The 54,234-nt window shown below is 40.3% G+C and carries 74 protein-coding genes and 1 pseudogene (2 of these 75 cut by a window edge); 19 read left to right on the forward strand and 56 right to left on the reverse strand.

What is annotated here, in order from left to right; all coding sequences use genetic code 11:
- Positions 1–689, reverse strand: the 5' portion of a protein-coding gene (locus tag ACFN7Z_RS13245) for an IS30 family transposase (RefSeq protein WP_005804963.1). 280 nt of this gene lie to the left of the window's left edge; 689 of the gene's 969 nt are visible here — the first part of the coding sequence; its start codon is at positions 687–689; its stop codon lies off the left edge, out of view.
- Between the two features lie 69 nt (positions 690–758).
- Complete coding sequence (locus ACFN7Z_RS13250; protein WP_395441929.1) at positions 759–1,973, reverse strand: tyrosine-type recombinase/integrase; 1,215 nt, start codon at positions 1,971–1,973, stop codon at positions 759–761.
- Between the two features lie 432 nt (positions 1,974–2,405).
- Between ACFN7Z_RS13250 and ACFN7Z_RS13255 the strand changes: the two genes are divergently transcribed.
- From ACFN7Z_RS13255 to ACFN7Z_RS13270, 4 genes are all read left to right on the forward strand, one after another.
- Complete coding sequence (locus ACFN7Z_RS13255; RefSeq protein ID WP_395441931.1) at positions 2,406–2,708, forward strand: hypothetical protein; 303 nt, start codon at positions 2,406–2,408, stop codon at positions 2,706–2,708.
- Between the two features lie 425 nt (positions 2,709–3,133).
- On the forward strand, positions 3,134–3,700 hold the full coding sequence (locus ACFN7Z_RS13260; RefSeq protein ID WP_395441933.1) for a LexA family protein: 567 nt from the start codon (positions 3,134–3,136) through the stop codon (positions 3,698–3,700).
- Entirely contained in the window at positions 3,697–4,995 is a 1,299-nt protein-coding gene (locus ACFN7Z_RS13265; RefSeq protein ID WP_395441935.1) for a Y-family DNA polymerase, read from the forward strand. Before ACFN7Z_RS13260 ends, ACFN7Z_RS13265 begins: the two co-directional genes overlap by 4 nt.
- A 37-nt stretch (positions 4,996–5,032) precedes the next feature.
- Complete coding sequence (locus ACFN7Z_RS13270; protein ID WP_279687471.1) at positions 5,033–5,251, forward strand: hypothetical protein; 219 nt, start codon at positions 5,033–5,035, stop codon at positions 5,249–5,251.
- 127 nt (positions 5,252–5,378) lie between these two features.
- On the opposite strand, the gene ACFN7Z_RS13275 is transcribed toward ACFN7Z_RS13270, so the two are convergent.
- The 13 genes from ACFN7Z_RS13275 to ACFN7Z_RS13335 are packed head-to-tail and all read right to left on the reverse strand — an operon-like array spanning position 5,379 to position 17,449.
- The gene (locus ACFN7Z_RS13275; RefSeq protein ID WP_395441937.1) at positions 5,379–5,954 is read right to left on the reverse strand and encodes a lysozyme; all 576 of its coding nucleotides are present in this window, start codon (positions 5,952–5,954) and stop codon (positions 5,379–5,381) included.
- Entirely contained in the window at positions 5,954–6,172 is a 219-nt protein-coding gene (locus tag ACFN7Z_RS13280) for a hypothetical protein (RefSeq protein WP_063454338.1), read from the reverse strand. The genes ACFN7Z_RS13275 and ACFN7Z_RS13280 overlap by 1 nt, the downstream gene beginning before the upstream one ends.
- Positions 6,169–6,546, reverse strand: coding sequence for a hypothetical protein (locus ACFN7Z_RS13285; protein ID WP_063454337.1), 378 nt, complete (start codon positions 6,544–6,546; stop codon positions 6,169–6,171). The genes ACFN7Z_RS13280 and ACFN7Z_RS13285 overlap by 4 nt, the downstream gene beginning before the upstream one ends.
- Positions 6,547–6,588: 42 nt before the next feature.
- Complete coding sequence (locus ACFN7Z_RS13290) at positions 6,589–7,605, reverse strand: hypothetical protein (RefSeq protein WP_395441938.1); 1,017 nt, start codon at positions 7,603–7,605, stop codon at positions 6,589–6,591.
- A gap of 3 nt (positions 7,606–7,608) precedes the next feature.
- On the reverse strand, positions 7,609–10,332 hold the full coding sequence (locus ACFN7Z_RS13295) for a hypothetical protein (protein WP_395441940.1): 2,724 nt from the start codon (positions 10,330–10,332) through the stop codon (positions 7,609–7,611).
- A complete protein-coding gene (locus tag ACFN7Z_RS13300) occupies positions 10,316–10,495 on the reverse strand; it encodes a hypothetical protein (protein WP_395441942.1) in 180 nt (59 codons plus the stop codon). Before ACFN7Z_RS13300 ends, ACFN7Z_RS13295 begins: the two co-directional genes overlap by 17 nt.
- Positions 10,496–10,503: 8 nt before the next feature.
- Positions 10,504–10,749, reverse strand: coding sequence for a hypothetical protein (locus ACFN7Z_RS13305; protein WP_224466497.1), 246 nt, complete (start codon positions 10,747–10,749; stop codon positions 10,504–10,506).
- A 12-nt stretch (positions 10,750–10,761) separates the two neighbouring features.
- Positions 10,762–11,613 (reverse strand): phage BR0599 family protein, encoded by an 852-nt coding sequence (locus tag ACFN7Z_RS13310; RefSeq protein WP_395441943.1) that lies wholly within the window; start codon positions 11,611–11,613, stop codon positions 10,762–10,764.
- Positions 11,610–12,821 (reverse strand): hypothetical protein, encoded by a 1,212-nt coding sequence (locus ACFN7Z_RS13315; RefSeq protein ID WP_395441944.1) that lies wholly within the window; start codon positions 12,819–12,821, stop codon positions 11,610–11,612. Before ACFN7Z_RS13315 ends, ACFN7Z_RS13310 begins: the two co-directional genes overlap by 4 nt.
- 19 nt (positions 12,822–12,840) lie before the next feature.
- Positions 12,841–13,080, reverse strand: a complete 240-nt coding sequence (locus ACFN7Z_RS13320; RefSeq protein ID WP_395441946.1) for a hypothetical protein — start codon at positions 13,078–13,080, stop codon at positions 12,841–12,843.
- Positions 13,081–13,108: 28 nt separating this feature from the next.
- Positions 13,109–16,687: a transglycosylase SLT domain-containing protein gene (locus tag ACFN7Z_RS13325; RefSeq protein WP_395441948.1), complete on the reverse strand. Its 3,579-nt coding sequence runs from the start codon at positions 16,685–16,687 to the stop codon at positions 13,109–13,111.
- A 60-nt stretch (positions 16,688–16,747) separates the two neighbouring features.
- Positions 16,748–17,092, reverse strand: a complete 345-nt coding sequence (locus ACFN7Z_RS13330; RefSeq protein WP_395441949.1) for a hypothetical protein — start codon at positions 17,090–17,092, stop codon at positions 16,748–16,750.
- A gap of 6 nt (positions 17,093–17,098) precedes the next feature.
- On the reverse strand, positions 17,099–17,449 hold the full coding sequence (locus ACFN7Z_RS13335; RefSeq protein ID WP_395441951.1) for a hypothetical protein: 351 nt from the start codon (positions 17,447–17,449) through the stop codon (positions 17,099–17,101).
- A 41-nt stretch (positions 17,450–17,490) separates the two neighbouring features.
- On the opposite strand from ACFN7Z_RS13335, the gene ACFN7Z_RS13340 reads away from it, so the two are divergent.
- Positions 17,491–18,581 (forward strand): IS4-like element ISAba33 family transposase gene (locus tag ACFN7Z_RS13340; RefSeq protein ID WP_094148494.1). Its coding sequence is split into 2 segments (ribosomal slippage): positions 17,491–18,031 and positions 18,031–18,581, totalling 1,092 coding nucleotides; the frame shifts between segments, so codons are not numbered across the junction.
- A gap of 252 nt (positions 18,582–18,833) precedes the next feature.
- Here the strand turns inward: ACFN7Z_RS13340 and ACFN7Z_RS13345 are convergent.
- The 30 genes and pseudogenes from ACFN7Z_RS13345 to ACFN7Z_RS13490 form a co-directional block, all read right to left on the reverse strand.
- Positions 18,834–18,968, reverse strand: coding sequence for a hypothetical protein (locus ACFN7Z_RS13345; RefSeq protein WP_373863463.1), 135 nt, complete (start codon positions 18,966–18,968; stop codon positions 18,834–18,836).
- Positions 18,969–19,060: 92 nt separating this feature from the next.
- Positions 19,061–19,594: a phage tail assembly chaperone family protein, TAC gene (locus tag ACFN7Z_RS13350; protein WP_395441953.1), complete on the reverse strand. Its 534-nt coding sequence runs from the start codon at positions 19,592–19,594 to the stop codon at positions 19,061–19,063.
- 9 nt (positions 19,595–19,603) lie between these two features.
- A complete protein-coding gene (locus ACFN7Z_RS13355) occupies positions 19,604–20,074 on the reverse strand; it encodes a phage tail tube protein (protein ID WP_262470300.1) in 471 nt (156 codons plus the stop codon).
- Between the two features lie 71 nt (positions 20,075–20,145).
- Positions 20,146–20,664, reverse strand: a complete 519-nt coding sequence (locus tag ACFN7Z_RS13360) for a Rha family transcriptional regulator (RefSeq protein WP_395441955.1) — start codon at positions 20,662–20,664, stop codon at positions 20,146–20,148.
- Positions 20,665–20,809: 145 nt separating this feature from the next.
- Positions 20,810–21,163, reverse strand: coding sequence for a DUF3168 domain-containing protein (locus tag ACFN7Z_RS13365; RefSeq protein WP_078389655.1), 354 nt, complete (start codon positions 21,161–21,163; stop codon positions 20,810–20,812).
- Entirely contained in the window at positions 21,160–21,639 is a 480-nt protein-coding gene (locus ACFN7Z_RS13370; protein WP_395441957.1) for an HK97-gp10 family putative phage morphogenesis protein, read from the reverse strand. The genes ACFN7Z_RS13365 and ACFN7Z_RS13370 overlap by 4 nt, the downstream gene beginning before the upstream one ends.
- Before the next feature lie 301 nt (positions 21,640–21,940).
- Entirely contained in the window at positions 21,941–22,279 is a 339-nt protein-coding gene (locus ACFN7Z_RS13375) for a phage head closure protein (protein WP_395441959.1), read from the reverse strand.
- The gene (locus tag ACFN7Z_RS13380; protein WP_114836946.1) at positions 22,276–22,602 is read right to left on the reverse strand and encodes a head-tail connector protein; all 327 of its coding nucleotides are present in this window, start codon (positions 22,600–22,602) and stop codon (positions 22,276–22,278) included. The genes ACFN7Z_RS13375 and ACFN7Z_RS13380 overlap by 4 nt, the downstream gene beginning before the upstream one ends.
- Positions 22,565–22,855: a hypothetical protein gene (locus tag ACFN7Z_RS13385; RefSeq protein WP_395441962.1), complete on the reverse strand. Its 291-nt coding sequence runs from the start codon at positions 22,853–22,855 to the stop codon at positions 22,565–22,567. The genes ACFN7Z_RS13380 and ACFN7Z_RS13385 overlap by 38 nt, the downstream gene beginning before the upstream one ends.
- Positions 22,856–22,911: 56 nt before the next feature.
- The gene (locus tag ACFN7Z_RS13390; RefSeq protein ID WP_395441964.1) at positions 22,912–24,111 is read right to left on the reverse strand and encodes a phage major capsid protein; all 1,200 of its coding nucleotides are present in this window, start codon (positions 24,109–24,111) and stop codon (positions 22,912–22,914) included.
- 2 nt (positions 24,112–24,113) lie between these two features.
- The gene (locus ACFN7Z_RS13395) at positions 24,114–24,779 is read right to left on the reverse strand and encodes an HK97 family phage prohead protease (protein ID WP_395441966.1); all 666 of its coding nucleotides are present in this window, start codon (positions 24,777–24,779) and stop codon (positions 24,114–24,116) included.
- Positions 24,757–25,983: a phage portal protein gene (locus ACFN7Z_RS13400; RefSeq protein ID WP_395441968.1), complete on the reverse strand. Its 1,227-nt coding sequence runs from the start codon at positions 25,981–25,983 to the stop codon at positions 24,757–24,759. Before ACFN7Z_RS13400 ends, ACFN7Z_RS13395 begins: the two co-directional genes overlap by 23 nt.
- Positions 25,983–27,683, reverse strand: a complete 1,701-nt coding sequence (locus ACFN7Z_RS13405; RefSeq protein ID WP_395441970.1) for a terminase large subunit — start codon at positions 27,681–27,683, stop codon at positions 25,983–25,985. Before ACFN7Z_RS13405 ends, ACFN7Z_RS13400 begins: the two co-directional genes overlap by 1 nt.
- 3 nt (positions 27,684–27,686) lie before the next feature.
- Complete coding sequence (locus ACFN7Z_RS13410) at positions 27,687–28,166, reverse strand: terminase small subunit (RefSeq protein ID WP_395441972.1); 480 nt, start codon at positions 28,164–28,166, stop codon at positions 27,687–27,689.
- A 29-nt stretch (positions 28,167–28,195) separates the two neighbouring features.
- Positions 28,196–28,504: a hypothetical protein gene (locus tag ACFN7Z_RS13415; RefSeq protein WP_395441973.1), complete on the reverse strand. Its 309-nt coding sequence runs from the start codon at positions 28,502–28,504 to the stop codon at positions 28,196–28,198.
- Entirely contained in the window at positions 28,501–28,788 is a 288-nt protein-coding gene (locus ACFN7Z_RS13420) for an HNH endonuclease (protein ID WP_262470317.1), read from the reverse strand. The genes ACFN7Z_RS13415 and ACFN7Z_RS13420 overlap by 4 nt, the downstream gene beginning before the upstream one ends.
- A 220-nt stretch (positions 28,789–29,008) precedes the next feature.
- Positions 29,009–29,239: a hypothetical protein gene (locus tag ACFN7Z_RS13425; RefSeq protein ID WP_004694132.1), complete on the reverse strand. Its 231-nt coding sequence runs from the start codon at positions 29,237–29,239 to the stop codon at positions 29,009–29,011.
- A gap of 268 nt (positions 29,240–29,507) precedes the next feature.
- Positions 29,508–29,681: a hypothetical protein gene (locus ACFN7Z_RS13430; protein WP_010326048.1), complete on the reverse strand. Its 174-nt coding sequence runs from the start codon at positions 29,679–29,681 to the stop codon at positions 29,508–29,510.
- Between the two features lie 80 nt (positions 29,682–29,761).
- Positions 29,762–30,151: a hypothetical protein gene (locus tag ACFN7Z_RS13435; protein ID WP_078390375.1), complete on the reverse strand. Its 390-nt coding sequence runs from the start codon at positions 30,149–30,151 to the stop codon at positions 29,762–29,764.
- A gap of 426 nt (positions 30,152–30,577) precedes the next feature.
- Positions 30,578–30,817, reverse strand: coding sequence for a hypothetical protein (locus tag ACFN7Z_RS13440; protein WP_010326047.1), 240 nt, complete (start codon positions 30,815–30,817; stop codon positions 30,578–30,580).
- 205 nt (positions 30,818–31,022) lie between these two features.
- Positions 31,023–31,580: a hypothetical protein gene (locus ACFN7Z_RS13445; RefSeq protein ID WP_395441976.1), complete on the reverse strand. Its 558-nt coding sequence runs from the start codon at positions 31,578–31,580 to the stop codon at positions 31,023–31,025.
- A 10-nt stretch (positions 31,581–31,590) separates the two neighbouring features.
- Positions 31,591–32,025: pseudogene (locus tag ACFN7Z_RS13450) on the reverse strand (hypothetical protein).
- A complete protein-coding gene (locus ACFN7Z_RS13455; protein ID WP_395441978.1) occupies positions 32,018–32,380 on the reverse strand; it encodes a hypothetical protein in 363 nt (120 codons plus the stop codon). Before ACFN7Z_RS13455 ends, ACFN7Z_RS13450 begins: the two are co-directional and overlap by 8 nt.
- The gene (locus ACFN7Z_RS13460) at positions 32,377–32,640 is read right to left on the reverse strand and encodes a hypothetical protein (protein ID WP_078388967.1); all 264 of its coding nucleotides are present in this window, start codon (positions 32,638–32,640) and stop codon (positions 32,377–32,379) included. The genes ACFN7Z_RS13455 and ACFN7Z_RS13460 overlap by 4 nt, the downstream gene beginning before the upstream one ends.
- Positions 32,637–33,245: a restriction endonuclease gene (locus ACFN7Z_RS13465; protein WP_395441980.1), complete on the reverse strand. Its 609-nt coding sequence runs from the start codon at positions 33,243–33,245 to the stop codon at positions 32,637–32,639. The genes ACFN7Z_RS13460 and ACFN7Z_RS13465 overlap by 4 nt, the downstream gene beginning before the upstream one ends.
- Complete coding sequence (locus ACFN7Z_RS13470) at positions 33,242–34,120, reverse strand: hypothetical protein (protein WP_395441981.1); 879 nt, start codon at positions 34,118–34,120, stop codon at positions 33,242–33,244. The genes ACFN7Z_RS13465 and ACFN7Z_RS13470 overlap by 4 nt, the downstream gene beginning before the upstream one ends.
- Positions 34,117–34,833, reverse strand: a complete 717-nt coding sequence (locus ACFN7Z_RS13475) for a phage antirepressor KilAC domain-containing protein (protein WP_395442678.1) — start codon at positions 34,831–34,833, stop codon at positions 34,117–34,119. Before ACFN7Z_RS13475 ends, ACFN7Z_RS13470 begins: the two co-directional genes overlap by 4 nt.
- A gap of 71 nt (positions 34,834–34,904) precedes the next feature.
- Complete coding sequence (locus ACFN7Z_RS13480; protein ID WP_395441983.1) at positions 34,905–35,288, reverse strand: hypothetical protein; 384 nt, start codon at positions 35,286–35,288, stop codon at positions 34,905–34,907.
- A 49-nt stretch (positions 35,289–35,337) separates the two neighbouring features.
- Positions 35,338–35,829, reverse strand: a complete 492-nt coding sequence (locus ACFN7Z_RS13485; RefSeq protein ID WP_063454637.1) for a phage regulatory CII family protein — start codon at positions 35,827–35,829, stop codon at positions 35,338–35,340.
- 58 nt (positions 35,830–35,887) lie between these two features.
- Positions 35,888–36,076: a hypothetical protein gene (locus ACFN7Z_RS13490; RefSeq protein WP_110975155.1), complete on the reverse strand. Its 189-nt coding sequence runs from the start codon at positions 36,074–36,076 to the stop codon at positions 35,888–35,890.
- A gap of 102 nt (positions 36,077–36,178) precedes the next feature.
- Between ACFN7Z_RS13490 and ACFN7Z_RS13495 the strand changes: the two genes are divergently transcribed.
- The 14 genes from ACFN7Z_RS13495 to ACFN7Z_RS13560 all read left to right on the forward strand — a co-directional run bounded on the left by ACFN7Z_RS13495 (position 36,179) and on the right by ACFN7Z_RS13560 (position 43,704).
- On the forward strand, positions 36,179–36,877 hold the full coding sequence (locus ACFN7Z_RS13495; protein ID WP_395441986.1) for an XRE family transcriptional regulator: 699 nt from the start codon (positions 36,179–36,181) through the stop codon (positions 36,875–36,877).
- 184 nt (positions 36,878–37,061) lie between these two features.
- A complete protein-coding gene (locus ACFN7Z_RS13500) occupies positions 37,062–37,394 on the forward strand; it encodes a hypothetical protein (protein ID WP_062034566.1) in 333 nt (110 codons plus the stop codon).
- Positions 37,395–37,445: 51 nt separating this feature from the next.
- Positions 37,446–38,246 carry a DUF2303 family protein gene (locus ACFN7Z_RS13505; RefSeq protein ID WP_395441988.1) on the forward strand — a complete coding sequence of 267 codons (801 nt, stop codon included), beginning with the start codon at positions 37,446–37,448 and terminating at the stop codon, positions 38,244–38,246.
- Between the two features lie 81 nt (positions 38,247–38,327).
- Positions 38,328–38,600: a hypothetical protein gene (locus tag ACFN7Z_RS13510; RefSeq protein ID WP_395441990.1), complete on the forward strand. Its 273-nt coding sequence runs from the start codon at positions 38,328–38,330 to the stop codon at positions 38,598–38,600.
- 23 nt (positions 38,601–38,623) lie between these two features.
- The gene (locus ACFN7Z_RS13515) at positions 38,624–39,307 is read left to right on the forward strand and encodes a hypothetical protein (protein ID WP_395441992.1); all 684 of its coding nucleotides are present in this window, start codon (positions 38,624–38,626) and stop codon (positions 39,305–39,307) included.
- Positions 39,308–39,331: 24 nt separating this feature from the next.
- Positions 39,332–39,856 carry a hypothetical protein gene (locus ACFN7Z_RS13520; RefSeq protein WP_395441994.1) on the forward strand — a complete coding sequence of 175 codons (525 nt, stop codon included), beginning with the start codon at positions 39,332–39,334 and terminating at the stop codon, positions 39,854–39,856.
- Positions 39,834–40,052 carry a hypothetical protein gene (locus ACFN7Z_RS13525; protein WP_004694172.1) on the forward strand — a complete coding sequence of 73 codons (219 nt, stop codon included), beginning with the start codon at positions 39,834–39,836 and terminating at the stop codon, positions 40,050–40,052. The genes ACFN7Z_RS13520 and ACFN7Z_RS13525 overlap by 23 nt, the downstream gene beginning before the upstream one ends.
- 8 nt (positions 40,053–40,060) lie before the next feature.
- Positions 40,061–40,321 (forward strand): hypothetical protein, encoded by a 261-nt coding sequence (locus ACFN7Z_RS13530; protein ID WP_395441995.1) that lies wholly within the window; start codon positions 40,061–40,063, stop codon positions 40,319–40,321.
- A complete protein-coding gene (locus ACFN7Z_RS13535) occupies positions 40,321–40,743 on the forward strand; it encodes a hypothetical protein (RefSeq protein WP_395441996.1) in 423 nt (140 codons plus the stop codon). The genes ACFN7Z_RS13530 and ACFN7Z_RS13535 overlap by 1 nt, the downstream gene beginning before the upstream one ends.
- Positions 40,740–40,907 (forward strand): hypothetical protein, encoded by a 168-nt coding sequence (locus ACFN7Z_RS13540; protein WP_395442681.1) that lies wholly within the window; start codon positions 40,740–40,742, stop codon positions 40,905–40,907. The genes ACFN7Z_RS13535 and ACFN7Z_RS13540 overlap by 4 nt, the downstream gene beginning before the upstream one ends.
- Positions 40,908–40,982: 75 nt before the next feature.
- Positions 40,983–41,465, forward strand: coding sequence for a hypothetical protein (locus ACFN7Z_RS13545; RefSeq protein ID WP_395441998.1), 483 nt, complete (start codon positions 40,983–40,985; stop codon positions 41,463–41,465).
- Complete coding sequence (locus ACFN7Z_RS13550; RefSeq protein ID WP_395442000.1) at positions 41,458–41,700, forward strand: hypothetical protein; 243 nt, start codon at positions 41,458–41,460, stop codon at positions 41,698–41,700. Before ACFN7Z_RS13545 ends, ACFN7Z_RS13550 begins: the two co-directional genes overlap by 8 nt.
- Complete coding sequence (locus tag ACFN7Z_RS13555; protein WP_395442002.1) at positions 41,697–42,353, forward strand: hypothetical protein; 657 nt, start codon at positions 41,697–41,699, stop codon at positions 42,351–42,353. Before ACFN7Z_RS13550 ends, ACFN7Z_RS13555 begins: the two co-directional genes overlap by 4 nt.
- A 190-nt stretch (positions 42,354–42,543) precedes the next feature.
- The gene (locus tag ACFN7Z_RS13560) at positions 42,544–43,704 is read left to right on the forward strand and encodes a tyrosine-type recombinase/integrase (protein ID WP_395442004.1); all 1,161 of its coding nucleotides are present in this window, start codon (positions 42,544–42,546) and stop codon (positions 43,702–43,704) included.
- A 319-nt stretch (positions 43,705–44,023) separates the two neighbouring features.
- Here ACFN7Z_RS13560 and ACFN7Z_RS13565 read toward each other — a convergent pair whose 3' ends face one another.
- From ACFN7Z_RS13565 to ACFN7Z_RS13615, 11 genes are all read right to left on the reverse strand, one after another.
- Complete coding sequence (locus ACFN7Z_RS13565) at positions 44,024–44,755, reverse strand: hypothetical protein (protein WP_094148333.1); 732 nt, start codon at positions 44,753–44,755, stop codon at positions 44,024–44,026.
- Between the two features lie 255 nt (positions 44,756–45,010).
- Complete coding sequence (locus ACFN7Z_RS13570; RefSeq protein ID WP_395442006.1) at positions 45,011–45,388, reverse strand: hypothetical protein; 378 nt, start codon at positions 45,386–45,388, stop codon at positions 45,011–45,013.
- A complete protein-coding gene (locus ACFN7Z_RS13575) occupies positions 45,388–45,972 on the reverse strand; it encodes an N-acetylmuramidase family protein (protein ID WP_395442008.1) in 585 nt (194 codons plus the stop codon). The genes ACFN7Z_RS13570 and ACFN7Z_RS13575 overlap by 1 nt, the downstream gene beginning before the upstream one ends.
- Complete coding sequence (locus tag ACFN7Z_RS13580; protein ID WP_395442010.1) at positions 45,969–46,343, reverse strand: hypothetical protein; 375 nt, start codon at positions 46,341–46,343, stop codon at positions 45,969–45,971. The genes ACFN7Z_RS13575 and ACFN7Z_RS13580 overlap by 4 nt, the downstream gene beginning before the upstream one ends.
- A gap of 44 nt (positions 46,344–46,387) precedes the next feature.
- The gene (locus tag ACFN7Z_RS13585; protein WP_395442012.1) at positions 46,388–47,206 is read right to left on the reverse strand and encodes a LamG domain-containing protein; all 819 of its coding nucleotides are present in this window, start codon (positions 47,204–47,206) and stop codon (positions 46,388–46,390) included.
- 3 nt (positions 47,207–47,209) lie between these two features.
- Entirely contained in the window at positions 47,210–49,981 is a 2,772-nt protein-coding gene (locus tag ACFN7Z_RS13590) for a hypothetical protein (RefSeq protein WP_395442014.1), read from the reverse strand.
- The gene (locus ACFN7Z_RS13595; protein ID WP_395442016.1) at positions 49,947–50,168 is read right to left on the reverse strand and encodes a hypothetical protein; all 222 of its coding nucleotides are present in this window, start codon (positions 50,166–50,168) and stop codon (positions 49,947–49,949) included. Before ACFN7Z_RS13595 ends, ACFN7Z_RS13590 begins: the two co-directional genes overlap by 35 nt.
- Entirely contained in the window at positions 50,165–50,383 is a 219-nt protein-coding gene (locus ACFN7Z_RS13600; RefSeq protein WP_395442018.1) for a hypothetical protein, read from the reverse strand. Before ACFN7Z_RS13600 ends, ACFN7Z_RS13595 begins: the two co-directional genes overlap by 4 nt.
- Before the next feature lies 1 nt (position 50,384).
- Positions 50,385–51,443, reverse strand: a complete 1,059-nt coding sequence (locus ACFN7Z_RS13605; RefSeq protein ID WP_395442019.1) for a phage BR0599 family protein — start codon at positions 51,441–51,443, stop codon at positions 50,385–50,387.
- Positions 51,440–52,585 carry a hypothetical protein gene (locus ACFN7Z_RS13610; protein WP_395442021.1) on the reverse strand — a complete coding sequence of 382 codons (1,146 nt, stop codon included), beginning with the start codon at positions 52,583–52,585 and terminating at the stop codon, positions 51,440–51,442. Before ACFN7Z_RS13610 ends, ACFN7Z_RS13605 begins: the two co-directional genes overlap by 4 nt.
- On the reverse strand, positions 52,586–54,234 hold the 3' portion of the coding sequence (locus tag ACFN7Z_RS13615) for a hypothetical protein (protein ID WP_395442023.1). The gene runs 865 nt beyond the window's last position; only the last 1,649 of its 2,514 coding nucleotides appear in the window; the start codon falls outside the window, past its right edge; its stop codon occupies positions 52,586–52,588. It lies immediately after the preceding gene.

Genomic DNA, 54,234 nt, shown 5'->3' on the forward strand with positions numbered 1-54,234 from the left:
TCTGACATCTCGCGTCCACGGTCATAGGTCAACGTTTTACGCAGTTCTGCAGGTAAATATTTCAGAGCTTCAGTTAAAGCCTTGCGCACTGATTCTGCCTTTGCATCAGGTAATGTTGCCAAGATACAGAGCCGTGTATTTCGTTCAATAAGTGTTGCTATCGAACTTTTATTGTCTTTACCTTTAATTAAATCAGCTTCCCAATGACCCGGTATTTTTCTTTCTTGAACTTCGGCTGGGCGCTCATGAATAGTTTTAATATCCTGTAATATAGAATCTTTTTTAGGTTCACCGTTAGCTTTTCGCTTTTTATTTTCATGACGCAGACAGGATAATAAGTCTTTTTTCAACTCACCCTTGGGTAATGCTCGTATCGTTGAATAAATCGTTGTATGGCTTACATTCATTGTTTGATCCAAATCAGGAAATGTCTTTAAACGCTTTGCTATTTGCTGAGGAGACCATAAACAACGGATCGCTTCAACAATAAATTTCCAGAGGATTGAATCGATTTTGAGTTTTCTGTGACCACGTCTACGTCTAGCGAAGGTGTTATCAGAAGCATATCGAGCTTGATAAACGTCATTGATGCTATTTCTTTTAAGCTCACGATAGATCGTACTAGGATGTCTTTTAATGAGTTCAGCAAATTTTCTGGCTGAAAAGCCTTCTTTTCTTGACTCAAGCATTAATGCAGTACGATCTTCAAAGTTAAGATGATGGTATGACAATTTTATATACTCCATAAACCCTTTAAATTAATTAGGTGGTTTATGTCGCACTTCAAGTTTTACTCTGCCAGCTTTATTATAAACGCCTTCAACTCCACCAACAGCATGAGCTAAGGCAGTCTCAACATATTCTTTTCTAAAGCCTTTTTCTCTCAGAGTAGTACTTAAAATATGCCGAAACCCATGCGGAGTCTGGCGTCCTTGATAACCTAATGACTTTAAGGCTTTATTAAATGTATTATTGGAAATGGGTTGTTTCTTGGTACTTCTGCTAGGAAACAAGAATAAAGAATCACTAGTGATTATTTTTAGCTCGTTAAGAAGTGATAAGGCTTGCAGTGGTAAAGGGATAATATGCTCTTTTCTTTTTTTCATTCTATGTGCGGGGATAGACCATAGATTTTCCTGAAAATCAAATTCTTCCCATACAGCTTGCCTCATTTCTGATGGACGGGTACCTAACATAACACTCAATTCTAATCCAATAGCCGTCATTCGATTTGGATATGCTCTTATTTTTTTCAATAATTCTGGCATCTCTTTTTCTGAAACATGTGGCATATTTTGCTTTTCATGTTTGTCCAAAAATTTTGTAATACCAGTGACTGGATTGTAATCTATACGACCTGTAACTTCTGCAAAATCATAAATCTCTCTGCATAATGTACATAGCCTTTTACCCATTTCAACAATAGGTTTTTTTGTTTTAGGGTGTAATTTTTTTTGAATCGCTTGAAATAACTCTAACCATGCCTTTTTTGTTATTTTTCTATAATCCAGTTTTCCCATGATTGGATAAATATGGTTTTTTAATGCGCCTTCATTTCTAACTCTAGTTGCCTCTGTCCATGTTTTAGTTAAACAAAATTCTATAGCTAATTGTTCAAATGTGAATGAGTTGCTTAATAAACCGGCTTGCTTTTTATTTTCTCTATCAATTTTTGGATCTATCCCCTCTGAAATTAATTTTCTCATTTCTTCAGCATTTTTTCTTGCAAGTCTTCCCCCGACTGACGGATATCCTCCCAAACCCAACCATGTCCATTTACCATCGCTTGGTCTTTTATATCTTAATTCCCAGCGTTTGTTTCCTTTACTATGAACAGTGAAATATAGATTATTGCTATCTCTAACACGATACTCTTTTTCTTCAGGTTCTAAACTTGCAAGAGTAGTATCAGATAAAGGATATTTTTTTATATCGACTCTTTTCATAGTTAAAGCCTTGTATGGTGATTTCATTACAACTCAAAATATACACGGCACCATACAAACAATACAAGACTATACATATTCGTGGCTATTTATGTATATGCATAAAAAAAGCCTTAAACACTGATGTTTAAGGCTTTTTTAGTCATATTTAGTTATGTAACTTCATATAAATTTAAGAATTTGGTGGAGGTGGCGGGAGTTGAACCCGCAAACATCAAACACAATAAAACTCAATCAAACTCAGACCTTTTGAATACAAGGGCTTGCACTTTTAATTTCTAATAGAATATGACTGTTTTACACGTCAGTCTGTCAAAAAACCTGTCAAGACCTTATTCATTTCAACTAGGCATTCTGTAAATGGTTCAGATGTCTTTGTAGATTAGATAAATTTTATACAATTTGACTTGAATATTTTATAATCGACAATTATATACCTATAAATATAAAGGAGTTTCTATGGATCTTATAATTCGTTTTTTTGTTTGGGTTGCTAATTGCTTTTTAAGTGGGAAAGCTCAAGCATTAGGGATTGCAGCATTTGGTGCTATTATTTCTTATGCGTTATTTAAAATTACACCTACTGTATTTAGTGCGGCATATTTCATATACCCAAACCTTGAACAATATATTTTTGAGCACTTGTTTGTTGCCAAGCTGATTTTGCTTCTAGTTTTTATGATACCACTTTCCATTGGGAGTTTCATAGCAATCCAGCAACTTAAGTATATTTACCACAAAGAAAGCTATAGAAATTTTTAATAAAAAAGCCCTTCTATAATTAAGGGCTTTTTTAATATCGATACATAACAAATATCAATAAAAGGCTGAAAAATAACGTTATCTTTATGTTTTTTCTATAGTTTGTAAAAGTGCCTGCAAAATAAATGCAAAATTCCTGCAAAACAATTATCGAAAATATAGAAAAGATTGACCGTTTTGACGGCATGAAATTATGAAAATTTGGCGGTATTTTCACTTTCTATATTGCAGCTTTAAAGAGGCGCATGAGTTCTTCTTTGAAATGCAAGATGAGTACATCACCTTCCCTAAATCCCGCTTATCCGAAAATGGCGTTCAACCTAGTTTAATTTGAAGGCCCGTTGATTATCCACAGCTTTTAAATTTGAATTTATTTTGACCGAAATCTACAATCTTGAAATCTGTTACAGAAATCAAGTTTGGCTATGAACGATATCAAGAACCATGGTGGTGTGAGACCCGGTGCGGGGCGAAAACGCTCAGAATTGACCACGCTCATCCGTGTGCCCAATTCTTCTGTTTTAGAAATCAAAGCCTTTCTAAAGAAGGCTAAAGCTGATCCCGAAATCGATCACATACGCCAGGTTGACCCAGTCACGCATATGGCTATCCCCTTAGCGACAGAGCGCGTTCAAGCGGGCTTCCCTTCCCCTGCACAAGATCATGTTGATAAGACCCTAGACCTAAATGAGCACCTGATAAAGAATCCAGCCGCGACATTCATTGTCCGAGTTAATTCACTGTCACTCATCAATATTGGTATCGATATTGGCGATGAGTTGATTGTCGATCGTAGCCTTGAGGCAAAGCATTGGGATATCGTGATTGCATTGGTTGATAATGAGTTCACCGTAAAGCGTCTCATGTGTGAGGAAAATGGAGTGTGTTGGCTAAAAGCTGAAAATCCAGACTATGACGACATTCATTTCAGTGAAGGACAAGAGTTCATTATTTGGGGTGTTGTCACCCGCGTTCTAAAGAGCTTCAGATGAGAAGCGAAAATAAGATCTATGCCTTAATTGACGTGAACAATTGTTACGTCAGTTGTGAGCGTGTATTCAATCCAAAGTTGAATAATAGACCAGTGATTGTGCTTTCAAACAATGACGGCTGTGCAGTTGCACGTTCACAGGAAGCTAAAGATCTTGGGATTAAAATGGGTGTGCCCCTATTCCAAATTAAAGACATTGTTGAAAAGCATAATGTAGAAGTGCTTTCGAGCAACTACAAAGTCTATGCAGAGATGTCAAAGCGCTTTCACAGCATCCTTGCCGAATATGTTGCACCAGGAGAACATGAGATCTATTCGATCGATGAATGCTTTCTAGATCTCACTGCATATGAGTATAAATTCGACTTAACTGAATACGCACAAGACATGCGTGAGCGTATCTCTAAATGGATCGGCTTGCCTGTATCAGTCGGAATTGGTCGAAGTAAGACCGAAGCCAAAATTGCCAACCATATGGCCAAGAAAGCCAAACGCTTTTCGGGTGTCTGCAATTTGGTATCCATGGACCCAAAACATAAGGATTACTTTTTTAGTTTGATCGATGTCTCTGAGGTTTGGGGAGTCGGTCGACAGCACAGTAAGAAACTACATGCCATGGGTGTGCATACCGTTCAGGATCTTACACGAACTGAGCCGCGCAATATGAAAAGCCTCTTTTCCATTGTTATGGCCAAGACCGTAGCCGAGTTGCAAGGTATTTCCTGCATTGAAATTGAGCATGCTCCACCCGCTAAAAAACAAATCATCTCATCAAGGTCATTTGGTCAACGTGTAACGGATAAAGAATCTTTGTCTGAGGCGATGAGCGATTACCTGCAGTCAGCAGTTAAACGTCTACGTGAAGACAAAAGCTTGTGTGGCTGTGTAATTGCTTTTGCTGAGTCCAATCCATTTGATAAGAATAAGCCGTTTTATAAGAAATCCATCAGTGTGGGCTTTGCCGAGCCAACAGACTCTGCTGCAGTCATGAATAAAGCAGTGATGAAGCAAATGAGTGAACTGTTTCAAGAAGGTGTTGAGTTTAAAAAATGCGGCGTGATTTTAACGTGTATCGAGAATAAAGCGGCATATATTCCTGACTTACTCAGTGATATTGAATCCATCGAACGAAATGAAAAGCTACAGCTTGCAATGGAAGGAGTTAAGGAGAGGTTTGGAGATAAGAAGCTTGCGATAGGACCATGTAAATTGCCGAACCGTGGCTGGTCGATGAGTCGAGGAAGTTTGACGAGGGATTATTTTAGTTGGGATGGTATGTTGACTGTAAATAACTAAAAGAATATATATTAAACAACAAATAATGGTGAACTTTATGAAACTAGAAGAATCAGATGTAACCGAGGTAACTTTAGGCGCTTTAATAAACCTACTTAAACTTAGTGGTTACGACCTAAATTTAATCCTTGCTAATTACGAAAGAAAAATAGTTGATAACAAACTTACTGGTGCTAATCCACACTACAAAATGGCAAGTGTAGAGTTATTAAAGGAACTAATAGATGAAGCCAACAATAATTCCGTTTTGAATTAAGAAAAGCCCTCACTTAGAGGGCTGTTTCAATTCACACACTGCACACAAACAGTGACATGAACATTTGTCGAAATCGAATGAGCTGTGCAACCTGAAAGCAGGATGCACAGCAATAAAGTAAATAACTTCATTTCAAAAATAAAGCCTTTTCAACAGTCCGGCGATTCACAAGCCCTTGCATACGTTTACCGCCTGCATTCACCCATACATCAAACTGATCTGCAGCACCACGAATATCATTGGCATTCAACTTTTTAACCAACGTCGATTTGCTAAATGCATTAGTCCCAATGTTGTAGGCAAGTGAAACCAAAGCATCAAACTGATTTTGATTAAGTTGCACTGTGACTGCCTTATTTACAGTAGCTTCAAACTTCTTTAAATCATGTGCCATGTATGTCTTAGCTTGTGCTTCCGTGCAGGTATCACCTTTCATAACTTTAATGCCGTTCGGATAAACTGTGGTACCGAAACCAATCGTCCACACTCCCACTCCATCGTCATAGGCAGTAAGTCTCTTACCTTCAAAATTACAGATCAGGTTTATCCCACTTGGGCTGATGTGCATTTCATCTGTGGCGATACCCAGCATATCATTCAGGTCATCATAGGCGGTTGCAATTAACTTATCTGCAGCATCAACCTGCTTTTGGGTGAGTTTGCCACCACTGATCTTTCGCAGGAAATCAAATATGTGTTTCATTATGGGCTACCCTTAACTTTAGGCTGTGCAATCTTACGGCCAATGTACGCCAATGCAGGCAATACAACTGAAAGCAAAATAGCATGGTATTCAGTCGGAATGAGTTGTGTGTTGATGCCCTCTTGAATTAAAACAGGAAGAACACCCAATAAAAAAGCTCCGATAATTGGGAGCTTTACAGATAAATATTTCCAGACGTTTTCGGGGATGAATTTCATTTTTGATAATTCCTAATGGTTGATACGTCGGACTCAAGACGAGCCGTTTTTTCCTTAAGGAGTGAGTTTTCTTGTGCATTCTGGATAATTGAAGATCCGACCCATGTGCACACGCCAATAAAAACCCCTGCGAGAAGTGTTAAGGCAATACGAATGACATTCAGGCCACCATCGAGTTGAGCTGATTTATTTTCCAGCACACCAACCCGGGTAATAATCGAATCAATATCTTTGCGGTTTTCAGCACTCATGTTTTGGTGCGCTTCGTTAATGAATGTCAATCTGGTTACGTGGTCGGACAGCATTCGAATGTCAGACTGCATTGAATCAATCTTCTTCTCTACTCTGACCCCGTACGACTCGTTGTCGGTCATAAGACCCCCTAAATTTTGGCAATAAAAAAGCACCCGAAGGTGCTATGGTTTTGTAAAAAATACTTTTAGAAGACTATCGGTATTGACGTCATACAGCAACATAAAATCTGTATACAGAAAGCGATTTGTGTTATTTCCTCTTGTCACACTTAATGCAACCCCTCGATTAACAATGACCTGCTCAAAACTAGAGAAATTGAAAGCAATATCACTTTTAAGTGATACAATTTTTTTATCTTGTGCTGTTGTTCGATTTCCAGAAACCAAGACAATTGATTTGCCGTCACTAGCCACATCAAAACAGTAAGTAAAATTTGTCGGTATATTGTATGTATTTGAGTTTACTAGTGAATAATTGGAGAATATGTCCCCTGTTATTTGGTAAATTGTTATAGTTCCCGCACTAGCCACAATATAATATTGTCCAACAATTTTTGATCTTTCTACTCCTGTGATTTGCATCTCATTCTTAAGAACTGCGGTTTCAATTTCGTAAGCTTTACTCAACTCAAAGATATATCGCTTATAAATTGATGATCCAGTGATAATGCAAAGACCAAACCCATCATTAAAGAATGAGGCATAAAGAAACGTATTGGTAGTATTTGGTAGTAACTCTACAGATGTTGATGCTGGAAAATAATCCCCAAAGGGTGACGATGTTGCATGTTTTAAAAATTGAACTTTTGATGTTATTGAGGTGTTGTGAATATATATATAATCCCCATTTTTTGAATAAAACGTCGATCTAAGTGATAGTGATGGGGTTAAAACCGATTCAGAATCAATACCTACAATTATCGGAACGTCGGCTTTATTCGCAAAAACCTCAAAACAATCTGTAAATACCTCTTGCTCCCCAAGTCTTGCTGACAACATATAAAAATATGTTTCATCTTTTTCTGTCGTTAAATCCTCATATTCATATATGTCACCCACAACTTCAGCTAAAAGTGGTGGCAAGCTATTTGATGTAAATGCAGAATCTGCACGATAAATTCGCACAGATTCAGACATGACACTCTCATTTTCCCAGTTTATTTTGATTTTTACTGCCATAAATTAATACTCTACAACTTCAAATGTGACATTGCTTGGAGCGATTAATGTTAATCTTTTTACAATGCAATCAAATACATTCATACATTCATACCCATCCCGCACTGTTTTCAAGTTGATGTGCAATGAGCGTGTATCAGCTTGCATTGCTGTCTCAAGGAGTGTGAAACTATTAGTTGCTGATGCATTTATGCTATGAGTTGCAAGCTCTATATTTTCTTCATCGAGCTCAATTACAGTGAGTAATGTTTGCGTTCTATCTTCAAGCGATACACCCTGCTCAAAATACCCGATAAAATCACCACCTGTTTGCTGTAAACGATTCCGATTAGACCAAGTCAGTATGAAATCATCTTCAAAATAAGCAGGCCAATACTTGTCATTGATTTTCACATTCGCAGGTGGATAGGGTCGGTTAGCACGTGCTTTGATTTGAACTTGCTGCATATCAACATCATCAATCCCTAAAATACCACTTGGAGTAGTCGTCAGTGCTTTTACATTGATGATCTCACCAGTGACATATTCCGTTGGATCTACCGTGATAAAATCATCTGCAAAATACAAAATACTCCCAGCCAAGTGATTTTGAGGAACTGTATCTAACGCCCCACGTTTTACCGTGAGCAAACCTGTCTCTTCATCATAAGATTGGTAGACCATGATTTCGTTATTCACGGTAATCTGCGTACCAGTACTGACCATGTCTATATCACCTGCATTTTTTAAAATGAAAGTGGTATCGACCCGTGAAATATTCTGATCCAGCTCAGCTGTTTCGCTATATACAATCGCACCTGCTCGCTCAAAGTCATTGCCAATATCTGTATACATCAGAGCATTTAATGAATTACTTTGTGGGCGCTGAGCAATCACCGCCGCATAGCCTGCATCGGGGTTATAAGCTAGAGCCTCGTCCACAGCTTTCTGCCCATTGAGCTGCACTGCTTCTAAATAGGACAACTCAAAAGCCTTAAACAATGCAGGCTGTGGAGGTTTTGGTATGGTGTCTACAGGTGTATCATTCACAATGTTTGAAGAAAGATTGCCTGAATAAGGCACGACCTCTACAAAATCAATCGATACATCTGTACCGGTGCCTAAGTTGATTTTCATAATCCGAACTAAAATGGTACCGCTCCAACGTCTTGGCCATTCCAGTTTGAGCAAGTCATACCGATTCCACTTTCGTGCCTGATAAAACCCAGTTGTGAAAGTTCCTTGCCAAACTGGAGTAGATACCTGCTTGAGCTTCCACTGACTTACTATTGCTGCATTACGCTGATGCATGAAATAAGGAAACTTCACCTCATCAGAGTTTTCATGTCCATTTAAGTTCCGAATTGCAGCATTCTCGGCAATTGAAAATGAAGAGTTTTTAATCGCACTTCGATTGTAATAACTCACGTTCAACTTATTAATCAGTTCATCTGCAGATGTTGCTCCATCCAGCTGCATACCCTTAATTTTGTTGACAGGCAGTGTGTGAACTTCATTATCTGCAAACCAATCATCACGAAATAAGACCATCTCATATAAACCAGTTTGACGGTTCATCCGCACACCCGCTTCGATATGGCCACAAAGTTCATTGATGGCTTCAAGACATGACTTCTCAGTAATTGACCATGAAATACCCAAACCTTCATCAAAAATTCGATCCGCAGCTTTCATAAAATTCACGTCATTTATGTCTGATTCAGGCTTGCCCATCGCGGTATCATCCGTAAGAATTTCCCTAATCTTATGAATTGGATTTATATCGGGAGCATCAATTTCAATAAAATCTCTATGCATTTTTATATCAAGAAAATAAACATCAAGAGCCACACCCATTACATGAGAATTGGAATCTGGGTTGTAAATAGAATTTCTGCAATAAGCTGAATCTACAAAAACACCACCCGACTCTACCCAAAGCTCGTAATTTTTTTCTGGTGACGCACTCTCGCCTCTTGCGCTTGACTCAACTCGAATGAGAATGTCGAAAGGGGATGTATTTGTAAAAGTTTGTTTTTCTTCATGATAGCCATCGAAGTAGCTTTGACCTGACACTCCCGATCCACTACCTGACTTATTAGGCGAGAAATTCATTGTTACTTTATTGAAATTAATTTCATTTAGGTCTTGTCCGCCTGTATACGTCCTAGTTGCGTTTAAAGTAAATGGCTGTGGATTAAATTCCTCATTATTTTTGATGTAATAGCCATTAATCTCACAAACAACAGCACCATCCTCTCGCACCTCATACCATTGTCTGCGACCATCATTTCTAACTCGTGTGCGTTTCGGCCAAAGCAACATTTCTTTCATGTAACCTGAGTTGCCGTGATAAAACGATTTATTGTAGTGGTGTCGTTTCGCAATAATTCCCGCAATTTCACCAACTACGCCACCCGCTGAAACCCCTCTGCCCAGTCCACGGAACAATAAATAAGACTGAAATGGATAGCCTGAAACTTTTGGAAAGTCAGTGCTATAAGTGGCATTAGGCAACTGATCTGCTGTACCCGTATAAATATCAATAAACCCAGCAACCCCACCTTCTTTATCCCCATATAGATTTGGACTTTCTACACGTAGAAAGGTTTCATCATTATCGGGTTTAAAAATCCAGCCACGGTTATCAAAGTTAATCCCAATCAATTTTTCAATCGGATTACCAATGAAGGTGGTGAGTTTTGCGAAGTATCGTTGACCAATTGTTTGACTACTGCTTCCGCCCATTTTTTACATACTCCACAACTTGCTGCGCCATGGCATCATTGGTTTGTTCAACAATTTCGATATCGATGCCGTTTTCAAGAAAGGTCGACCAGTCCCAACCTTGAGCCAAAAAAAATGCCCGCGATCCGCGAGCACACATTCCTGATTTTCGTATATCTGACATGTAAATCTTCACTTGCCACCTTTCTGTTTGATATCCGTTGTCGCATGCCCCCAAATATGGGTAATGTTTCCATACATGTGTGGGCTACCTGCTACATCTGAGAAAGAAACGCCTTCATCAGCAATCGTTCCATCAAGCTGATTGGCGGTTTGCTGGTTTTTCTTTTGGGCTTTGCGCATGGCGTAATAGCTGTAAGCCATTGTGACAACCATCAGCGCCAGCATGGCGTAAATCACCCATGGAGCAATAACCATTCGACACCTCGCTTACTTAATCAATTGGGTAAAAATTGGGTTGCTGTTCGGGATGAATTGATGCCCAGCATAACGTGCCCAATTGTTAAACTTCTCATCACACATTTTTTTAGATTGGTCGCAACCCGGTACAACTGAGAAAACATCACCCACCGCTAAACCGACATGCTGGCGGTATAACGTGAAGCTATTCACAGTGCTGGTCGTGATTAAGGTATGTACTCCACCTTTCAGCATCAACCCCAAACTCAACCATTGATCTGGGTAACTCTTGGTTTCCATGATCGGGTCTCCATTTTCAAAAGTGGGGTTGCCCTGACCATCTAAAACCAGAGTGGGCACCACATCGAATGAAACCTTTAAGCCATCGATCGCAGTCACTTCAACCTCAAATGACCAGTCTTCAAACTTGAGCCCACACCAGCGGTCATAGATTGAGTTTGGGCACGAATACTGAAACTTACGTGTCAAAATATTACGATTTAGGTAAGATTCTCCCGTTTCACATACCAGCGTCAATGTGTCTGCATCTTCATCATACTTTGGCTGCGTCACACGGCCTTTATGCAGGACCAGTGTTTCGCCCTGATAAAGCTCAAGGATGGTAATCGTCACACCGCCATAGAAGATCTTGCCTGCAAAGATGGCAGCCAAATCTTCACCCTCAGTATTGAATAAATGCATCTGCGGAAAAGTCACTTCGGTATCGCATTTATCAATACTTTCATCTTCAATGGCTGTACGCTGTAGGCCACGGATCGGCAGATACTCAATCCCTGCATGTGTGATTGCTTTACGCTGATCTGTAAAATACCAAGCACGTGCACCATGCTTCAGTTGATATAACTCTGCTCTGTTTCTCATGATGATAGTTCCACAATAGGCACTGTCACTTGCGTAATCTGTGCACCTAAAAATTGAAATTCGATTTGATCTGCATCAAAACGGTGTAGACCCAAATAGCAAATGGTTTGGATGTCGTTGCGGTGTGCATTGATTGCAGGTGACACCGTTAAAGAGCCACCCGTTTTGGCCGTAATTTCATGCGCGGTCCACATTCCGTTTTTACGCTTTACCGCAATATGCTTACGATCAGCCTCAAGCAAGTACTTGGTGTTGGTACTCAGTGAGGTGGTGATATTTGCCGTGTTTAAGATATTGAGATGCTTCTCATACAAAGGCATCCAAAAAGCTTGATAACGGCCCATGCGTCGAAATAAAAATCGGCGGTATTCGCTATATAGATCCCATCCTTTCAACACAGACTTAAACGGTTTTAGGTAGCGGGGTTTCTTCCAGTGGGTGAATTGTTGAAATCCTCCCACATCAGCATCCACTATGTTTTGGTGCTGCATCAGCGTCATTTCTAACGCGCTGCCATCCAAAAGCAATGGTTTGAAATAGATATCCTCGCCCTGGTACTGTTCTGGTACATCACCACTATGCTCAGGTGAATCTTCTGCCAGTACGCGAAACACCACTGATGAGCTTGACCAAAATCCGCCTGTGCTGATCGATGCATCACCATCAATGATGCAGATCCGCAGAGGCATGATTGAAGCATTTGATACAGTGACATTCTGGGCCAATCGAAACCCATCCTGATATTCAGTTTCTAAGGCTTGAAGAATCTCATCCGTTTCAGGATCTCGAATTTCTTCCTGAGTAATGATGTATCGGCCGACTGCAGTAATCTCAACAACCTGAAAGCCTGCAGCTGATTCAATTAAAGCAAAGCCGACTCTAAGGTCGGCTATATGGGCTGCTGTAGACAGCGGGATGTAATCACTATCATCAAGATCAGGAATAGGCTGTCTGAACTGGGGCAATGGAATCCCCCACTGTTTACGCAAGTTGGCATACAGCATATGGAAGATGTCGCCCATCGCTTTCTGCATATTCACGTAATTGAAACTGAGGACTTGTCTTGGTGCATCACGCTGGATGTAGCGGTCTTCGCTACTGTCATAAGCCTCATGAACTTCAGTTTTGAATTCCAGTCGCTCAGTCGAATCTAATAGAGGGCAATTTGTTAATACGTGCACCTCACCATATTTGGTTTGTATTTTCATTTTGTCCTCATTTACGGGTTTACATTAAATTTTGCCGATTACGTTTAATAAACTTAAGTAACCCCGCCTTATCATCTAAATTTTTTAAATATGTCCCAATATCAGAGCGATTATCGATTGTGTAAATGATTGGCTTGCCTTGTTGAGATTTTGATACATAGCCACCTTCAGAAAACCCTTTTGGTAAGTTTCCCTTCTTGTGTTTTGAAAACAACAAATTCCCAACTGCGACACCAAGTGCAAAAAAGACTAATTTCATTTCTGTTCCTCATAAAAAAAGCCCCAGGTTAAACACCTAAGGCTGCTTTATTACGTTTAAAGAATTTTACAAATGCTTTTGTACCATCTGGACTAAACAGGTAATCACTCATACTTTCACGCTCATCAACAATCACGAAGTTTGGATTGAGGTTGACGTTCGGCTGTTGGGTTTTATTGACCTGCCCGACATAGTTCTCCATTTTGGAGTTTTGCTGAGTGAATACTTTTGGTGGATCTAAAACCATCCCACCATCTGCATAACCATTCTTGATAGCCTCCCTTAATGCATAAAACCCAGCAGGTCCACCCAATGCAGCAATCTCTTCCTGAGTTAAAACACCCTCACCGCGGTGAACTAAACCTGCAACATCATATTTCCCACCATAACCAGTAAAACCACCGTCAGCAAAACCTTGCATGGCAACTGAGGAAATCGTCGCAATTGCAGGCATTAATGCTGCCATCACAGCAGTACCACCCGCAAACTTCTGTGGAAGTGTCATTGCACTAGGATCAGCAAATGCTTGTGTATATGCTGTCCAAGCAGCGACAAGTGATGAGGCGATTGAAAATGCTTGCTGACCAGCAAAAGCGATTCTATATGCAGTCGATTGCTCACCTGCATTTTCCTTAACAGATTGAGTTAATTGCGAAAAAGTATTCTGTCCATCAGATAAAATACCTTGCCACATACTCAACTGTTGCTGATATTGATCTAAAGCAAGCTGCTTGGCATTAGCATGATAATCAGCATCTAGAGCTTTTAAATTTTCTAGGTGTAATTCTCTTGCTAACTCCAACAACTCATATTGCTTTTGAACTTCATCTGGCGCTTCATACTCATTAGTAATTTGAGTAACGCTGTTTGAAAAACGATCAAACTCTGCTTCTTTTGCCTGTTTAGAGGAAATTGTCAAACCAGCATTTTGGTATTGGAGCGAGTTTTTCCCGTGTTTACTAGCAATTCCATACAGCGCAATAGCATCTTCAGCATTTGCTAATTGCGCCAATAAATCGTTTTTCGAGCTATCAAACTTCTCTTGCTGCGCCCGTCGAAAGTTATCAACATCATTCTGATATGCAGCTTTCTGCTTATCGGTATATTCCTTAATTGCAGAGTCATCACCAGCGTACGCTTTCTGAATTTCAAGAAGGGCTTCTTTGTTATCCTCTGCCATTCGCTCTTCTTCAGTGAAATACATTTGGCGGACATTTTTTTGACGCTCAAGAGAAGCTTCCTTTTGCGCCTCAATGTCTACCCAGTATTCACCCCAAGCCTTGAGATCTGCGACATTATCCCCACTCAAAACAGTTGCGTTTTTGGATGTATTCCCGCCTAAGCCAACAAGCCACTTATCAACCTTTCCAGCATATTCACGAGCCTCTTTAGTCTTGGCTGCTGAACCAGTGAACCCCTTTGATAAAAGATCTTGGGTTCCTTTGATTCCAGCATTGTAAGCTGTGGCTGCATCCACCCAATTACCAAATATCTCGTAAGACTTTGATAAATCTTTTGCAGCAGCTTCAGCTGATTTAGAAACATTATATGAATCAGCTACTGATAGACCATGTTGCTTTCGGTAAATACTGGTTGTTTGGAAAGGGCCAATTGCTCCTGTAGGGCTTTTAGCTGTAATGTTGCCTTTCGACTCTTGAGCCATTACAGCTGCAAGCATATTTTCAGGAATCCCATACTTAGCACCAATGGCATTAAGATTATGCTTTGCATTTAATTCAGCAACTCTTTTAAGCATTTCTGTTTCAGACTTGGTGAAAGTATAGTTTTTCTGATTATATTCAACCTGTTTTCGATTTGACTCCTCAATTTTCTTTTCCGATTCTTCACGCGCTTTAATTTGTTGTTGAAGCTTATACCCAGCCTCAACCTGCAAAAACCAAGCCTTAGATGATGTTTCAGAAAAACTCATGCCTGAATCTTCTCGCGCATCAGCAAAATAGTTTGCCTTATCACGGTTCCAACCCTTTGCCATGTTTGCAACAATGTAGTTTTCACGCGCTATATCAGCACTTATATTTTTAAGTGCCTCTCGTTGCTTTTGCGTGAGCCCAAGAAGTGCTTGCTCCTGAGCTGAAATTGACTTCGCATTTTCATTATTAAGTCTTGTATTTTCTTGGACCTTTCCAGAGTAAATACCTAAGACTCTTCGCGCATCATCAACTGCTGTTTTTTCTTTACTTACAGACTCTGCTTTTTTATCAATACTAGACTTTGCAGTATCATTTACCGTTGTTAGAGCATTCACGGCGGTAGCAAGTTCGTTCGAATTTATTTTCCCTAAACGATATTGCTCAAATAATTTTGATGCAGAATCACGATCTTTTTCAGATACTTCTGAATTTCGGGTAACAGCATCAATAAGCCCAAGAAGCTCATTCTTTTGCTCACGATAAAGTTTATTTGCTTCATTTAGCTCATCTGTAGCCTTGCGAGTAAGCACACGCTGTTGGGTTCTATCCAACTTTTCATACTCAACACGTAGCTCAGCAACAGTTTTTCCTTGGGTGCTTAATGATGGATCTAGTGTATCGCTAGACTTTTTCATATAAAGAAAAGCAGAGCCTGCCGCGATCCCCTGAATAGCCAACATGGCTAAACCAGCTGGTCCTCCAAGAAATGCCATGGCTCCACGTAGCGCTACCATAGAGCCAGCAGCAATTGAACCAGCTCCAGACAAACCAATAAGCCCAGCTCCAGCTCGAATTGAAAATGCTGTCAATTGTGCTAATTGAATACTGGTTGCAATTACAGTAGGAACAAGCTTTACAGCCATTGCTGTCGCCACCGCAACAGAAACAGCTTTGATATTATCCATATTATCTGCAACGGTCTGAACTACAGGAACAATGTTGTTTATTAAAGTTGCCTGTAAACCATCCCATTGCAAATTTAGAAGCTGGACATTTTCTTTAGCTAAAGCTAAGTTTTCAATCATTTCATCTGACATGATTGCATTTGCACGCTCAGCTGCATCACCCCATTTTTTAAAGCCCTCACCACCATTTTCTAGCAATGGGATGAGTAGTGAAGAATCGGAGATGATAGCCTCCATGTAAAACTTCATGTCATTCTGGGTTGCTCCAACCTTTTGCAGAGAATCATAATAAAGTTGTAAAGCTTCAGGACCTGATAGTTTTTGAAACTGCTGAATAGTCACACCAACCAATGGAGCAATATTTTCGAAAAAATCCGCTAAAGGACCACCGCCAGTTTGCTGAAAATCACCAATACGATCCTGCATGTCTTTCATTTTGTCAGCGAAAGACTCGATTGATATGCCAGCTATCTCAGCCCCTTTTGAGTAATATTGAAAGTCATGAACCGAGGTATTTGCCAATTGTGAGAACTTCTTAATTTCACTGCCCGTTTGAATCGTTTGATCCGCTAAAGCAACCAAACCACCAACAGAAATACCAGCAATTGCAGCGCCCAATGCTGTTGCCGCCATTGCAGCAATATCAAAACTATTCGCTATACCTTTACTTGAATTCTTTGCATGACGTTCTGCTTTAGTCATAGGCTCGGTGAAGTTGCCAATTTTTGCGACTAAATCAAGGGTTAGTCTACCCAGCGAAGCTGTTGCCATAACTTTTCCTCAGGCAATAAAAAACCGCCTAAGAGGCGGTTTTTGCGTGTTCGTATCAAACTATAGAGACTCATAAGCCTCCATACAGGCTAGATAATATTTGGCTGCATACTCGTTAATGGATTCTTTCTGATGTTCTTTTGTTGTGTATTTTGATTTGCTGTAAGCATCTCTTAAAATCAACTTCATAAGTGAAGATTCTTCTTTTGTTGCATCACCAGTGGTTATCATCTTTTCATTTTGTTCAAGCACACTTGCAAGGGATATCCCACTTTGCCTCAATGTCATTGCAGCTTCAGCCATTGCCATCGCATTCAAACAGTTAGACTCTTGAGATGCAGTAACCTCTTTTGAGTGGGAATTAAAACTTATAACAAAAAAAGAAATAAATAATATTTTTTTCATTTTGATTTACACCAAGTCATAAACACTGTTAATTGCAAGCCTAACACCATAACTACCAGTGCTATCCTGATCTTTCCACCCGCCATTTATCACCGCAGGTACGGTTTTATTTATAACTCTTCCAGCTAGTTGGGCAGCCTCGTTCTTGCTTATGTATCCAACCAACAACCCATTAATTTCCACTTTGATTGCATTTTTATCGTACTTATTAAATGGCTCAGAAGAAACTTTTGCATGACACTGAATAAATTTGGATTTTTCTTCTTTTTTCCCTGCAATTTTAGATAGATTCTTTTGATAAGATTGCTCACCAACTATATCAAAATTCTTTGTACACGACAAAAAAATATAACTCATTGAAATAATGGCATAATACTTGTTTTCTGACGACGAATATGATGGCACATTTCAATGAGCTATATCTCATCTTAAACAAATATCTAAAGTGGAACAAGTCACATGTAAAATGTTTTACACTGATTATGCTTGCATTAATTGTAAAACAGACATGTAATCTTTCTTCTGCATCTAAAGCCTTACCCATCAAGTGCTTACCACAATCATTTTATCGACGTATACAACGCTTCTTTGCAGGTCAGTATTTCGATTATCGTCAAATTTCTCAGTTAATTTTCAATATATTTTTATTCGATAAAGTCCAATTAACTTTGGATAGAACCAACTGGAAATGGGGGAAACGAGATATCAATATCTTGATGTTAGCCATCGTCTATCGTGGAATAGCCATACCTATAGTTTGGACATTGCTCAATAAACGGGGAAATTCAGATACAAAAGAGCGTATTGCTTTGATTCAACGCTTTATCTCTATTTTTGGTAAAGACCGTATTGTGAATGTGTTCGCAGACAGAGAATTTATCGGCGAGAAATGGTTTACATGGTTAATTGAAAATGACATTAACTTTTGTATACGTGTTAAAAAAACTTCATTGTGACCAATCACTTAGCCAAGAATCATAAAATTAGTGATTTATTTCGTCATCTTCAAGTTGGTCAAACTGAATGTCGTAAACGACGTATTTGGGTTGGTCGAGTGAAACTGTATATTAGTGCGCTACGATTAGAAGATGGAGAACTTTTACTTGTTGTTTCTCCTATGTTTAATGCTTCTGCTATTCGTGATTATGCATTACGCTGGGAAATCGAAACCCTATTTAGTTGTCTCAAAGGACGTGGATTCAATCTTGAAAATACTCGTTTAACAGACCCTAGACGAGTCAAGAAATTGATAGCAGTGCTAGCTATCGGTTTCTGTTGGTGCTATTTAACAGGTGAATGGCAACATGATCGAAAAAAAGCGATAAAAATAAAGAAGCATGGACGACTTTCAGTAAGTTTATTTCGCTACGGTTTGGACTATGTTCAAATGGCTATTCTACGTTTGATTGGTTTTGGAAAAAAAGAGGAATTTAAGAAAATTCTAGCAATTTTAAGAAAGAAAAAGCCTGATAGGACAAGGGCTCTATGAAATTTGTCGTGTACAGAGATCAAAATTATAAGCAACTGCCTGCCTACCCATAGATGTAATGTCGCCCATTAAATTTTTTAATAGCTGAGCATCTGTATCACTCTTATGCTTATCTTGGAGCTTGACTACCACAATAATAGCTATAACGACAATTATACTAATTACCACCCACATAACTTACACCCGCCCCAAATTTATAATTTAGAACAAGATACAAGTTCATTGGACAAAAAGAAACCTCCCGAAGGAGGATTACTTAACTGCGGACAAGCCCTTTTCAAACATTTCATCAACACTGTATTCAACTTCTTCAGGCTCCTTCTCATGTGGCATAAAGGAATACGCACTCACATTTTCAGCGCCTTTAGAAGCTAGATATGCTGCCATAAGATTACCAAATCCCTGCTCAATCCTTCTGCCAAAAAAGAAAGGGCCATACTTTTTACGGTAGGCCCTCCACATTGGTAGTTCAGAAATGCTTATGGTATTTTTTGCTTCTTGGATGGTTCTTCCACCGATTCCGTTGAGGACGAGTTCGCACCAGAACTCGTTTTCGTCGAACTCTTCTTCAGTGACTTTCCCGTAAAATTATTAACCTTATTTGCCGCTTCATAAATCGCATTAATAAAGTTGGGATCCGAGGTATAAACGTCCTGAACCGATTCAAAGAAAGGCGTGCCTTTCTCATCTTCACAAATGGAACCAACCAAACGAGATGCCACCAACTGCTTTCCATCAATACCTTTTAATTCAGGATTCTCTGGATCTTTCACAACATCCCATTCAAAAGCCTTGGACACCTCTTGTTGAGCTTCAAATGTTAGACGCTTTATGAAAACTTGCCCTTCAAGTTCAAGAAATTCATCAATTTGAATTTCTTGCTTACCCACAAGCTCTTTAAGCTCGTCAATGTTCTGTTCAGTGACAAGAACGGACCACTTAACAACCTGTTCAACAGGTGCTGAGCTCTGAGTTACTTTGCGCAACTTTTTAAGATTTAATGTCTTAGCCATAACCTATCCTTAAGGAATTGTGCGCATTGTTTCGTTAACACTAGAAGTGCGTTTAAGTGGATAGTTGTAACCAACAAACTGCCCTTTTTCGAATGTACGTTCAGGTGTTTTCAAGTAACCTTCAAAAGCCCACCACATACGTTCAGGCGGTAGAGTCACAACACCTGCAGCAACAGTTGGCGCTGCATCTGAATGGCTTGAACCTAAATACCACATGACTTTTTTACGTGGATCAGTTTTGGACAACGCAAGAATCTTTAAATGTGATTCGTTTTCGTCGTCAAAATCTGTACCAAGAGATCCTTCACCCGGTGTCTTTTTACCAGGATCAAAATTATCTTCGGCATCATCAAGGCATGTCACATCAATATCTTCTTCAGTGTCATTCCCAAGTGTTAAGTTTTTTGCACATTGCACGGTAATAACCTCATTACCGTCAACATAGAACAGTTGCGACTTTTGTACTTTAATACGCGCCATGAGTAGCTACTCCTCAATTTTTTGGCATAAAAAAACCACCTTTCGGTGGTATTGGTTTAAAAATGATTTATTTATTCAAATAGACATGGCTGAATTTGCCGATCCACATTTGCAATAGCGGTTTCAAGAACATCACGTTGTTTTTTCCATTGAGACAAACCACGACCGCATTCACTAGCTATATCTTTCTCGCAGTCTAATTTTGCGCTAAGTGCTTCACGTTTTTGGATTAGAGAAAAATAGTCTGTTTGTAGAAGTGCACGTGCCTCAAAGAATGCTCGAACTAATGCTTTCTTGAACTGGCGCACCTTTGGGCTGTTCCGCATGTAGGTTAAAAGCAAGGTAGCCTGCTGCTCATTTAGGACAGCATACTGTAAAGAGTGCCCATAACCACCTTGGGGAAGTGGTGCACCCATCCGCATTTCAAATGCCAATGGGCCAAACTCATCAAAATCTGACTTATAGCTTCGCACCAACTGGATTATGGACTTATGCTGAATACCCAAACCAAGTGCGATTTGTAAAGTTGTGGTTTTTGGCACACCTTTTTCAACATCAACAATTTTTATAACTTCAATTTTTGCATTCATATATAACTCCTTGAGTTGCTGTAAACCTGTTTATCGAATGCAGTTGGAATAATAAACAGGCGTAAAAAAAGCCTTACATTTCTGTAAGGCTTAATTCTTTCATCACTAAAATCCGTGATTTGTTCAATTTTCCATATTTAACTCTCTACCGATCAAGCCACCAACTACCTGAAAATCCACGAGCAAAAAGCTTTGTATTTGACTCGTAGTGACCGATTCTCTGATCAATCAAACTATGCTCTTGGAGAACATTGCATACAGCAGCTCGAATATCTAAAGCCGTCTTTTGGTTAGGGCTATAGACCATCACCTGATACATCACATCATCCTCATTGGTGATGTTATCTAAAGAGGTATTTGGGGTTCCTGATAAGTCAGTCCAAACCAAATAAGGTAGTGGTGTCTTTTCAGGTGCCACATCTTCATAAATGCGTTCACCCAACATTCCAAATACTTGGGCATCAGCCTTTAAAATTCGATAAATAGGTAATTGCTTCATTCGATCTTGCCCTTTTTGATTGCGGATTCAATCGACTTCATAAACGCCTTATTGAACTCGTTGGTGACCACTTCAATATTCTGAGCCAATGCAGGACGCATAAAAGGTGTAGGTGGAAATTTTGAAGTACCAAACTCGATGAAACGCCAATACACAGTCATCCCACCGGGCAAAGCATTTAATTTTTCAAAATTTGATTTGGCATTTACAGCTGCACCACCCATTACACCGACTCGCATACGAACGGTGTTTATATCGCGGCTTTTACCATTACGAATCAGCAAGTTTTCTTGAATGCTTTCTCGCGTATCAGGATCATCAATACGTGAAGCTCCAACCTTGGCAGCAAAGAGCACTAGTTGCATTGCTTTACGTGCAGCGGATCGAGCGCGGCGGTTAACAGCCTTGCCATCTGTCAAAGTTTGGAGTTTCTTAGAAAGCTCATCCATGCCCTCAATCTTAAATTCTATCGGCATTTTAATTCCTAATAAAAAGCCGCCTTTTGGCGGCTTTTTCTAAATTAACTTTTGCAGAAAATCATTCAATTCATCCTGAGTATGAAACGAAATAGTTTTTAATTCCGAACCAAAATGTAAAACTAAATCAATAGGAACTTCTCTTGAAGTTCTCAAAGTTGACGTATTCTCAATAAAAGTTATTAATTCAGTATTGAAATAGATTTCAGTACCATTATGAGACGTGAATTTTACAAACATAATCTTTATTCTTCATAATTATTAAAATCTAATAATTACATAAATTTAGATAATTTCAACTCTATTTCTCTACACCGTGACTGAGCATCAAAGTGCAGTAGATTTTGCCATTTTCAGCATCGGGTAAAGGTTCACCCGTGATGCTATAAATTTTTCCATCGTAAACAACACGCATGGTTGTATCGATATCGGATCGCTTACGGATCTTACAGCGCGCAACAATTTCGGAATTATTGGCCTGAGCAACCAATGTGTCTTTGACTGAAAGCCATGTGACCTTCGCCCAAAGAGTTGCATGTGTGGACCATACTGGATCTAGGATGTTGCCATCGTCATCACGTGACGAAGTTTCCTTTTTAATGCGGATGCGGTGGCAGAGTTCGCCTGCAAGTAGACTCATAAATTCACCCATCGGTGGCGCTTCCAAAGCCAATCTGTTGCTTGAGGCAAATTTGTTGAAATCGTACCTAGTACAACCGACTCTCTGTTTGCATACCAATGACCAATAAGCATGTGAGCACCTTGTATAATCGATTTACTCACATGCATACCATTGCCTACATCTTCAGGAATAACTTCACCAACTACGTAAAGTTTACGATTGGTACTTTGCTCAAAGGCTTCAAATGCAGCATCAATCAAACCTTCAATCAAATCATCTTCATCATCGTGATCAATACGAAGATTAAGCTTGACCTGTTCCTTCGTTAGAAACTGCGGCATTTTTAGCACCTTTTCCACGTTTTGGCTTTGTAACTTCTGGCTGCTCGGCATCGGCATCGGCATCGGCATCGGCATCGGCATCGGCATCGGCATCGGCAGATGATTCAACAAGAATGGCTACTTGCAAATGATTAATCGCAATATCTGCAATTCGCTCTTCAACGTCATGAATACCTGGTTCAATCTCAATCACTTTATTGCCGTTTTCTACTGCAATTTTAAATTGCTTATGTACTTCAATTACTGGTGGCATATTCTTTCCTCCAATAAAAATGACCCTCAATTTGAGGGCCATTTTTACTATTAGTATTAAGCTTTAAGTGTTAAAACTTTCACAGCATTTGAGTCAGTCAATAAACCACCTACACGTTTAGTAGTGTAGAACTCAACATATGGTTTTGATGAGAATGGATCACGTAATACACGAGTTCCCATACGATCCACCACTGAATATGCACGCTTAAAGTTACCAAACATCACAGCATTTGCATCTGCTGCAACGTCAGGCATATCTTCATTTTCCGCAATACCATAACCCAATAGGCTTGAAGGCTGGTCAGCTTGTAAACCAGGCTGCCATAGATAATTTCCTTGTGAATCTTTGAATTTACGAACATACATTTGAGTAAGTCCGTTCATCATAAATTTGGCACCATTACGGTAACCTTTACGCAATCCATAAATCAGATTAATTAAGTCATCAGAATCAAACGAATCTGCACTACCTGAATTAAAGTTTTGTAATGTTCCAAAAGCACGATCTTTATCACCAGTTAGGGCCATGGCGTGTGCCATCAGACCTTTTGGTTTATTTGTGCCATCTCCTAACAAAAATGCTGAAGACTCTTGTTCGGCAAATTCGATAGCAACTTCACTTGATAACCACTGTTCAACATCAAAAAACATGTCGTCCAATGCCTGCTGAGTCGATTTAGGTTTTGCATAAATCTCCCCCATAGTTGCAATAATTTCTTTCAGTTTTGGTGATTTAGTGTCAGGGCGTTCATCAGTTTCACCAACCCAGCCTGAACCGGCACCACCGATATTTACGAGCTTTTTATAGCCCGATGCGCTGATAAGAATTGATCCGCATTCTTCGCGCATAACGTTATCTTTTCGCAGAATTTCCAGCAGTGACTGATCAAGTTCTTCTGGAGCGGCATAACCACCATCTTCATCAACCCCAACCTGCACAGCTTTTTGCTGAAGCTCAGCCAAACCATCTTCATTGCCTTTGCGTACAAACTTACCAAAGGCAGCTTTATATTCACTGACCTCTTTACCACCTACCGCTCCTGGGCGTTTGGCAGCTTTAAGTTCCTTTTCCAGTTCAGTTTTTAGGTTATCGAGTTCGCTCATTTTTTCGTTGAGCTTATCGACTTGTTCTGACAATTTGCCTTTTTCAGATTTAATACCTTCTAGCTCTTTGTCATTTTTCTTTTTGAAATCTTCAAACGTACCCTTAAGGTCTGCTGCAACTTCTTCAATATCTTTCTTTTCAATACCCATGATTACTCACCTACGAAAATGGATTTTAAGGATTTAAGTGGTTGTAGCGCATCTTCGTTGTCAGCCTCTCGCTGAGAATCAATTGCACTGTAGCCTTTAGACATAAATGCCTTGGCTTGAGAACGTGAAAACCCTACATCTCGCAGAGCACGCTCAATTTTGGTTGGAGATGGTGTCTCACCCTTTTCAAGCAAAGATTTCACTTCAGAAATTCTTGCTTCATCATTTGCAGGCATGGTCACAAGTGACACTTCCCACAAATCAATTTCTTTCAATAAATAGACCCCTTTGGAAGAGTCATATTCCCAATCTTTTAAGATGTACCCGATTGATAGACCACCAAGGCTGCCTGCTTTGGCATGGGCATAAGCACGTTTTGCCAATGGGTCGTCATCAATAAGAAGACGGCCTTTCACATATAAACCATGGTCGTCTTCTTTCATTTCCGTATATATGCCGATTGGTTCGGACATTTTGTGTTGCCAAAGCAATGAAGGAAGTCGGCCTTTTTCAGCCCAAAAAGAAAGGGACTTCTGAAAAGCCCCCTTTACTACTACATCTGAATAACTATCTTCGACACCAAATACTGAGCCATAGCCCTCAAATTCTCCCGTATCTGTTAGAGATTTAATCTTTAACGGGATATCAAGACGCTGCTTTGTTTGCATCGTTTTCCCCTTCTGGATCTGTTGTCATGTTCATTGGTGTTAGATAAATATCCCCACCTTCACGCGGGTTCATATCCTCAAGCTCACGGCAATCATTTGGGCTTAACCAGCCCCACTGAATACCTTTCCCATAGGATTCATAGCGAGTTTTTAGGTCGCCTCGAAGCAATGCGCCTGCATTAAATTTTGCATAGTGCGTTTTGCGATCCTTTTCATTGAGTAACCCAACCTTGATTCGTGACTCAATTCGAGTCATATAAGGAACTAATGAGTAATTCACAAAACTCATTCCCATATGCTCAATATTGTTTAAAGTCATTTTTTCCATGTTTGCGGCTAAATGTGGTGGAACACGGAACAGCCCGCAAATTTCTGTCGCCTGATATTGACGTGTTTCTAAAAACTGAGAGTCTTCAAGATTTAATGCAGTAGGTTTCCACTTCAAACCTTGTTCTAAAATCATGGGTTTGTATGTATTCGCTAAACCTGTGTAGTTTTCCTCAAACTCATCCTTGAGCCGAGCAAATGCCACATCGGAAAGTTGCTCATCTGTTTCCAGAACACCAGAAGTTACAGCTCCATTTTTAAATAAATTTGCACCATGGTCCTCTGTATCCATCCCCAATCCAATACATTTGCGTGCATAAGTAATTGGATTCAAACCAAGCAATCCATCAAGTGTGAATAATCGAACGTGCCAAATTTCGTCTTGTGTCAAAGTCTTTGTGCCTTGACCTTTAAAATTTACACTGTATTCAACTGTCCAATCATCGTTAAGTTTTGGCGTGACACTCGCGGGATCAATCGGTAATAACTCAGCTACTTCACCCAATACATAAACTTTGTAGGCGTAAAAATTACCGCGCAAACATAAGCACACCATAAGCAGCTCCCAAAACTCTTGGGCTGTCATATAATCATTTGGTGCAACATATAAAAGATCATGCAATTTATGATTTTCTGCCGGTACCTTATCTCGACCTTTCTTTTTATAAAGTCTGCAAGGCAACATACCCATCGATTCAGATAAAACACGTACACACGTAAAAACTGTAGATAATTGCATAGCAGTCAAAGGTGTTACTGACCGCCCACCAACAACGGCATTAGCCCCAAATATTTTTGATAAATCATCGGGACTAGAAATTGGATTCGTCTTGATACTTAAACCAAACGCATCCAATAGTTTTGTTTTTAAACTCATTACAGTTTCCTAATCCCATGTTTTTCCAAATGGCTTGAAAGCGTTGCTTTATCAGAGTGTTCAGGGTTCAAACTCATCAATGCCACGGCGTTAAACATTGCAATAACTGGATCAATTTTTCCTACACCTGAATCCTGCTTGGTAATACGCATACCATTACCGATCATCACGACCCGAGCATTACCTACACACCAAGTCATAAGCTGCTGACCCGCATGCCAGAGATTTCCCTCTGCCAATTTACGCTCAGAAGTCATGATGTATCCCATCAACTTATGACCTTGCGGGACTGCGACAAGAACCTCTTCAGGTATTCCAGCGCCAGTTAATCCATCAATGAGACCTCCAAGACCTTGCGGATCTAGCCCAATTTTGTCGAGCTTGCCACTGTCATAAATTTGCTTTGCAATTAACGCCAACTGGTCAATGTCTTCACCCACTTTATCGACAACAACAAGGCTTTCTTCTTGCTCAAAGTCTTTGTATTTAGGTATGTTCTCTTTACGGCGTTCTAAGGCAATTTTATTAGCCCAAGCACGACTCCAAAGCCACCAAATACGTGGATCTTTCTTCAATCGTCCTAAGGCTGCGAACCCAAGTAAGTCATCCAAGCCACCGCCATCAATCCCTAATGTGATCAACTCAGATTGTTCAATTAATTGCTCAAGTCCAAACACATGCTTTTGCTGAACCCAATACTCAGCACCCGCCCAACGGTTTGCACGCAAGTTCATGCCGATTTCAATGTTCAAATGCTTAGCAAGGAAGTCTCGAAGTGACTCTTCACCAGCATCTTTGACCTTGTTGAACTCTGAAATCAGGTATTCAAGGTCAACTGATGCTCCTAAATTTGGGTTGGTGATGTAAAAATTTTCAGGCTTAAGGTGTTCTCCAGCCTCAATCAGATGCTTAGGAAACTCATAAATGAGAGGTAAAAAGGCTTTATCCTCTTTAATTCCATCCCTTACATCACGCGCATAATCTAATAATTGTTTAAATACACCACATGGCACTTCATCAGACATGGTTGAAAGGTAAATCACGCACCCTTCGGGACGCGATGCCAAACCACCTTTCGCTTCACGGAACATTGATTCCGCATTAGCGCGTTTTCCGAATAACCAAACCTCATCGATCAAAATGATTGAGGCTTTCTTACCAGCAGCTGCATTTGATTCTGCTGCAATAACTTTGAGCGTGGCACCCGTACCCAAATGAGTTACGGTTTTAGTGTGCTCAGAAATATTAGTCATTGAACTGAGCTCTTCATCTGCTTTGATGAAGTCTCTAATCGGGTTAAAGCTGTTGTCTGCAACTTCCTTGGTTGGTGCAAGGATGATCAACTCTGCTGAAAGTCGATCATTTAACAAAAGCAAAGTCAGCATGATTCCTGCAGCAATCGTAGACTTAGTATTTTTCTTAGAAATCAGAAGAAAAAACTCACGAATCAAGCGACGCTTAGTTTCAGGGTTATATGCCCCTGCAATTGCTCTTACAAATTCAATTACCCACTCCAATGTGACATCGCCCATCTTCGGGCTATCCATCACATCAACAAGAATGAGTTCCTTAAAAATTCGCTCAGCAACATCTGCAACTTGCGGAAACTGTGGTGCACATGGCATGAGCGATTGCTTTTTGACAATACGCTCCTCCCAGTCTGGGCAAGCGGTTGTCCATACTGGGAGCATTGCAGTCATGTTTTAACTCGGTAATTGATTATTCAAGGTGCCAAACTTTCCGCTTTGGGCTGCTTTCTTAGCTTCTTCCGCTTTAGTTTCTTTCTTACCTTTGTCAGCAACCTTGCCATGTACATAAGGTAATGCAGCCTTAGCAGCATTCACTCGCATGAACATGTCATCGCTTTTATTCATCACATCTAAAAGAAACTGTAACGGATCATCCTTGGCGTAATTCTCTTCATCCAAAGGGTTGTCATTTTCCCCACTATCCACGGAGTTAACTTTTGGTTTTTTTGAAGTTAACTTTTCGGTCGTAGGAGTTAACTTTTTAACTGATTTAAATTGATCAATATAGGCAATAACTTCTGGAATTTTTGCAAGTTTAGAACCTTGCTGCATTGCAGATTTCTCACTATATCCTGCTGATATTGCTGCATCTTTATTGCTTAAGCCATCCACAACAGCTTGAGCAAAAGCTTTCATTTTTGCTGTTAAAGCCATCGCAAATCCTTAACTCTAAAAGTTAACTTTTAGCTAAAAAGAGAAATTTTTTTATACGTGAGATGGGGGTGGTGTCCGAGGCTAAAAGGTTTTGAACTTTTCAACTCCCCCCTCCCTTGCACGCTGTTGATTGCGTTTAGTATTTTAGTTTTCCCATCATCATTCACTTCACCGTTCAACGTGTGTCCAGACTCTAAGTAAACATGGAATGTGTGAATGTCTTGGCTGTAATCTTTCTTGCCTGTCCATTCAATGACGCAAGCTTCGACTTTTGCAGGATTAAAGAAGATGTTGCGGTCTTTGCTTCGGTCATACACCTGTACTAACTTTTCGCTCACTGCCGACTCTCCTTTAAGGTTTTATCTTTGTGACACGGCGGGCACAACGATTGCAGGTTAGATTCATCATCGGTGCCACCCTGTGCAACGTTAACAATATGGTCCAGTTCTAGTTGTGTAGTAACACGGCGGCAGTGCTGGCATGTCCAGTTATCACGTAGATGAATCTTTTCTTTGAGTCTGCGCCATGGTCTACCACCGCGGCCTGATCCCCAGTTCTTTGGCGGTCTAGGTTGCTTGGGTGTGATGGCATCAAGTCTGCTCTGCAATCGTTTTAGCTTCATGCTTAATGAACTCCACTGTCACAGTGCCACGCAATAATCGTGTGTATATTTCACCCTTGCGTCTATCTTTCTTGGTAAAGCGACGATGAGGTATAAAACAAACTAATCCCTGATCTACATTCGCCCACTTCACACACTTAATGCGATTGCCATTCACATATACATATCGAATGCCTTTCCCATCATTCATACTGTGGAACATAGTTATTCATCCATATATCTAGGAGCGTTTTCCTCTTCCTGATCCTCGAGTATTAACAATAATTCGTTGATCTGGTTGCTCTGCTGTGTCAGGTGCTGAATCAGTTGATTGTTCTGTATCAACACTTGGCTGTTCTGCTTTACCAGCTCGCCCACCAAGGAAAGCAATTGCATTTGAAATTGACTGTTTTGACTGTTCATACATTGCCTTTAGCTTCTGTCGACGTTCTTCACATGATTTACACGACATCTCTTTTCTCCTGACATAAAAAAACCACCCGAAGGTGGTTCGCTTAAAACAACATCGACATTTGCCCGAACTCATAAATGATTAATGTAAGGACTAAAGCCGAAACCGAGATTACAAGCACATCTTGTGAAGTCATACTTATCCCTCTTTATTGTTCTTTTTTTATACTCTCATAATTAAAAATATTATCAATACCGAAAGAATACATTTCTCACAATTAATAGGGATAGATATGTAAGAAATTATACAAGAGCGGTTTATTTGTTAATTAATCGTACAGGCTTGTTCTTAGATTCTTAACCCGCTCTTTCAACTTAATCATTATGCCATCTATCGCCAGCATCTCATCCCGAGTCAAACCAGAACGACTTAAATTTTGGTACTTAGACAGCTCAGCAGTGCAAAATTCTAAGTCTTTTTTCGCTTGTACCTTATCTGTCATAAGACCATCCAATAAGAAAAGAAAAACCCCTCAACATCTAGAATGCGAGGGGTTTTGTTTGCCGTAATACGTCCGGCGAGTTATTTAGGTAACTTCAGATCTACATCAGGAATGATAACGCTTGGTCTAAAGTCAACTTTGTACTGGTAGGTACTGACACCTTTGCTATTTAGTTGCTCGGAAAAGTAAGTCACATTGTCTGAAATACCTAGTGAATGCTTTTTAAATTCCGTGTCGCTGGTCTTACAGGTCACATCAACCTTTCGCTCACTAACAGCTTCAAAGGCACACTTTCCTTCAATCGTTAGAACATAATCACCAGTAACACCGTTATAAAAAACGATTCGTCGATCTAATTGAAAGTTGTCTGCTGCATGAGATAGGTTGCGTGAAGCAACTTGAGCATCACGCGAACAACCAACGAGTGCTGTTGCACACATTAAACCGACTGCTAATAATTTAATTTTCATTGCTTCACTTTTCTCCGGGCATTAAAAAAGCCCGATCAAATTAATGAGCAGGCTTATATTTTTGATTTTGTATTATTCAACTTCTTTCATGCAATCCCGACACACCTTGATTTCTTCATCATCAACCGTGTAATCGATCTCAGTCGCACCATGTAGGCCGAATAAGCACATCAGTAATCTAAGCATGATTTTACTCCTGGACAATCAAGCAATCATGTCGCAAGAAATGTCAGTTACTTTTACTTATAAAACATAAATTTATGATACTTATTTCCAAAATAATGTCAGTAATTTTGTCGAACTAAGCAAGATTCCTTCCTGGTTAATCAAGCAATGATCAAGCATTTTAACTTGGTGTGATTACATTAATATTTCTCAGGGCAATAAAAAGCCCACCATTTGGCGAGCTTTCCTTGATGCTTAAGCTTACTCTTTTGAACACTTCACTTCAAACTGGTATTCGTCTTGGGTAACCTTAATTTTAATATTTTTATATTTTCGTTTGTTTGGATCCATTGCCGAGCCAGCCACTTCCTCAAAAAAGCTACGATCATTCATTAGCTCGCCATACGCTTTATAGCCTAATAAAATCTTTTCAGGCTTTTTACCTTCAGCCACTAATTTACCGAGAGTGTCTTCTAGTTCTTTAACAGTTAAAATCGCCATTTCAATTAGAGCTCAAAAACAAAAAGACATTATCACTTAATTTTATGAATAAATAATGTCAAAAAAGCCCACCTTTCGATGAACTTTAATGCCTTGGTCTCGGTTGAACCGTAATACGACCAGTATAGAAATATGATACCTTAGTTAGCAGAATAATGCCAACTATTCTTAAATATTGTTTGAAAGACACAATGCTCCCGATATTTTAGGCGCGTAACTCTGAATATGTTGCACGGCGATATTCATCAATCGCATCTGAAGCCTCTTTAATAGCCATCTCAAGCGCAATCACCATAAGATTTTCATAAGGCTTCCATGTGTGACGATACACACTTAAAGACATCTGCTTACCAGATACACCTGCGACAACCTCAAGCCGACCTTTCGCAGTAAAGTTAGACTCATAATCAGGATCTAACGCAAAAACCATCACCATCTTTGCTACCAGCCATGAAAGGTGATAAATCGCAATTTGCTCAGGCTCGCGCTTCTTATCCACATATGCGGCATCCATCATGATTTTAGCCAAGTGATTGCGGATATATTCGTAATCACCCTTTGAGCATTCACCAAAGATGATGACTGATGCAACAGACTTGGCAAGCTGGCTACCCATTGCAGCAATAGCGCCTAATCTATCCTGATAATCAATAGGCTTTTCCCCAGTGCTATGCCCTTCTTGACCAAAAATAGGCGATTTAGCAGTAATGCCTTGCGCCAACCACTCAAAGTTTTTAAATTTCTCAGTCATTACTGCATTCATCCTATTTCCCTCAAAACTTCGCAAATCTTTTAAAAACCAACATAGCAGCATCACGCGCATGCTCATTCGTACGTTCAATCCAACCGGTGCGCTTTTTAAATACATCGGCCTTTGTTTTTGTTGCATTGGCTGCTGGATGAATCATTTGGTAATTCAACTCTTGCTCCTTACACCAATCTTCCCAAATCTGTGCATCACGCTTTACCGATCCAACACCTTGTGCTTTCTCACGACCACCAGTGAACCAGGTGCGCTGCCGAGCATCTTCAATGAATAAACAGACGTTTTCTTTTCCATAGTGCACAACAAACTCAAGCGTTCGATTCATGGCCTAAGTAATCGTTAAGGATCTAACCTCAAATAATTCACCGCCATTGCCTTTGTCTTCTGCCACGGCGTAACCTGTGTTCACACCCGTATCGATGCCAATGAGATACTTAGTCATTCAATACAAACTCCCCATCACCTTTGCAAAAACACACATAGCCAACTTGAACAGTTAAATTGCGGTACCCGATGCCTTTGTCAAAATCAAAAAGCTTATCGCCGTGTATAAATCTCAAGTTTTTAAAGAATGGTTGTGCTGTAAAAAATGCTTCAAATTCTTCAGTGCGATCCACTAGTGGGATTACCTCCACATCAGCACACAAACACATGAACGGCGTTCCATCATCTAAGCGCCCAAATACCCGCCCATCTTCAACACGATCTAACACACCGTATCCAGTGAAGCGTTTGCCTGAATAAATCGTTGCTGATTCACCAATAAAATCTATTTTTACGCGGTCGCCTTTATTCATCCCTTCACCTCAAATAACTGTTTAGCTTTACCACTCAGGTAATATCGATTTTCTAGGCCTTCACTGTGTTTTGCATACAGAAGCCCCATCTGAACCAAATTTTTTAAATAGCGCTGTACAGCACGTTTCGTCACCTGCGGCATTACCTGTAGCTGTATTTCTGATGCTGTTGCTACTGATGTGTTTTTAACAACTAAAAGAACATCGATTCCACGCTCTAGCACGGCGGCGCTATTGAGCTTTGAAAATGCTTGATTCACACTTCACCCCCAACACGATTATAAGTCTTCCCCAATGTCGCCAATAATTCAGGCGGGCAAGGAATACCAGTACGGTTGCGTTCATGGTTATCGAGCTGCTTTGGAGCCTTAGGCTTCACCCACATTTCTTGAGTCTTGCCACTCGCCTTAGCACGGCGTAGGTAATCCACATAAATATCTTTGAAAGCGAAATGAGCCGATTTTTGCCCTTCTGCTGTCAGTACATGGCGAACTTCATCAAGTACACGCTTAGTCAGCGTTGTGATCTTCGTTTGTGGATCTGATTCAAACTGCATTGCTTTGGCCCATGCCATGTCAGCAGTCCACCAATCACCACCCTGTTCACACCAGCTGCGGAATGTCGGTAAATTCTTCGGGCACCATTCCTCAGAGTTCATACGAGTTAAGCCACGTGCGATATCTGCTGGGGTTAGGCCATTTAGGACTGTGCAGGCCAATTGGCGAAGTTCTTCATCCGCATAAACTTCAAAGTTTTTCGTGAATGCTGATCCGTAAAGATCACTCATGCGCTGAAGAACCATGTCCGCTACTTCAATCGGAAAATCAATCGCAAATGCTTGCTCAAATAATTGGATATTGCTCATGCACACTCTCCTTGAACATCACGCATTGGCGCTGGTTGATTTGCTTGGCTACCAAAACGACGGCGTTCCAAAGGTTGTTGAACTGGTGCGGGTGGTTGCGAAGTGCGGTTTTGCTCGTTGAAATACCACTGTGCCTCAAATGCTGCCCAAGGTTTTTGACGGTTTAAGCAATACTCGATGCCTTGAGCAAACGTTAAATTTGCTTTTGCAATTTGGCTTTCAAGAAGTTTGAATGCACGCTCGGTATTCACCCCGCCTTTTGCCTTACGAACCTGCATAAATTCAGTTGCAGTTTTTTCAGATACACCGTTTTCGATCAACGTAGATTTGAAATCAAATTTGTTTGGTTTCTTGCTTGCAGCAGTACTTAAATCTTTTGAAGTAATCTCTGTTGTAATCTCTGAAGTAATATTGTGTATAACGGATGTGCTTTTAGCTTCACCGCGGGTAAAGGATTCCTCCACCCCCGAATGTTGTTTTACTTCACCCCCGAATGTAGGATTTCGAGTTCGGGAATTTGCTGTTTCACTTTCGCTGTTTTGGTCAGAATTAATACACTTTTCAAACCATTCATCGAATGCATCAATGTTTAATTTGAAGTACAACTTATGCTCTAAGCGCTTCTCTGTTTCACTCAAAATACCCAAATCTTTAAGCAATGTACGGGCAGTTTTTTGGTGACTGTAAGTAAGACCAGTTTCTTTATGCCATTCTTCAGATGTCTTATATACACCCAATTCACAATCGGTTTTGTCGTGCCAATATACAAGCTGACTTAGGAATATACCCGCCAACGGATTACCCAGGTAAATGCCGAGCTGCGGGAAGTATGCAATCGCTCTACCCAGCCCTTTTAGTGTTGAATAGTGACTCATGCTACAAAATCTCCCTTCATGCGTGATTTCTCTACAAGACCTGTGATTCGTGTTAAACCAAAAGCAGTAACACGCATATGCAAAAACACGCGCTCTTGGCCGTCGTGATGATTTTTGATAACTGGTGATGTGCGATTTGAAAACACACCATTTAACGCGTACTGAGCCATTGGCTGTAATTTTTTGGACGCATCTCGGTACACCCATTTCTTATCAATGAGCAACTGAATAAGCTCCGATTCTTTAATGCCAATCGTTTTTGCACATTCACGAATGCAATATGTATTGCTTGTATCGGCAATAGTGTCTAAAGCCTGTGCCTTAGGCTCTAGCACGGCGACATGGTCCTTAAGCGCTTGGTTTTCTTGTTCAGCAGCCAAGGCCAACTGGATTAGTTCCATTCGACTGAGTTCGACAGGTTTTGATGCTTTGTCTTCGAGTTCTTTCCAGCGCTTAATAACTCGATTGCGCAAAACGATGTTGTAGCCAGTGACCAAAGTCATTGTTAGCTCTTCATCTAACAAATATTCGGTTTGTTGGCGGTTTTGAGCATCAAAATAGATACCCCCAAATTTGGGGATATCTAAACCAAGCTGCCCAAGCATGTTTTCAACATCACGCTTAACGTGGTCATGACGCTTTTCTGTCAAGTCAGCAATAACGCGAGTCGACATGGTTTTTTGATTTTCTTGAAACTGTGTTATCATCGGCATATTCATTAAGATTTACCCTCTGAATTGAATGCTAAAGCCCGATCTCAACTCTCGGGCTTTTCCTTTTTTTATCACGACACTTCACCCAAACTTTGCTCAGTCAATGAAAGACGGCGTTTAGCGTTTAGCTCTACAGTCGTGGCGTGGCGTAATAAATCAGCTAATGCAAATTTGCGATTACCATTCAGTAAAACCCCATCGTCTTGCACCTGGTGAACCGTCATAAGGTCGTCGGGCATAAATGCGTCAACAAATACAACCGTGTCGCCTTTCACGAAATCTGAGCATGTTGTTGCTTCCACCGATATGGTTTTCACATACGCCTCATCGGGTGTCAGACCTAATTCAAATTCGCGCTTTTCAACTTGAGTCACTAAACAGTGGTTGCACTGCTCTTGTTTAAAATTGCTGCACTTGTTAGCGCATGGGTGTTGTGTTAGATTGGTTTTGTTCACAAGATTGCCTCTATTAGTTTTTTGAACACTAAAAGCCTGATTTCTGCGATCAGGCTTTTTCTATTTGCAAAGCTGATAAATACTTAGCGCACTCACCTTTCATGGCTTTGCGTAGTGATTGAATTTTGAGTTCCATCTCTTCTAGAATGTGATCCGTCTCATCCATCTCCGCGGGAGTCACAACACCGTCTTCCAATGCATTCAAAACTTGTTTGTTTGCTGCACCATTTCCAACATTCATACCTAGCAAAGACTCCAAAACGCTTAAGTGGTGCTCTTTACCATCAGTATTTTCTACAGGGACCAACATCAAACCGATTTTGTGTGCCCAAACTTTTAAAACTGCTGGATTTTCTGTGTAGGTCAGCATTGCTTCAAAAGCTTTCAGGCTTGGCAAATGCGTTTCCATATTTGGGTTTGCATAATTCAAAACAGTTTTATGCGATACACCCAATACATCTGCGACATCTTTTGGGCTTACACCTGTAGATTGATGGACCATCTTATGCAGCGCTGTTTTTGTTTCTTTACTAATGTCCATATGTGAATCCTTGAATTTATTCACGTTTACCTATTTGTTGGAAAACGTGAAAATATGTTTATGGAGTTAAGGTTTCTAAATCAGCCTTCAATTTCCCTTTTGTGGTTAATTCAAAAACTGCTTGAGTACGCGGCGGGATACCTTTTTTTTCCCACTTCCATAAAGTGACTTCTGAATAACCAGTTTTTAACGACAGTTCGCGCTTGGTTTTGCATTTGAAGTACCGCATTAGGTCAGACGGTCTCATGATTTTCTCTTAACTACGGTTAATTAACCAAAGTTACCACATGCAAACCACAGTTACAACTGTATGCATTAACATTGGTTAATACTTTTGATGGGTTTTTTTATGTCTTTTCACGAACGCTTAAAACAAAAAATGGAAGAAAAAGGTGTAACACCTGCAGCTTTAGCGCGTGCTGCATCTGTGTCACCTGTTGCGGCAGGTAAATGGTTTCATGGAGAAAGTGAACCTAAGGCTGGGAAATTAAAATTAATAGCGGAGTTCTTGGGTGTTACTGATGATTGGTTATTGACTGGAAAAGGTCCTGCTAACGCTATACCGAACCTCACACCAATCACAACTTGGGATAATTCAACACCACTGGACGAAGATGAAGTTGAGATTCCTTTCTTTAAAGATTTCTCTTTTGCTTGTGGATCTGGGGCAATAAATGAACATATTGCCAATGAAAAGCGTAAGTTGCGTATGTCAAAAGCAACCCTTAGAAATCTTGCAATATCAAAAGAGAATGCAGTAGCGGCAACTGCTTCAGGAGATTCGATGTCGCCAACCATTCAAGACGGCGATACCATTCATATTGACTTGGGGCGCAGAGAAATCAAAGACGGGAGAATATTTGTCATTTGTATTGGTGGTTTGCATTATGCGAAACGACTTTACAATATGCCTTTCGGTGGTGTTCGGATTGTTTCTGACAATTCCGCTGAATATCCTGAGCAGGTATTAACTGCTACTGAACGAGTTGATCAAGACTTTCAAGTTTATGGTTGGGTCTGGCAAATTGCCCGAATTGAAAAATGGTAAAGAAAAACAAATAAAATTTAATCTTTATTGAGCCCGCCGTTATGGTGGGCTTTTTATTGTCTTATAAATATTAGTTAGCAAGTGTTGTTTATTTTATTTTAACTTTAGTTAATTTTATTGTTGACTATATTATTAACTAGAGTTAATCTTTTCTCACACACCAACCCAATGTGAGTAAACCAAAATGACAAAACAAACAGATGCACCTCAATTCGTTGCCGACCTCTCAGGCGGTAATTTCTCGCAGCAACTTGGTATCGCTATTTCAGAAGTAGCTCAAGGCGTTGTAGCAAATGGCAAAAAAGGCCAAGTCAAAGTAACTATCGATATTGCACGTATTGGTGAATCGAACCAGGTGAATATCTCGCACACCCTTGCCTATGTAGAACCTACTGCCAAAGGCAAACGCTCAGAAGATACAACCTCTGAAACACCAATGTATTTAAACAACGATGGCAGCGTGACTATCTTCGCCAATCACACAAAACAATTGTTTAACGAATTCGAAAAAGCTTAACCAACAACACAAAACCTTTAATTTTTTTAACCCTCAATAGGAATGTTCCAAATGGAAAATACAGAAGCAAATGCAATCGCGGTACTTGCAAACCCAGTTAAAGATGTAGCTCGTGGTGATTTAGTTGCGGTACATGAAGATTATAAAATTCAAGATTTAGAAATTTTCCAAGGTGGTCGTGAGCGTGCACGTGGTGTTTTAAAAACCCCAACAATGGCAGACTTCAAATCATTTGTTATTGACGGTCAGTTCGGCGATGCACCTGTCTTTGTTGATCATAAAAATGTTACAGCCACATGCATTTTGAATTATTCAGATGGTGTATATGAACAAGGCCATTGCGACCACAAAGCCATCTTACAACTAGAACCAACTGTTGTTTGGTCAAAGTTGAATGCACTTAAAGACCGCAAACTTTCTCAGCGTGATTTTGCTGTCTTCTTGGAAGACTGGGTAAGTGTATTAGAAATTACTGATGCTTTAGGCAATGTGATTGGTGGCGCACAAGCATTGGCAGCTGTTCGCAATATGAAAATTGATGCGACGGTTAGCGCCGATCATTCAGTAGGCAATATGTCTGAAAGTCGCTCTCGCTTTGACCAAGTTGAAGCGCGTTCTAAAGAAGAATTTACGCCTGCATATTTCAAGATCCGCGACTCTGCTTACTTTGGCTTAGATGAGCGTCTTATTGTTCTGCGTCTAGTCATCAACACAAATGATGATAAGCCAGTCTTCTCAATTCAGATCGTGAAAGAAGAATTGTTGCTAGACGAAATCATTCAAGACTTTAAAGCCAAAGTAATTGAATTACTGCCTGACAACCCTGTTCGTATTGGAACATTCACAGCTTAATTTTAGGCATCAAAAAGCCCTGATAACTTTGCACGGCGATCAGGGCCCAATGTAAACACTTGCACGCTTACGGGGATAATTATGAATCAACGCGCATCTCATAGCAAATTACCTGAGTTTGGCACAACCAAAAGCCAAACATCTGCAATCCTCTACCAAGAACCGACCTTGGAAGAAACAAAGCCACAACATAAGCCAGTTATTGAGTTGGTAAAGAACTTTGCAGCAAGCACCCTACTAATGATCAGTATTTTCAGTATTTGTTTAGTTATTTTGAAAGGCTGTGCCGATGATGTTGAACATCAGAAAGCAATGGCTGTTAAGCATCAAATGCAGTTTGCGTCTCTAAACTAATTTTCAAACATAGGAATATTACAATGCCAAACCATGTGACTAATAAGATTGAGATCACTTCTGCAAATGCAAAAGATGCACTTGATTTCATGCGTACTGACGCACGTGAATTTGACTTCAATAAAGTCATTCCAATGCCTGAAGCTCTAAATGTTGAATCAGGATCTCGTACTGATGCTGCACTCGCATATGCTTTGTCTGAAGGCTTCAAGTCAGAGATTACAGCCGATCAAATTGAGAAATATTTCGAAGATGAATTTTTCTCTTCAAAAGAAGATGTAGTTCTACGTGATCTAGCTACTGCTAAACGTCTAATTGATGACAATTCCGAAACCCCTGAAAACCTATTAAAGCTCGGGCAACAGATCATTTCGAACGTAGATAACCACGGCGCTAAAACTTGGTACCAATGGGCGATCCCAAACTGGGGAACGAAATGGAATGCATACGATGTGAATGTGGCAGATGCCCAAGTGACTTTTGATACCGCTTGGAACTCACCTATCGTTATTCTGGACGCATGGATTGCTCAATTTAAATTAAGTTGCACCGTTAAAGCTTTTGATGAAGGTCATAATTTTTGGTTCATTCGAAACTACAAAGACGGCGTACTTGAATCAGAAAGAGACACTTTAAAAGAAGATTGCGATTCCTTATGCAAAGAGCTCAAGGGATATGACCCATCCGAAGAAGATGAGGATGAGTAACACCACTCATAAAGGTAGTGTGACATGGCACTGGGTAATTTTCTTTGTTCTATTTGTGGTAACCAATTCCAACGTGAAAATGGCGAAGCAAATAGGACATTGAGAAAAGTAGGGTATTTATTTTGCTCTCGTACATGTAGCGGCATTCATAGACGGTCACTAAAAACCGATGAGCAAAAGAAAATTGAAAAGGCTGAGTATGACCGCCAGTACCGCCTAAAAAACCTTGAATCACTCAAGATAAAAAAGGCTGAGTACTTTCAACGAACCTACGATCCAGTGACAGCAAAGGCTAAACGTAAGCAAAGAATGCATAGGCATGTTGAGTATTGCAGGACACCAAAATATAGGGCCTACAAGCAGAAATATGACCAGATATACCGAGCCAAGAAACAGTATGGCGAGTTCTATGAGTCAGCTTTGCTTCTTAATGAATTGGAAACAGAAGTAACTGAAAGGCTTGATTTTACAGAACGCGCAGCACTGAAAGGCACATTGAATAAACGCCAAACACGGAAAAGAAATTATGAGCAATCAATTAACTGCTGAACAACTTAAAAATGCACTTTGGGACTCATTAACTGCTGTTAAGAGTGGTCAGATGCAACCTGCCGTTGGTGACTCTGTTGCAGGTCTTGGGCGTGAAATTTTGCGCACTGTAAAAGTTCAACTTTCTGTTTCAAATCAATCTAAGCGCTCTGTACCTCAGGACGTTATTGATTTTGCTGAAAACACAAGTAAATAGGTGGTTGCATGAAAAAAGTCCCTAAAAGACACATGGACCAATTCACGATGTTTTTATCTGTTGTTGGTTTTACCACAAAGACAAATGCTGATGGTTCTATCACTTGTATAAATCCCAAAATGCCGAAAGAGCGCAGACAAATAGTGCTTTGGCAGAACGGAAAAATGAATAAAGCATGCCAGTTGCTTTGGTGGGATTTTCTAAATCACTGGTTAATTATCGGCAAGCAATTTATTGAAGCGCTGAATAAGAAGATTGAGGTGGCGTGATGTTTGAAACGAAAATTAAGCCCGATTATTCGGAAGCGATTGCTAAATTTGTTAAAAGCGGCGGTCAAATTAAACAAGCGGTCAATACAAACAAAGCTGAGTTTAATTACTGCAATGTAGACACAGCGGTTAAAAGTGCTGAGCGCCCGAACAGTCATCAAAATCATATCTTGCGTACACGTGCTGAAAAGAGTGGCTTAAAAAGTTATAAGCCTGTTGCCCCATGTAAGTCGTGCGGCACCTCCGAACGATCTGTGAAGTCAAATGCGTGTCTTGAATGTGATAGACGCAGAGTTAGAGCCAAAAACGGCATGAGTGCTAAAAATATTGAAGCTGTCGGACACTACTTACTTGCGAACAATGAAGTGGTTGAGTTCACCAGTGGCGGCCAGAAATATATTTTGAAGGTTGAGGTTGCGTGATGGAAGTGCATGAAAAGCGAAAACTTTTAGAAGCGATTGAGATTTTAGTAAAGCGCCCTGCTCAAGCTGATGAAACAACATTAGGTAATGCAATTGGTTATTTCACTAAATTGATTGAATCAACAACAGGCGGTCAATTGACGATTGTGCCAGTGGTTAAATGAATATTTAGAGCAATTATTTGCGCAATTTAAACAATAAATCAGGTTTTTGCGCAGATGTTTGCTCAGGAGAGTGTGATGGGAATTCAGAAAGAACAAGAAGCGTTTGAAAGATTTAAAGCTAAACAAATAGGCATAGATTATGAAACATTAAAAAAAGACTTAGATGATTGCGAGAAAAGATTCCCAAATAATCGGTATGCAGGCTGGAATTTTAAAAGTGATTGGGAGCTGTGGCAAGCAGCTACAGCCCAAGCGGTTCCTGAAGGGTTTGTTTTGGTGCCAGTTAAAGAAATCAAAACTTGGTATTTGGATGATAGTGAAAACATTTACCGTGAAGACCCTGAATGGCTTTGCGATATACCAGTTGGTGAAGTGGTAGAAGTTGAACATCGAGTTTCATATGAACTGGATCAAGACCCTGTTTTTGCTGCAATCCAATGGGATGAAGAAAATAGTGATGTCGGATATTACGAAACATTCAAATTAAAGGCTGAGGCTGAAAAAGTAGCCGCACACTGTAAAGCAATGATCGAAGCACAGGAGCAAAGTCATGATTGAAATAAAAATGGACTGGGGTTCAAATTGTTTTAACTGTGGTCATGCTGAAGCGGTTATCTACTCAACATCTTCAATCGATGGTACGTTCAATGATGGGGATAAAGTTAAGTGCTGTAATTGTGGTCATGATGGTGAAATGGATGCACGCGGTGAAGATAGTGACATCTATTGGTATGAAGGATTATCTGAGGATTTGCCTCCAGTAGTAGCTCAAAGTTTGAAGGAGGTGCCATGAAAAATAGATTCTATCTCACCTCTTCACATGGCTACCTTGGATCGAATGTGGTTTGGCATCGACATGAAGAATGTGGTTATCACACTGATTTGGATCAGGCTCATGTGTATACGCTTGAAGAAGCTCAAAAATATTGGGCTTTATCATGCGGCGATTGCCTACCAATTTCCGCTGATCATGTAGATGCTTTGGCTATATGGAAAGTTGATTGTCAGCTTATTCCTAATAAAACCCAGCCATTCAACGATATACACAATACTTATGTTGCCTTTGAAAAAAGTAAATGGGATGGCAATGATGTTTACTGGCTGAATGTGGACAAATACTGCACATCGACTGATTTTGATAAAGCATCAGTGGTTGGGGTTGAAAGAGCTAAGAGCCTTGATGATCGTTATGTGGTAATGCCATTTGCATTAGCCGACAAGGTAAAACGTCGAACTTTCGAACATCGTAATATCAATAAGCGAAAAATGGTTTTTGGCGCTGGCCTAAAGACTCCTGAAATAGTTAAGAAGTATCAGCGTAGAAAGGCGGATCCAAAGCACCGATTCAATTGCCCTTCATGCGGACGTATTACTTGGCAGGACAATCCTTACGACTTTATAGGATGTCGAAATATAGTTTGTGATGAATGGAGTGTGCACTCATGAATGAGGAACTCTTAGAGCTACTTTCGCGCTTTGGTCTAATCCCATTGGATTGGGTTAGTGCCAGCCAGTTTTCAGCACTTACAGGCATTAATGAGGAGAAACTGACCCACCGCCGTAAAAATTGGCAAGAAGATCTTGTTTGGACTAAACAAGATGGAAATATTTACTACTCAATTAAAGGTTTCAATGAATGGCTGACTCAAAAAGCACAAAGTCGATGCCAACTGGCGTGCGTATCAGAAACGGGGCGATCCAAATCTACTTCGAGAGAAGAAAGAAAGAGTACAACATCACGCTACCTCACCCCCCAAGTGCAGAAGGTATCTCGGCGGCCGCTAAAATTAGAGCTCAGTTAATAACAAAGGCTGAATGGGGTATTTTAACTGATAGTGATATTGCCGAAGCAAGAGGCCAGCTCGTTGATGATGACGCAGTCATTGTCAACGGCGGTATTCTATTTCAAGAGGTCGCTCAGAAATATCTTAAATTCTGTGAAAGTAATACCGATACCAAAAAAGGTTATTTAAATATTTTGGAATTTCATTGGATGGGTTATTTCGCACTTATGCCAATCAACTCAATATCAATTGAGAACATTAAAGAGGCTATTATTGATCGTGATTTTAAAACAGCGAAAACTCTAAATAATTGCCTTATTCCTTTACGTGGGGTTTTCGATTGTGCAATGGAAAATAAATTTATTACAGAAAACCCGTTAGACAGCATAAGGAATAAAAAAGTACAAGTTGATATTCCAGATCCCTTTAGTAGACCAGAAATGGACGCAATACTTGAAAATCTTAAAACGACTTTAAAGGGAGATGAAATTTTATATTATTGGTATTACGAACTAGCTTTTTGGACTGGATGCCGCCCCTCTGAACTAATTGCATTAAAAGAGTCAGATTTTGATTTTTTTAGTGGAATGTTCAAAGTTAATAAAAGTCGGGTTCGCGGTGTTGAAAAAAACGTGACGAAAACTCACACGGCGCGTGAAGTTTGTTTGAATGCACGATCCAAGAAAGCAGCACAAGAGTTAATTAAATATAAAAAGGATAGAAATATTCAGAGTAAATATTTGATGCTCTGCCCTGAAACTGGTGAACCTTTTTTTAATGAGAAACCACCACGTAATAGGCTGGTAGCGGCACTAAAAGCATGCGGTATTCGCCACCGCCCTGCTTACAACGCTCGACATACTTATGCGACTATGATGCTTATGGATGGCTTAAACCCCGTTTTTGTATCCAATCAAATGGGCCATAGCTTACAGATGATGATGAAGCGCTATGCGAAGTGGATGCATGGGGATAAGAACAAAATAGAGATGGGAAAGCTCAAGATAGACTAAACCTGTCAAATACCTGTCAAAAAAACAAGCGCCTATTAAGGCGCTTGTTTTATTTGGGGAATTTTGGTGGAGGTGGCGGGAGTTGAACCCGATTTGATAAAAGGCTATTTAATTCTATTCTAAAATAATTAATATTATTCATATACTTAATGTCTTTTAGATTTATAGCATATCACTATCTAGCAAATAGATGTGGCAAAAAATGTGGCACCCAACCAAGATCATATAATTCAAGCTGCACCATTTTACGAAAGAATTTAGATTCTAAATCATATATAACCGTAAAAAGCATGTAGCCTGTCGTAGGAAACGCCTTCACTCATTGTTCGACAAGATCATAAGAATTAGATGCAATCCTATATAAAGCATAATTTTCAAATATTTTATCTAATCCATATTTCTTTAGAATTATGAATATTTCATCTGCAACAATTTCATTATTATTTGCTGGCTTAATTTTATTAAACTCAAAATCCCAATCATTAACAAACATTCCAGAATTATCTATAAACGTAGTTTTTAAATTTCCGTTTATCCTATATACCAATACATATTTATAACTTTCTCTATGTACAAATCCATTAAATTTCCTAATTTTTTTTGTCACAAGTCTAAAATTTTGGTGGAGTTTTGGTTTTTTTCTTGTTTTACACTTTACCAATTTATCTATCGTTTCTATTTGTATTTCCGCAAAAGATAAATCAGGTTCAAACAAGTCTCCATTTATTGATAATGAGGAGTATGGATCAGTCTCAAGTGCTAATGTCTCATATGGCTTTAGAATTAATGGGGGATTGAATTCTTGTAATGTCAAAGCTATCTCTTTATCAAAGATGGCAATAACCGAGAATATATTTACTGGCCTATCTCTATGATTCGTAATAACTATATCGGTTATTCTACTACCACTCAGCCTTTGATAACTCTCTTTGTAAGTAACTGATACAGAATATCCAAATTTTTTAAAAGTAATATATAGGCCAATAATCGTAGCAAAAACAACTAATAGAGGACGAAACCACGTATCAATAAAGCATAAAATCTCTTGCATTTTAAATATTTATTTAAACTAGATTTTTTCGAATATATCAGTTTTTAATCACAGATGCTTAAGAATAATGCCCCATTCTTAAAAGATAGAGGCATTCTTTACAAGAGTAGTTTTACCTTACACAATTATTTGATAATAGTGACTACAGCACCATGCTTCGCCTTACAGTCATTGTATTTAGCTACTACATCAATAGACCAGACTAAAGCCACTTTACCCTGTCCAGACTCTAACTTTTACAAATCTGCGCAAGGTTCAAGGAGGTTCGCTGGAACCGTTGGCGATAAGGGAATTGAGTTGCTGCAGCCCAGAATCATCAATGCAATGGTTGAGATAAATAGGACGCTCAATGATCTTTTGCACTTCACGTGTAACTGTTTCGACCTGTCCACGTTGCTCTGATTTTGCTTGCTCATAGTCAGCACTCACTTGATTGATTTCATCTTGTTTTTCCGCTAAAGCTTCGATTTGCTTACGTTCAATTTCTTGAATTTTGGTTGTGCACTTTGTGTCAGCTTCTTTAAGTTTTCCGCTCAAATGATTGGTATATGCAATTTGCCCAAGCCACATAAAAGAAAGGACCGCAATTGCGATCCAGTATTTGAATTTCCATAAGCTTATGAGTATTGGCATTATTTACTCCATTTTTTATAGGCATTACCAAGTTTCACGTCATAACTGTTCTTAGCATATGCCGAGCCGTTATAACCACGTGCAAAAGCTTCCCAATCTTTGTTCTTGAGAGCATTGATCAAGTTATTTACCTTGATGAATCGGCACATAGCATCCAGCTGTGAAGCTTCATCCCGATACATTGCATTGATGAACGCCTGCAATGATGGGTAGCCTAAAGCTTTCCAGTGATAGCCCATAACCTGACCAATCCCCCAAGATGCAGATTCAAGGGCAGAATCACGATGATACTGAGCTGCGGCATTTAAACGGCCATGCTGGGCAGAATACAAACCATAACCACCTACAGATTTACTGCATAGATCTGGTCGTTCAACACTGATCAGCTTTAGATCAATATCACGTTTGTTTGCGATCAAGCGCTGTCGCATCACATGCCGTTCAAACAGAATGACCGGCGTTCCATCAACATTGAAGCCTGAGCCTTTGCATTCCACCTCAATCACTGCCCGGAGTGCAGCAACTTCAATACCTAATGTTTTGGCTTGATCTGTAATTTGTGCTTCAGTCAGTTTCTTATTCATTTTCTATATTCACCCTTAATTTCACGAATAATTTCAATCAGTGTCCGACCTTCACGCTGATCAATAAAATTAAATACCCAGCGGACTAAGGCCCAGCCAGGCAATCCACATGCAAAAAAGAATCCCCCCAAGGCAATCATTCCCCATATATCGGTCACCCATTGATGGAGACTAAATTTAACAATGATGAATGCACCACCTGCCAAACTTGAAACCACTGTGCAAATCAAACCGGTGACCCATTCCTGTGGTGAGCGAGGCATACGCATCATAAGGACAACGGTTGCAACCATCAAAATTGCCAACGTTGTGACAATCACCATCCCGTAAAATTTTAAAAATGCAGCAATGCTGCTAGAGACCGGCTCCACATATTTCCCCTATTTTTGGCAATAAAAAAGCACCCTATTGGGTGCTAAATTTGATATGTTGAAGTGAAGTTGGTTAGATAAACTGCAACTCCTTTTGTGATTCGAACTTTCCGAATAGACCCTGAAAAATATGATGCGTTGTTAAAAGTTTTTCCGATAGATACAGATCTTGAAGCACCGTAGTTCTTGGTTGTTGTTTTGCTAAAACTCTGAATGCCATCAATGTAAATTTTAAGATTATTCAATCTACGAACAACAGCAATATGATGCACAGAACCATCATTCATAACAACATCAGACGTCTTTTCAAAAGTTAGATCATCTAGCCAATAAACGCCATTTGGTGCATACCACAGCGACACGTTACCATTTGACGCATCTCGAAAATCAATAAGACATCTGGATGCAGCACCAGTGCTTTTTATTGCAAGCTCAATTGTAAAATCATTGGTTCCAAAACCAAAATCGCTGCTTGCTGGTGAAGTGATTGAGGATGATGATCCATTAAACACCGCAAAATTAGCACTAAAACTAATGTCTGATCCAGTAAATACTTTTGGTTTTAATCCTCTATCCACAACATCTGCAAATAGGTTTAGATAGGTATCTGCATACTCAACAATTCCACCGGTTGATACCGTAATTTGATCACTAATTTTTTCAATATCAGCCTTAACACTACCGAACCTGACATAGTAGATCTTCCCTGATTCGGCCTCCGTATCAGTGTAATTCAGCTCGGTAATTCCAGTAGCTGCAGGCGATGGCATATTATTTATATCTAAAGGTGATTCTGAACGATAATAATTAATACTATGGAACAACCCATCGACACTATATGCATAATCTATTTCTATACCCACCTCTTATACCTCCCTAACGACATAGCTGATGTTATGCGGCTCACTAAAGAATTGAGATAGCTCAACTATGTGATTAAACGCAGAATATGATTCATACCCATCGCGCAATGACTTCAATGTAATTTCAATCGTGCGTGTATTCGCATCCATCGAAGATGTTGCAAATGTGAATGCATTAAGTGCACCAAGACTCAGACTTTGAGTGCTCAATTCAACTTCATTTTCATCACGCTCAACTAAAATCAATTGATATGTCACGCCACTTTCAATCGTCACACCGTCATCAAACCAACCGATAATCTCACCACCAGTTTGCTGCAAACGATTACGATCAACCCAAGTCACAATCAAATCAGTTTCAATTTCATCAGGGAAATACTCACCATTAATTTTCACATTCGCAGGTGGATAGGGTCGGTTTGCCAATCCAACCATCTCCAATGTATGTGCCGTTGCCGATCCAAGCGCAAGCTGTGCCGATCCCGTCTTGGTGAGTGCCTTCACATTGAGCGATTCACCCGCAAAATAATCCGTTTCATCCAGTGCAATGTAGTCATCACAAAATAGGATCATAGAGCCTGCTGCATGCTCCTGCGGAACGGTATAGTTCACTCCACGTTTGACCGTAATTTCAGTTTCACTGATGGCGGTCACTGCCATATGCTCATCATTGACCAAGATCCATTTACCCAGCTCAATTTCTTCCAAATCCTCGACTTTGCGAATAGCGAATGTAGATTCCATTTTACCAATGACCTGTGCCAATTCTGCACTTGGGCAATAATCCAACGTTGCTTTAGAGGCATAGCCTGAACCTGAATCCACATAGATCTCAGCTGACATCGCATTTTGTTGGCCACGTGGGGCCACCACAGCAACGCGTGACAGCGTAGGCTCATCTGCAAGATCAGCATTCACTTCTGACTCAGTGGCAAATTGCACTGCGTCATAGTATTGAAGCTCAAGTACACGGACATGAGGATTATCAAGCGGCGCTTGATTGGCTGGATTCTCATAGGGTGGCACATAAGGCACTACAGAGTTCATCGGGGTGCTAAACATATCTTCAATAGCTTCAATCGTTGCCCCAAAGTTGCGGTCATCCCCATAGTCAATCGAATTGACACGCATCACCGCCCCATCCACACCATGTGCAGCCCAATTCCATTGAAAGGCATTGCCTTCTTTCAGCTGCAATGCAGTATCGGGATCAACATTGTTGAGCGTGACGATTTTTAAAGGACTGGAAAGTGCTTTTAAATCACGCTCAGCAGCTGTATAAGCAGTCTTGGCATTGGTAAAGCCATCATAGGTCACTGACTTATTCACCAAGCCATTTTGGGCAATACGTGCAGGATCTTGTGCTGTCACCGTGGCATCTTTGCCTGTTTCTTTCTCCCAATAGGTCACGGTGATCTGATTGATTTGCTCTGCTGCAGTGCGGATTTCATAATCTGAAATCTTGCCGACATTCGATTCATCTAGGATCAGTAGGTCATCTGCAATATAGTCATCACGAATCAGAGTCAGCACCCATTTATTGGTGCGACTGTCTACCGTACACACTGCATCAATGTGCTCACAGATCAAGTCGATGATTTTCTCAATCTCACCTTCATCATCAAACACGATCGACATATACATGTCTTCTTGATTGAGCACCGCCCAGGCATTTAAAAAGCTGTCTTTATCCAGCATCTCTTCAGGCTGCCCCATGCCCCAAGCCGTATTAGTGATACAGGTCCACAACATATCCGCTGGATTCATATCAGGCTCACCTGAGCGCACCCCAAACCATGATTCAAGATTGAAGACCGTTTCAGCATCATCGGTAATGGCCCAAGACACAAACATTCCTGCATCCACATTGTCTTCAGGCGTGTTATCGGCTTGCATCAACAAATTATTTAGACGAATAAAATAAGAAGCAGATCGGGGTACAGTATGGGTTTGATGCACAGCCGTGTTATGAAACATGGCTTGAAACTGTGCAATAACCTCTGGAGTGACATCGGCACCATCATGCATCGGCACAAAAATTCGACGGCTATTTTCAGTTTGATGTGTGTTTAAAAAGCTCTCTGCATTGCTGATCATGCTGGATATAGAAACACCCGATACTTGGGTTTTCGCCTCAATCCATGCTACGGCATCGGGTGCATCTGTTTCTTGAAAGTTAAGATAATCTTTAACATATAACTCATCATCAAAAAACATCAAACGAATATTGACTGTTGAGCCATCATAAACCGCAACCATATCTCCAATCAGATACATTAAACGTGCAACGCCTGAAGTAAAAATCTTAAACACTTCAGGCGTCATGGAGCGTGAGCTGTCCATTGCAATCACAATGTTGGTCACACCATCAATAAAGGTTGGCTTGATTCCATTCACATATGAAAGACGGTATTTCCAATCCTTCATATAATTGGATGTGCCAATGTATCCTTGCTTCCAGACAAATGAGCAAACACCGCGTGAAGCAGGGACATTGCCCACACCCAATTTTTGCTCTAAATAAGGATCTGGCATTTGGTTTTGCAAACCCGAATAATAATTAAAATTACCAGTTACCCCACCACCACCGCCAACATCTACACCACCAAATAAATTTTGCTGCGCAATACGGCTTGATCCATTACCCATCCCTCCATACCAGGCTTCTTTATCTTCTACCCAAATGCGACGAAGAAAGCACCCTGCATGGGCAAGAACCGCTTGCCAACCTGCATAGTATTTATGTGCGTATGTCTGTTTTTTTCCACCGCTCATTGTGTTCTTCCTGTGCAATCTTTACGACGTTTAAAGCCATAGCATCTTGTGTATCAATCAACTTTTGGGCATCAATCCCATTGGCCAAGAAATCTGGCCAGTCCCAATGATGGGCATCAAAAAAGGGCTTAACGCCCTCTTTTCTGCAATACTTCGCAGCCCGAATATGTCGAATGTAAATTTTCATTTTTTCAGCGCCACCGCCTTTTGATCGCCAAAATAGGTATAGGTTGGCGCGACATCACGTGAACCGAGCACCACCTTGATCGGTGTCCCATATTCAACGCTAGGGGCTTCAACTTCACCCGCCACTGTCCGCGTCTTCTGATTCTTGTTCATCATCAAAGACACTGCGACCGATACAATCATGGTCACTACAGCAAAAATAATCTGAGGCCACATATCACACCACCTGTCTGACTAATGGGTTATCACCCGGAACAAAAGGAAAACCGCCATAATTTGGCAGATTGGCATAGGCCTTACATGCATCCGGTGTTTTTAAGCACCCAGGATAAAGCATCACATAAGGCACCGCCTCTTCAGCGGCGCGAAGTTCAGCCTCAGCAATCGGGATTGCATCAGCTGCTGCATTTTTTTCGGTTTCAGCCAGTGCAAGCGCATCCACCAAGTCCTGATAATTCGGATCTTCAGGGGCTGCATTATTCAATGCCTCAAGCGCCTGTTCATAAGCCGTTTGTTTAAGCATCAATGCAGCTTGAGCATCTGCCAATGCTTGAGTTTTTAAGGCAATGTCATCCATCAATGCCGTGTATTCAGCATCGCTCAGTGCAATGTTGCTAAACGAATCAAAGCGACGCTTTAAAACAAGCTGATTGCCCTTACTGGTATCAATGGTAATCAACACCCCGCTTGGATCTTCAATCATGCCAATTAGAAAATAATTGTCTGCATAGGCTTCTAGGCCGCGTAGTTCCATGTTCAACTTATCCACGCTTTTGATGGTGGTCTTCACCGCATAATTTGCCTTGGCCAATCGACAATCTTGATCAAACAATCGATAAGGGCATGTGGCTTGAATCTTTCGAGTCACCGCATTACGCCCCACCTTGGTGTATTCCGTTTCAAATTGAAGTTTAATGCCTTCATCATGCGGTTTGACTTTGGTCAAGCGACCTGACCAAAACTGTCTAAATTCAACACCCTCATAACTGAACATTTGAACTGTGGTTATTTCTTCAAGTTCAGAACGGGAAAGGTTCTGGGCGAATACCGAAAGCAATGAAAACTCTATTTCCATGGTTTGCTTCTCTAAATCTCGTCCAGACTTGTGCGAACCACGTTTAATCACGTGCGGCTCATACACCACACCTGCATGCTCTATAAAGGCATCTCCATTGGTATATGCTCGCTGTACATTGCCTGTTTGGAAGAGATAAAGCTCCCGCTTGGCAATGGTTGATTGCCCATTACCGAGCAATCGAGTAAAAAATTTCATCATGGCTCAATTTCCAAAATGGCGACTGAAGACTCAGTGATGCCAGCACCTTTATATTGAATATCCACTGAATCGTTATTGAGCCGATGAAGACCTAAATAGCTAATCATTCGAATATTCACAGCAGCTTTATTGAGTGCCGGTGTAATGGTGAGTCTCAGTGTGTTACTGGTTTGCACTGCATTTGAAATGCTATGTGCAGTCCAATTGCCTGACTTGTCTTGAATGGCGATATGCTTTCGATTCGAGGCATATTCCTGGTACTGGTTCAACTCAACGTCAATCACAGTTGAAATCACACCTGTACTTTTGACATAAAAATTGCGCTCAAATGTTGGCAACCAAAATGCGCGATATTGCCCCAGTCTGCGAAATAGAAACTGTCGATACTCAAACAAGGCTTGCTGACCTTTCATGACTGATCGCATCGGTTTGCCATAACGGGCATGTAGCCAGTTGCTATGCTGATCAATCGGCCCTAAACCAAAATCCACCACAGTCTGGTGCTGAAGTACGGTGACATTTAACGCATTACCTTCCAGCAATAAACGCTTGAAGTAAATGTCATGTCCAAGAAACTGTGCGGGTACTGGTGCTTGAAGATACGGTGCATCCATCACCTGAAACTGAAGGCTCGGTTGGACGTAAACTGCATTGATGGGTGCCGATACATCACCCAAAATAAAGCCCACTCGAAGTGGGCGTATTGTGAAGCTCTGCGAGGTGATCGGTTCATAGAGTTTTAGACCATTGGCTAGCACCTCTTTGATTTCAACGACAGCTAGACCGTCCTTATGCTTAAGCAATGCTAAGGAATCGTTTCGGTAATCATAAATTGAAGTTTCACATTCAATAAAATCACCATCCACGCTACCAATACGCTGCCACTCTACATCAACAGGAATGGCCCACAGTTTACGTAAACCACCCCACAACACATTGAAGTTCTGCGCCACAGCCTGACGTGCCACCACATAATCAATATTCAAAACTTGAGATGCAGTTTCTCGTAAAGCTTTTCGTTTCTCAGTGCCATTGTGTGAACTATTGACGTAAGTTTGGAAACCTAGACTTTCAGACGACCCCACAAGCGTGCACTGGTCCAGTAAAACCAATTCACCAAAAAGTGTAGTTTGGATTTTCATTTACACTCCCAATGCACGCTTAAACTCTGACGGGTTTGCTTTAATTTGATTAAGGACAATCTGACGACCAGCTGGACCCTGCATATACTTACCAACCAAATCATCCTGTTCAATTTGATTGATAATGGTAAGCCCTTGTGGACCAGATGAAGAGCTTTGCTGCGGCTGACTTGCTAAATAGTTAGTCAAATCTTTGTTTTGCTGTGGATTCAAAACACGCTCACCACCATCTAACAACCATGTACCTTCTTTTGGAATGTTATCAATACCATCATGGGCCATACCTGCAATCGTTTGACCTGCGATTAAACCTACTGAAGCATACCCTAGTGCACGAATAGCTGTAGACATGGGAATACCAGCGATAAACCCACCTTCAGCCATTGCTTTAGTTGCAGCAACTTCTGTATTAATCAGTGCTTGAGCAATGGAAATACCCTGATTCACCAAGAACATTGCTTTATAAGCTGCACTAGATTCACCCGCTGTGTTTTTCACCATTTCAGCAACTTGGCTAAAGATCGTACCCGTTCTTGTCAGTAAATCCTGCCAAATACCCATTTGAGATTCAAATTGGTTTTGAGCCAAATCTTTAACACTTTGATCATACTGAAGATCAATTGCGTACAACCCATCACGGTATTCTTGATGTGCTTTCAGCAAAGCGTCATAACGTTCATCATCTGTCGAGAAAGCACCATTTGTCATGATGTCTCGCTCAACATTCACACGATCCTTCTTCAGAGCTACTTGAGCCTTTGAACGATCACTTTCCAGACTCCACTGAGAATATTCTTGCGGAGTCATCGTAGATTTCGCAAAAATATCATCAGCGCCACCAGAAAGACCTGTGATTGAATCTTCTAAGGTTTGACGCATTTCAAGCGCATGCCACTGAGTTTTTCTTAACTCAATCGCATGTTGTTCATCTAGTGCTTTCAGCTTTAACTCTTTAAGTTCGTTATTATATTTGCCCGATTCACTAATCATAATGCGCTGTGTTTCAAACGCATATTTTAGCTTTTCCTCTTCAGACCACTTAAAGGTATTAATTTCCTCAGTAATCTGACGAAGATACATCTCCTCTTCATATTCATAGCGAGCTTTAGCTTTAGCAACATAACTTGCCTGCAAAGGGCCAAAGTTGGCAACCTCAATTTCAGTTACTTGACGTTTATAGTCTTCAGCAAACTTAGCAAAATCATCTAGATAATCATACGAAATAGAAGCACGCGCCTGCTCCTGCTGTTTTTTCAGGGCATCAGTTGCAGCATTTGTTGCATTAGCAGCTTGGTTTTGTTTTTTAATCCACTCATCTGAACCTTTAATTACACCAGCTTGGCCACTTTGGTTTTTCGCCATTGCAGCTGTGGCTTCATTCACAGTATTGGTGAATAAAGTTGTAATTGAAGTGCCTATATCATCTATAACTTTAGCATTGTCCGCTGCCGCCATAGAGATACCACTATTTGGAGCTCTTGCTACTGTTGCGCCAGTGATTAAGGTTTTTGCGAGCCTAAGACCAGGTAATTTATCTGCCCAAGTGCCACCCTCAGCAGCTAAATCCACATTTTTTTTAGCATTAAGTGCATCGAAAGAAAGACCTGCAATTGCATTGGAGAGCATCTTAATAACTGCATAAATGCCCA

Origin of the sequence: Acinetobacter sp. P1332 (genome assembly GCF_044057475.1) — a bacterium.
Lineage (GTDB): Bacteria > Pseudomonadota > Gammaproteobacteria > Pseudomonadales > Moraxellaceae > Acinetobacter > Acinetobacter johnsonii.

Coding starts and splice junctions, on each gene's coding strand:
- ACFN7Z_RS13250 (WP_395441929.1), bottom strand. CDS start 1,973: ATGAAATCACCATACAAGGCTTTAACTATGAAAAGAGTCGATATAAAA.
- ACFN7Z_RS13255 (WP_395441931.1), top strand. CDS start 2,406: ATGGATCTTATAATTCGTTTTTTTGTTTGGGTTGCTAATTGCTTTTTA.
- ACFN7Z_RS13260 (WP_395441933.1), top strand. CDS start 3,134: ATGAACGATATCAAGAACCATGGTGGTGTGAGACCCGGTGCGGGGCGA.
- ACFN7Z_RS13265 (WP_395441935.1), top strand. CDS start 3,697: ATGAGAAGCGAAAATAAGATCTATGCCTTAATTGACGTGAACAATTGT.
- ACFN7Z_RS13270 (WP_279687471.1), top strand. CDS start 5,033: ATGAAACTAGAAGAATCAGATGTAACCGAGGTAACTTTAGGCGCTTTA.
- ACFN7Z_RS13275 (WP_395441937.1), bottom strand. CDS start 5,954: ATGAAACACATATTTGATTTCCTGCGAAAGATCAGTGGTGGCAAACTC.
- ACFN7Z_RS13280 (WP_063454338.1), bottom strand. CDS start 6,172: ATGAAATTCATCCCCGAAAACGTCTGGAAATATTTATCTGTAAAGCTC.
- ACFN7Z_RS13285 (WP_063454337.1), bottom strand. CDS start 6,546: ATGACCGACAACGAGTCGTACGGGGTCAGAGTAGAGAAGAAGATTGAT.
- ACFN7Z_RS13290 (WP_395441938.1), bottom strand. CDS start 7,605: ATGGCAGTAAAAATCAAAATAAACTGGGAAAATGAGAGTGTCATGTCT.
- ACFN7Z_RS13295 (WP_395441940.1), bottom strand. CDS start 10,332: ATGGGCGGAAGCAGTAGTCAAACAATTGGTCAACGATACTTCGCAAAA.
- ACFN7Z_RS13300 (WP_395441942.1), bottom strand. CDS start 10,495: ATGTCAGATATACGAAAATCAGGAATGTGTGCTCGCGGATCGCGGGCA.
- ACFN7Z_RS13305 (WP_224466497.1), bottom strand. CDS start 10,749: ATGGTTATTGCTCCATGGGTGATTTACGCCATGCTGGCGCTGATGGTT.
- ACFN7Z_RS13310 (WP_395441943.1), bottom strand. CDS start 11,613: ATGAGAAACAGAGCAGAGTTATATCAACTGAAGCATGGTGCACGTGCT.
- ACFN7Z_RS13315 (WP_395441944.1), bottom strand. CDS start 12,821: ATGAAAATACAAACCAAATATGGTGAGGTGCACGTATTAACAAATTGC.
- ACFN7Z_RS13320 (WP_395441946.1), bottom strand. CDS start 13,080: ATGAAATTAGTCTTTTTTGCACTTGGTGTCGCAGTTGGGAATTTGTTG.
- ACFN7Z_RS13325 (WP_395441948.1), bottom strand. CDS start 16,687: ATGGCAACAGCTTCGCTGGGTAGACTAACCCTTGATTTAGTCGCAAAA.
- ACFN7Z_RS13330 (WP_395441949.1), bottom strand. CDS start 17,092: ATGAAAAAAATATTATTTATTTCTTTTTTTGTTATAAGTTTTAATTCC.
- ACFN7Z_RS13335 (WP_395441951.1), bottom strand. CDS start 17,449: ATGAGTTATATTTTTTTGTCGTGTACAAAGAATTTTGATATAGTTGGT.
- ACFN7Z_RS13345 (WP_373863463.1), bottom strand. CDS start 18,968: ATGGCAGCATATCTAGCTTCTAAAGGCGCTGAAAATGTGAGTGCGTAT.
- ACFN7Z_RS13350 (WP_395441953.1), bottom strand. CDS start 19,594: ATGGCTAAGACATTAAATCTTAAAAAGTTGCGCAAAGTAACTCAGAGC.
- ACFN7Z_RS13355 (WP_262470300.1), bottom strand. CDS start 20,074: ATGGCGCGTATTAAAGTACAAAAGTCGCAACTGTTCTATGTTGACGGT.
- ACFN7Z_RS13360 (WP_395441955.1), bottom strand. CDS start 20,664: ATGAATGCAAAAATTGAAGTTATAAAAATTGTTGATGTTGAAAAAGGT.
- ACFN7Z_RS13365 (WP_078389655.1), bottom strand. CDS start 21,163: ATGAAGCAATTACCTATTTATCGAATTTTAAAGGCTGATGCCCAAGTA.
- ACFN7Z_RS13370 (WP_395441957.1), bottom strand. CDS start 21,639: ATGCCGATAGAATTTAAGATTGAGGGCATGGATGAGCTTTCTAAGAAA.
- ACFN7Z_RS13375 (WP_395441959.1), bottom strand. CDS start 22,279: ATGAGTCTACTTGCAGGCGAACTCTGCCACCGCATCCGCATTAAAAAG.
- ACFN7Z_RS13380 (WP_114836946.1), bottom strand. CDS start 22,602: ATGCCGCAGTTTCTAACGAAGGAACAGGTCAAGCTTAATCTTCGTATT.
- ACFN7Z_RS13385 (WP_395441962.1), bottom strand. CDS start 22,855: ATGCCACCAGTAATTGAAGTACATAAGCAATTTAAAATTGCAGTAGAA.
- ACFN7Z_RS13390 (WP_395441964.1), bottom strand. CDS start 24,111: ATGGGTATTGAAAAGAAAGATATTGAAGAAGTTGCAGCAGACCTTAAG.
- ACFN7Z_RS13395 (WP_395441966.1), bottom strand. CDS start 24,779: ATGCAAACAAAGCAGCGTCTTGATATCCCGTTAAAGATTAAATCTCTA.
- ACFN7Z_RS13400 (WP_395441968.1), bottom strand. CDS start 25,983: ATGAGTTTAAAAACAAAACTATTGGATGCGTTTGGTTTAAGTATCAAG.
- ACFN7Z_RS13405 (WP_395441970.1), bottom strand. CDS start 27,683: ATGACTGCAATGCTCCCAGTATGGACAACCGCTTGCCCAGACTGGGAG.
- ACFN7Z_RS13410 (WP_395441972.1), bottom strand. CDS start 28,166: ATGGCTTTAACAGCAAAAATGAAAGCTTTTGCTCAAGCTGTTGTGGAT.
- ACFN7Z_RS13420 (WP_262470317.1), bottom strand. CDS start 28,788: ATGAAGCTAAAACGATTGCAGAGCAGACTTGATGCCATCACACCCAAG.
- ACFN7Z_RS13425 (WP_004694132.1), bottom strand. CDS start 29,239: ATGTCGTGTAAATCATGTGAAGAACGTCGACAGAAGCTAAAGGCAATG.
- ACFN7Z_RS13430 (WP_010326048.1), bottom strand. CDS start 29,681: ATGACAGATAAGGTACAAGCGAAAAAAGACTTAGAATTTTGCACTGCT.
- ACFN7Z_RS13435 (WP_078390375.1), bottom strand. CDS start 30,151: ATGAAAATTAAATTATTAGCAGTCGGTTTAATGTGTGCAACAGCACTC.
- ACFN7Z_RS13440 (WP_010326047.1), bottom strand. CDS start 30,817: ATGGCGATTTTAACTGTTAAAGAACTAGAAGACACTCTCGGTAAATTA.
- ACFN7Z_RS13445 (WP_395441976.1), bottom strand. CDS start 31,580: ATGAATGCAGTAATGACTGAGAAATTTAAAAACTTTGAGTGGTTGGCG.
- ACFN7Z_RS13455 (WP_395441978.1), bottom strand. CDS start 32,380: ATGAATAAAGGCGACCGCGTAAAAATAGATTTTATTGGTGAATCAGCA.
- ACFN7Z_RS13465 (WP_395441980.1), bottom strand. CDS start 33,245: ATGAGCAATATCCAATTATTTGAGCAAGCATTTGCGATTGATTTTCCG.
- ACFN7Z_RS13470 (WP_395441981.1), bottom strand. CDS start 34,120: ATGAGTCACTATTCAACACTAAAAGGGCTGGGTAGAGCGATTGCATAC.
- ACFN7Z_RS13475 (WP_395442678.1), bottom strand. CDS start 34,833: ATGCCGATGATAACACAGTTTCAAGAAAATCAAAAAACCATGTCGACT.
- ACFN7Z_RS13485 (WP_063454637.1), bottom strand. CDS start 35,829: ATGGACATTAGTAAAGAAACAAAAACAGCGCTGCATAAGATGGTCCAT.
- ACFN7Z_RS13490 (WP_110975155.1), bottom strand. CDS start 36,076: ATGAGACCGTCTGACCTAATGCGGTACTTCAAATGCAAAACCAAGCGC.
- ACFN7Z_RS13495 (WP_395441986.1), top strand. CDS start 36,179: ATGTCTTTTCACGAACGCTTAAAACAAAAAATGGAAGAAAAAGGTGTA.
- ACFN7Z_RS13500 (WP_062034566.1), top strand. CDS start 37,062: ATGACAAAACAAACAGATGCACCTCAATTCGTTGCCGACCTCTCAGGC.
- ACFN7Z_RS13505 (WP_395441988.1), top strand. CDS start 37,446: ATGGAAAATACAGAAGCAAATGCAATCGCGGTACTTGCAAACCCAGTT.
- ACFN7Z_RS13510 (WP_395441990.1), top strand. CDS start 38,328: ATGAATCAACGCGCATCTCATAGCAAATTACCTGAGTTTGGCACAACC.
- ACFN7Z_RS13515 (WP_395441992.1), top strand. CDS start 38,624: ATGCCAAACCATGTGACTAATAAGATTGAGATCACTTCTGCAAATGCA.
- ACFN7Z_RS13520 (WP_395441994.1), top strand. CDS start 39,332: ATGGCACTGGGTAATTTTCTTTGTTCTATTTGTGGTAACCAATTCCAA.
- ACFN7Z_RS13525 (WP_004694172.1), top strand. CDS start 39,834: ATGAGCAATCAATTAACTGCTGAACAACTTAAAAATGCACTTTGGGAC.
- ACFN7Z_RS13530 (WP_395441995.1), top strand. CDS start 40,061: ATGAAAAAAGTCCCTAAAAGACACATGGACCAATTCACGATGTTTTTA.
- ACFN7Z_RS13535 (WP_395441996.1), top strand. CDS start 40,321: ATGTTTGAAACGAAAATTAAGCCCGATTATTCGGAAGCGATTGCTAAA.
- ACFN7Z_RS13545 (WP_395441998.1), top strand. CDS start 40,983: ATGGGAATTCAGAAAGAACAAGAAGCGTTTGAAAGATTTAAAGCTAAA.
- ACFN7Z_RS13550 (WP_395442000.1), top strand. CDS start 41,458: ATGATTGAAATAAAAATGGACTGGGGTTCAAATTGTTTTAACTGTGGT.
- ACFN7Z_RS13555 (WP_395442002.1), top strand. CDS start 41,697: ATGAAAAATAGATTCTATCTCACCTCTTCACATGGCTACCTTGGATCG.
- ACFN7Z_RS13560 (WP_395442004.1), top strand. CDS start 42,544: ATGGCTGACTCAAAAAGCACAAAGTCGATGCCAACTGGCGTGCGTATC.
- ACFN7Z_RS13565 (WP_094148333.1), bottom strand. CDS start 44,755: ATGCAAGAGATTTTATGCTTTATTGATACGTGGTTTCGTCCTCTATTA.
- ACFN7Z_RS13570 (WP_395442006.1), bottom strand. CDS start 45,388: ATGCCAATACTCATAAGCTTATGGAAATTCAAATACTGGATCGCAATT.
- ACFN7Z_RS13575 (WP_395442008.1), bottom strand. CDS start 45,972: ATGAATAAGAAACTGACTGAAGCACAAATTACAGATCAAGCCAAAACA.
- ACFN7Z_RS13590 (WP_395442014.1), bottom strand. CDS start 49,981: ATGAGCGGTGGAAAAAAACAGACATACGCACATAAATACTATGCAGGT.
- ACFN7Z_RS13595 (WP_395442016.1), bottom strand. CDS start 50,168: ATGAAAATTTACATTCGACATATTCGGGCTGCGAAGTATTGCAGAAAA.
- ACFN7Z_RS13600 (WP_395442018.1), bottom strand. CDS start 50,383: ATGTGGCCTCAGATTATTTTTGCTGTAGTGACCATGATTGTATCGGTC.
- ACFN7Z_RS13605 (WP_395442019.1), bottom strand. CDS start 51,443: ATGATGAAATTTTTTACTCGATTGCTCGGTAATGGGCAATCAACCATT.
- ACFN7Z_RS13610 (WP_395442021.1), bottom strand. CDS start 52,585: ATGAAAATCCAAACTACACTTTTTGGTGAATTGGTTTTACTGGACCAG.